55 protein-coding genes (1 of these 55 running past the window's edge) are annotated in these 57,671 nt (G+C 70.7%); 35 read left to right on the forward strand and 20 right to left on the reverse strand.

Going from position 1 to position 57,671, the window contains the following annotated elements; genetic code table 11:
• From N798_RS18495 to N798_RS15130, 6 genes are all read left to right on the forward strand, one after another.
• Positions 1-238 (forward strand): hypothetical protein (locus N798_RS18495; RefSeq protein ID WP_035950036.1); only part of this gene is annotated, 238 nt, incomplete at its 5' end.
• A 499-nt stretch (positions 239-737) separates the two neighbouring features.
• Positions 738-4,103, forward strand: coding sequence for an isoleucine--tRNA ligase (ileS, locus tag N798_RS15110; protein WP_035950039.1), 3,366 nt, complete (start codon positions 738-740; stop codon positions 4,101-4,103).
• A 423-nt stretch (positions 4,104-4,526) separates the two neighbouring features.
• Positions 4,527-5,162: a methyltransferase domain-containing protein gene (locus N798_RS15115; protein ID WP_229708307.1), complete on the forward strand. Its 636-nt coding sequence runs from the start codon at positions 4,527-4,529 to the stop codon at positions 5,160-5,162.
• A gap of 9 nt (positions 5,163-5,171) precedes the next feature.
• Positions 5,172-5,651, forward strand: coding sequence for a helix-turn-helix domain-containing protein (locus N798_RS15120; RefSeq protein WP_229708305.1), 480 nt, complete (start codon positions 5,172-5,174; stop codon positions 5,649-5,651).
• A 17-nt stretch (positions 5,652-5,668) separates the two neighbouring features.
• Entirely contained in the window at positions 5,669-6,112 is a 444-nt protein-coding gene (locus tag N798_RS15125) for a VOC family protein (RefSeq protein ID WP_035950043.1), read from the forward strand.
• Between the two features lie 94 nt (positions 6,113-6,206).
• Positions 6,207-7,598: a bifunctional folylpolyglutamate synthase/dihydrofolate synthase gene (locus tag N798_RS15130; RefSeq protein ID WP_035950045.1), complete on the forward strand. Its 1,392-nt coding sequence runs from the start codon at positions 6,207-6,209 to the stop codon at positions 7,596-7,598.
• Positions 7,599-7,752: 154 nt separating this feature from the next.
• Here N798_RS15130 and N798_RS15135 read toward each other — a convergent pair whose 3' ends face one another.
• Positions 7,753-8,382, reverse strand: a complete 630-nt coding sequence (locus N798_RS15135) for a cation efflux transmembrane domain-containing protein (protein WP_052117425.1) — start codon at positions 8,380-8,382, stop codon at positions 7,753-7,755.
• A 134-nt stretch (positions 8,383-8,516) separates the two neighbouring features.
• Between N798_RS15135 and N798_RS15140 the strand changes: the two genes are divergently transcribed.
• From N798_RS15140 to lpdA, 9 genes are all read left to right on the forward strand, one after another.
• Positions 8,517-8,783, forward strand: coding sequence for a hypothetical protein (locus N798_RS15140; RefSeq protein ID WP_035950048.1), 267 nt, complete (start codon positions 8,517-8,519; stop codon positions 8,781-8,783).
• Positions 8,780-9,175 carry a DUF4233 domain-containing protein gene (locus N798_RS15145; protein ID WP_035950051.1) on the forward strand — a complete coding sequence of 132 codons (396 nt, stop codon included), beginning with the start codon at positions 8,780-8,782 and terminating at the stop codon, positions 9,173-9,175. The genes N798_RS15140 and N798_RS15145 overlap by 4 nt, the downstream gene beginning before the upstream one ends.
• 10 nt (positions 9,176-9,185) lie before the next feature.
• Entirely contained in the window at positions 9,186-9,608 is a 423-nt protein-coding gene (gene ndk, locus N798_RS15150; protein WP_035950054.1) for a nucleoside-diphosphate kinase, read from the forward strand.
• Positions 9,609-9,789: 181 nt separating this feature from the next.
• Positions 9,790-11,889 carry a M14 family zinc carboxypeptidase gene (locus tag N798_RS15155; protein ID WP_035950057.1) on the forward strand — a complete coding sequence of 700 codons (2,100 nt, stop codon included), beginning with the start codon at positions 9,790-9,792 and terminating at the stop codon, positions 11,887-11,889.
• Between the two features lie 279 nt (positions 11,890-12,168).
• Complete coding sequence (gene mreB, locus N798_RS15160; RefSeq protein ID WP_035950060.1) at positions 12,169-13,179, forward strand: rod shape-determining protein; 1,011 nt, start codon at positions 12,169-12,171, stop codon at positions 13,177-13,179.
• Positions 13,176-14,039, forward strand: coding sequence for a rod shape-determining protein MreC (gene mreC / locus N798_RS15165; protein WP_035950063.1), 864 nt, complete (start codon positions 13,176-13,178; stop codon positions 14,037-14,039). The genes mreB and mreC overlap by 4 nt, the downstream gene beginning before the upstream one ends.
• Positions 14,036-14,524 (forward strand): rod shape-determining protein MreD, encoded by a 489-nt coding sequence (gene mreD, locus N798_RS15170; RefSeq protein ID WP_035950066.1) that lies wholly within the window; start codon positions 14,036-14,038, stop codon positions 14,522-14,524. Before mreC ends, mreD begins: the two co-directional genes overlap by 4 nt.
• Entirely contained in the window at positions 14,521-16,539 is a 2,019-nt protein-coding gene (mrdA, locus tag N798_RS15175) for a penicillin-binding protein 2 (RefSeq protein WP_052117427.1), read from the forward strand. Before mreD ends, mrdA begins: the two co-directional genes overlap by 4 nt.
• A gap of 146 nt (positions 16,540-16,685) precedes the next feature.
• The gene (lpdA, locus tag N798_RS15180) at positions 16,686-18,083 is read left to right on the forward strand and encodes a dihydrolipoyl dehydrogenase (RefSeq protein ID WP_035950069.1); all 1,398 of its coding nucleotides are present in this window, start codon (positions 16,686-16,688) and stop codon (positions 18,081-18,083) included.
• 87 nt (positions 18,084-18,170) lie between these two features.
• Here lpdA and N798_RS15185 read toward each other — a convergent pair whose 3' ends face one another.
• The 6 genes from N798_RS15185 to heR all read right to left on the reverse strand — a co-directional run bounded on the left by N798_RS15185 (position 18,171) and on the right by heR (position 22,751).
• Complete coding sequence (locus N798_RS15185; RefSeq protein WP_035950072.1) at positions 18,171-18,566, reverse strand: VOC family protein; 396 nt, start codon at positions 18,564-18,566, stop codon at positions 18,171-18,173.
• A 143-nt stretch (positions 18,567-18,709) separates the two neighbouring features.
• A complete protein-coding gene (locus N798_RS15190; protein ID WP_035950075.1) occupies positions 18,710-19,129 on the reverse strand; it encodes an SRPBCC domain-containing protein in 420 nt (139 codons plus the stop codon).
• Positions 19,130-19,145: 16 nt separating this feature from the next.
• Positions 19,146-19,490, reverse strand: coding sequence for an ArsR/SmtB family transcription factor (locus tag N798_RS15195; protein ID WP_035950077.1), 345 nt, complete (start codon positions 19,488-19,490; stop codon positions 19,146-19,148).
• Positions 19,491-19,520: 30 nt separating this feature from the next.
• Positions 19,521-20,945 (reverse strand): pyridoxal phosphate-dependent decarboxylase family protein, encoded by a 1,425-nt coding sequence (locus N798_RS15200; RefSeq protein WP_035950080.1) that lies wholly within the window; start codon positions 20,943-20,945, stop codon positions 19,521-19,523.
• 63 nt (positions 20,946-21,008) lie between these two features.
• Positions 21,009-21,890, reverse strand: a complete 882-nt coding sequence (locus N798_RS15205; protein ID WP_052117445.1) for an alpha/beta fold hydrolase — start codon at positions 21,888-21,890, stop codon at positions 21,009-21,011.
• A 93-nt stretch (positions 21,891-21,983) separates the two neighbouring features.
• Positions 21,984-22,751, reverse strand: coding sequence for a heliorhodopsin HeR (gene heR, locus N798_RS15210; protein WP_035950083.1), 768 nt, complete (start codon positions 22,749-22,751; stop codon positions 21,984-21,986).
• A 45-nt stretch (positions 22,752-22,796) separates the two neighbouring features.
• On the opposite strand from heR, the gene N798_RS15215 reads away from it, so the two are divergent.
• The 3 genes from N798_RS15215 (at position 22,797) to tviB (ending at position 27,613) form a co-directional block, all read left to right on the forward strand.
• Positions 22,797-24,311 (forward strand): amidohydrolase, encoded by a 1,515-nt coding sequence (locus N798_RS15215; RefSeq protein ID WP_035950086.1) that lies wholly within the window; start codon positions 22,797-22,799, stop codon positions 24,309-24,311.
• Between the two features lie 186 nt (positions 24,312-24,497).
• Positions 24,498-26,300, forward strand: coding sequence for a polysaccharide biosynthesis protein (locus tag N798_RS15220; protein WP_229708303.1), 1,803 nt, complete (start codon positions 24,498-24,500; stop codon positions 26,298-26,300).
• Positions 26,297-27,613, forward strand: a complete 1,317-nt coding sequence (tviB, locus tag N798_RS15225; RefSeq protein WP_084100811.1) for a Vi polysaccharide biosynthesis UDP-N-acetylglucosamine C-6 dehydrogenase TviB — start codon at positions 26,297-26,299, stop codon at positions 27,611-27,613. Before N798_RS15220 ends, tviB begins: the two co-directional genes overlap by 4 nt.
• A 334-nt stretch (positions 27,614-27,947) precedes the next feature.
• On the opposite strand, the gene N798_RS15230 is transcribed toward tviB, so the two are convergent.
• Positions 27,948-28,475, reverse strand: coding sequence for a hypothetical protein (locus tag N798_RS15230; protein WP_188450348.1), 528 nt, complete (start codon positions 28,473-28,475; stop codon positions 27,948-27,950).
• A 405-nt stretch (positions 28,476-28,880) separates the two neighbouring features.
• On the opposite strand from N798_RS15230, the gene N798_RS15235 reads away from it, so the two are divergent.
• The 3 genes from N798_RS15235 to N798_RS17580 all read left to right on the forward strand — a co-directional run bounded on the left by N798_RS15235 (position 28,881) and on the right by N798_RS17580 (position 32,024).
• Complete coding sequence (locus N798_RS15235; RefSeq protein WP_035950088.1) at positions 28,881-29,834, forward strand: beta-1,6-N-acetylglucosaminyltransferase; 954 nt, start codon at positions 28,881-28,883, stop codon at positions 29,832-29,834.
• Between the two features lie 185 nt (positions 29,835-30,019).
• Entirely contained in the window at positions 30,020-31,015 is a 996-nt protein-coding gene (locus tag N798_RS15240) for a hypothetical protein (protein ID WP_035950090.1), read from the forward strand.
• Positions 31,008-32,024: a glycosyltransferase family 2 protein gene (locus tag N798_RS17580; RefSeq protein WP_052117430.1), complete on the forward strand. Its 1,017-nt coding sequence runs from the start codon at positions 31,008-31,010 to the stop codon at positions 32,022-32,024. The genes N798_RS15240 and N798_RS17580 overlap by 8 nt, the downstream gene beginning before the upstream one ends.
• 19 nt (positions 32,025-32,043) lie before the next feature.
• Here the strand turns inward: N798_RS17580 and N798_RS15250 are convergent, their stop codons facing one another.
• From N798_RS15250 to N798_RS17590, 3 genes are all read right to left on the reverse strand, one after another.
• Positions 32,044-32,667, reverse strand: a complete 624-nt coding sequence (locus N798_RS15250; protein ID WP_188450347.1) for a class I SAM-dependent methyltransferase — start codon at positions 32,665-32,667, stop codon at positions 32,044-32,046.
• A 95-nt stretch (positions 32,668-32,762) separates the two neighbouring features.
• Positions 32,763-34,424: a glycosyltransferase gene (locus N798_RS17585; protein WP_052117432.1), complete on the reverse strand. Its 1,662-nt coding sequence runs from the start codon at positions 34,422-34,424 to the stop codon at positions 32,763-32,765.
• Positions 34,421-35,353 carry a glycosyltransferase family 2 protein gene (locus tag N798_RS17590; RefSeq protein ID WP_052117433.1) on the reverse strand — a complete coding sequence of 311 codons (933 nt, stop codon included), beginning with the start codon at positions 35,351-35,353 and terminating at the stop codon, positions 34,421-34,423. Before N798_RS17590 ends, N798_RS17585 begins: the two co-directional genes overlap by 4 nt.
• Positions 35,354-35,396: 43 nt before the next feature.
• Between N798_RS17590 and N798_RS17595 the strand changes: the two genes are divergently transcribed.
• Positions 35,397-36,281 carry a class I SAM-dependent methyltransferase gene (locus N798_RS17595; RefSeq protein ID WP_229708435.1) on the forward strand — a complete coding sequence of 295 codons (885 nt, stop codon included), beginning with the start codon at positions 35,397-35,399 and terminating at the stop codon, positions 36,279-36,281.
• Here N798_RS17595 and N798_RS15270 read toward each other — a convergent pair.
• Complete coding sequence (locus N798_RS15270) at positions 36,248-38,071, reverse strand: ABC transporter ATP-binding protein (RefSeq protein WP_084100824.1); 1,824 nt, start codon at positions 38,069-38,071, stop codon at positions 36,248-36,250. The two genes, N798_RS17595 and N798_RS15270, sit on opposite strands and share 34 nt — an antisense overlap.
• Positions 38,068-39,288, reverse strand: coding sequence for a glycosyltransferase (locus N798_RS15275; RefSeq protein ID WP_229708302.1), 1,221 nt, complete (start codon positions 39,286-39,288; stop codon positions 38,068-38,070). Before N798_RS15275 ends, N798_RS15270 begins: the two co-directional genes overlap by 4 nt.
• 201 nt (positions 39,289-39,489) lie before the next feature.
• On the opposite strand from N798_RS15275, the gene N798_RS15280 reads away from it, so the two are divergent.
• From N798_RS15280 to N798_RS15290, 3 genes are read left to right on the forward strand one after another with little or no spacing between them, the layout of a single operon-like run.
• On the forward strand, positions 39,490-41,199 hold the full coding sequence (locus tag N798_RS15280) for a CpsD/CapB family tyrosine-protein kinase (RefSeq protein WP_084100827.1): 1,710 nt from the start codon (positions 39,490-39,492) through the stop codon (positions 41,197-41,199).
• A gap of 5 nt (positions 41,200-41,204) precedes the next feature.
• Positions 41,205-42,551, forward strand: coding sequence for a hypothetical protein (locus N798_RS15285; protein WP_052117435.1), 1,347 nt, complete (start codon positions 41,205-41,207; stop codon positions 42,549-42,551).
• Positions 42,538-43,350: a polysaccharide deacetylase family protein gene (locus N798_RS15290; protein ID WP_035950094.1), complete on the forward strand. Its 813-nt coding sequence runs from the start codon at positions 42,538-42,540 to the stop codon at positions 43,348-43,350. Before N798_RS15285 ends, N798_RS15290 begins: the two co-directional genes overlap by 14 nt.
• Here the strand turns inward: N798_RS15290 and N798_RS15295 are convergent.
• Positions 43,347-44,486, reverse strand: a complete 1,140-nt coding sequence (locus tag N798_RS15295; protein WP_035950097.1) for a glycosyltransferase — start codon at positions 44,484-44,486, stop codon at positions 43,347-43,349. The two genes, N798_RS15290 and N798_RS15295, sit on opposite strands and share 4 nt — an antisense overlap.
• Positions 44,487-44,580: 94 nt before the next feature.
• On the opposite strand from N798_RS15295, the gene N798_RS15300 reads away from it, so the two are divergent.
• On the forward strand, positions 44,581-45,561 hold the full coding sequence (locus N798_RS15300; RefSeq protein WP_035950099.1) for a GNAT family N-acetyltransferase: 981 nt from the start codon (positions 44,581-44,583) through the stop codon (positions 45,559-45,561).
• On the opposite strand, the gene N798_RS15305 is transcribed toward N798_RS15300, so the two are convergent.
• Positions 45,514-46,581, reverse strand: a complete 1,068-nt coding sequence (locus N798_RS15305) for an O-antigen ligase family protein (protein WP_035950102.1) — start codon at positions 46,579-46,581, stop codon at positions 45,514-45,516. The genes N798_RS15300 and N798_RS15305 overlap by 48 nt on opposite strands.
• A 15-nt stretch (positions 46,582-46,596) precedes the next feature.
• Positions 46,597-47,538, reverse strand: coding sequence for an NAD-dependent epimerase/dehydratase family protein (locus N798_RS15310; RefSeq protein ID WP_035950105.1), 942 nt, complete (start codon positions 47,536-47,538; stop codon positions 46,597-46,599).
• A 98-nt stretch (positions 47,539-47,636) separates the two neighbouring features.
• Here N798_RS15310 and N798_RS15315 point away from each other — a divergent pair, with 98 nt between their 5' ends.
• The 7 genes from N798_RS15315 to N798_RS15345 all read left to right on the forward strand — a co-directional run bounded on the left by N798_RS15315 (position 47,637) and on the right by N798_RS15345 (position 54,127).
• Positions 47,637-48,509: a nucleotidyltransferase family protein gene (locus N798_RS15315; protein WP_229708300.1), complete on the forward strand. Its 873-nt coding sequence runs from the start codon at positions 47,637-47,639 to the stop codon at positions 48,507-48,509.
• The gene (locus tag N798_RS15320) at positions 48,506-48,778 is read left to right on the forward strand and encodes a PqqD family protein (protein WP_035950108.1); all 273 of its coding nucleotides are present in this window, start codon (positions 48,506-48,508) and stop codon (positions 48,776-48,778) included. The genes N798_RS15315 and N798_RS15320 overlap by 4 nt, the downstream gene beginning before the upstream one ends.
• 132 nt (positions 48,779-48,910) lie before the next feature.
• Positions 48,911-49,543 carry a hypothetical protein gene (locus tag N798_RS15325; protein WP_035950112.1) on the forward strand — a complete coding sequence of 211 codons (633 nt, stop codon included), beginning with the start codon at positions 48,911-48,913 and terminating at the stop codon, positions 49,541-49,543.
• Positions 49,544-49,630: 87 nt separating this feature from the next.
• Complete coding sequence (locus tag N798_RS15330; protein ID WP_035950114.1) at positions 49,631-50,164, forward strand: arsenate-mycothiol transferase ArsC; 534 nt, start codon at positions 49,631-49,633, stop codon at positions 50,162-50,164.
• A 119-nt stretch (positions 50,165-50,283) separates the two neighbouring features.
• Positions 50,284-50,553, forward strand: a complete 270-nt coding sequence (gene rpsO, locus N798_RS15335) for a 30S ribosomal protein S15 (RefSeq protein ID WP_035910946.1) — start codon at positions 50,284-50,286, stop codon at positions 50,551-50,553.
• A 175-nt stretch (positions 50,554-50,728) separates the two neighbouring features.
• On the forward strand, positions 50,729-53,152 hold the full coding sequence (locus N798_RS15340; protein ID WP_035950116.1) for a polyribonucleotide nucleotidyltransferase: 2,424 nt from the start codon (positions 50,729-50,731) through the stop codon (positions 53,150-53,152).
• 114 nt (positions 53,153-53,266) lie between these two features.
• A complete protein-coding gene (locus tag N798_RS15345) occupies positions 53,267-54,127 on the forward strand; it encodes a glycosyltransferase family 2 protein (protein WP_035950118.1) in 861 nt (286 codons plus the stop codon).
• Between the two features lie 51 nt (positions 54,128-54,178).
• Here the strand turns inward: N798_RS15345 and N798_RS15350 are convergent, their stop codons facing one another.
• Together N798_RS15350 and N798_RS15355 are read right to left on the reverse strand one after the other, a co-directional pair.
• Positions 54,179-54,715, reverse strand: a complete 537-nt coding sequence (locus tag N798_RS15350; RefSeq protein WP_156971764.1) for a hypothetical protein — start codon at positions 54,713-54,715, stop codon at positions 54,179-54,181.
• A gap of 136 nt (positions 54,716-54,851) precedes the next feature.
• Positions 54,852-55,709 (reverse strand): hypothetical protein, encoded by an 858-nt coding sequence (locus N798_RS15355; protein ID WP_035950122.1) that lies wholly within the window; start codon positions 55,707-55,709, stop codon positions 54,852-54,854.
• A gap of 296 nt (positions 55,710-56,005) precedes the next feature.
• Here N798_RS15355 and N798_RS18230 point away from each other — a divergent pair, with 296 nt between their 5' ends.
• The gene (locus tag N798_RS18230) at positions 56,006-56,329 is read left to right on the forward strand and encodes a hypothetical protein (protein ID WP_035950125.1); all 324 of its coding nucleotides are present in this window, start codon (positions 56,006-56,008) and stop codon (positions 56,327-56,329) included.
• Complete coding sequence (dapB, locus tag N798_RS15365) at positions 56,308-57,069, forward strand: 4-hydroxy-tetrahydrodipicolinate reductase (protein ID WP_035950127.1); 762 nt, start codon at positions 56,308-56,310, stop codon at positions 57,067-57,069. Before N798_RS18230 ends, dapB begins: the two co-directional genes overlap by 22 nt.
• Positions 57,070-57,072: 3 nt before the next feature.
• Here dapB and N798_RS18235 read toward each other — a convergent pair whose 3' ends face one another.
• Entirely contained in the window at positions 57,073-57,387 is a 315-nt protein-coding gene (locus N798_RS18235; protein WP_035950130.1) for an AzlD domain-containing protein, read from the reverse strand.
• A protein-coding gene (locus N798_RS15375) for an AzlC family ABC transporter permease (RefSeq protein WP_156971766.1) crosses the window boundary here: on the reverse strand, positions 57,384-57,671 show its 3' portion. 468 nt of this gene lie beyond the right edge of the window; 288 of the gene's 756 nt are visible here — the last part of the coding sequence; its start codon lies off the right edge, out of view; its stop codon occupies positions 57,384-57,386. Before N798_RS15375 ends, N798_RS18235 begins: the two co-directional genes overlap by 4 nt.

The raw sequence follows: 57,671 nt of genomic DNA on the forward strand, positions 1-57,671 counted from the left end.
CAGCCCGGATGCGACGCGCGGCGCGGCCGTCGTCGAGGGCGAGGCCGCCGTCGACGGGGAGGCCGGGCTGGCCGGTGAGGTGCTGCTCGCGGAGGAGCTGGCGCTGGGAGTCGGGGTGGTCTCGGCGACGGCGGCAGCCGGCATACCGAGGACGAGGGCGGCCAGCGCGAGCGGCGCGACGCGCCCGCGAAGGGAGGAGCGGTGCATGTGGGGGACAGCCTTCCTGAGCGGTTCGTGACGAACGCCCGACCCGGCCACAAGTGACTGTCCGGGCTCCGTCCCGTGACCTCGACGGGTGATGTTGGAGCCGCTCGCGTCTGCGGGGCAGTCCGGCTCGCCACCCTCGCGGGTGGCCTACGGTTGCGGGTCAGCGCCGGACTTGGACCGGCTTCCCCCCGCGGACGCGGTTGGTGCCGCCGAGTGCTCGGCGACCGCCCCACTGTAGCGCCATCCTGAGTGCTTCCTGACAGCCGCTAGACTGAGGTCACAGGCGTTCGAGCCGTCATCAGCGGCGAGCCTCCGGAAGAACGGCGTCACCTCGCGTGGCGCTCACTAGAACCGGACGTCGGGGTCACGTCACGACTTGGGAAACAAGAGCGGTCGTATGCCGGGTGCCCCCGTGGGGCGCATGGCTGCGGCAAGCGAGGTGGTACCGCGGAGGGAGCCGGCCGGCATACGGCAGGAGGCCTTTCGTCCTCGTCCAGACGACGACGCGACGACCCGCAGGAGCCCTCGACATGACCTACCCCAAGGTCTCGACCAGCCACCCCGGCGCAGCCCTCGGCGTGCCCTCCGCAGGCGTGTCACCGAGCCCGAAGTTCCCCGAGATCGAGGAGCGGATCCTCGCCTACTGGGAGGCCGACGACACCTTCCGCGCCTCGGTCGAGCAGCGCGAGGCCGGCGAGAACGGCGCCAACGAGTTCGTCTTCTACGACGGCCCGCCCTTCGCCAACGGTCTGCCGCACTACGGCCACCTGCTCACCGGCTACGTCAAGGACCTCGTGCCGCGCTACCAGACGATGCGCGGGCGCCGGGTCGAGCGCCGCTTCGGGTGGGACACCCACGGACTGCCGGCCGAGCTCGAGGTCATGCGGAGCAAGGGCATCAAGACCACCGACGAGATCCGTGAGCTCGGGATCGAGGCGTTCAACGCCGCGTGCCGCCAGTCGGTCATGATCTACACCGACGAGTGGCGCGAGTACGTCACCCGCCAGGCGCGCTGGGTCGACTTCGACAACGACTACCGCACGATGAACCCCGACTTCATGGAGTCGGTCCTGTGGGCGTTCAAGTCGCTGCACGAGAAGGGCTGGATCTACGAGGGCTTCCGCGTCCTCCCGTACTGCTGGAACGACGAGACCCCGCTGTCCAACCACGAGCTGCGGATGGACGACGAGGTCTACCAGATGCGCCAGGACCCGGCGGTCACCGTCGGCTACCTGCTCGACTCGACGGGCACGGACCCCGTGCTCGACGGCGCGCACCTCCTCGTGTGGACGACGACGCCGTGGACCCTGCCGAGCAACCTCGCGGCGATGGTCGGCTCCGAGATCGACTACGTCGTCGTCGAGGCGCCGGTGCCGGGGACGGACGGCACGGCGCGGTACGTCCTCGCCGAGGCGCGCCTCGGGCACTACGCCCGCGAGCTGGGCGAGGAGCCCGTCGTGGTCGGTCGCTACAAGGGCTCCGAGCTCGTCGGGCGCACCTACGCCCCACCGTTCTCCTACTACGCCGGTCACGCGAACGCGTTCCGGATCGTCGCGGCCGATGACGCCGTGACGACGACCGACGGCACCGGCGTCGTCCACACCGCCGGCGCCTTCGGTGAGATCGACAAGGAGGTCACCGACCGCGAGGGCATCGAGGCGGTCATGCCCGTCGGCAAGGACGGCCGGTTCACGGCGCCGGTCGACGACTACGACGGCGTGCAGGTCTTCGACGCCAACGCGCTCATCATCGACCACCTGCGCGGCGCCACCCGGGGCCAGGGAGCGACCGGCTCGGTGACGCCCGGGACGATCCTGCTTCGCCGCGAGACCTACGACCACTCCTACCCGCACTGCTGGCGCTGCCGCGAGCCCCTCATCTACAAGGGCGTCTCGTCGTGGTTCGTCGAGGTCACGGCGTTCAAGGACCAGATGGTCGAGCTCAACCAGGACATCACCTGGGTGCCCGGGCACGTCAAGGACGGCCAGTTCGGCAAATGGCTCGAGAACGCCCGCGACTGGTCGATCACCCGCAACCGCTTCTGGGGCAGCCCCGTGCCGGTGTGGAAGTCGGACGACCCGGCCTACCCCCGCCTCGACGTCTACGGCTCGTTCGAGGAGCTCGAGCGCGACTTCGGCGACCTGCCGCGCGACCGCGACGGCAACCCGGACCTGCACCGCCCGTTCGTCGACGAGCTCACCCGCCCGAACCCCGACGACCCGACCGGGAAGTCGACGATGCGACGGGTCGAGGACGTCCTCGACGTCTGGTTCGACTCGGGCTCGATGTCCTACGCCCAGGTCCACTACCCGTTCGAGAACGTCGACTGGTTCGAGCACCACTTCCCGGGTGACTTCATCGTCGAGTACATCGGGCAGACGCGCGGCTGGTTCTACACGATGCACGTCCTCGCGACCGCGCTCTTCGACCGGCCCGCCTTCAGCTCGTGCATCAGCCACGGCGTCGTCCTCGGCAACGACGGCCAGAAGATGAGCAAGTCGCTGCGCAACTACCCCGACGTGCGTGAGGTCTTCGACCGCGACGGTGCCGACGCGATGCGCTGGTTCCTCATGTCGTCGCCGATCCTGCGTGGCGGCAACCTCGTCGTCACCGAGGAGGCCATCCGCGAGGGGGTGCGCCAGGTCCAGATCCCGCTGTGGAACAGCTGGTACTTCTTCACGCTCTACGCCAACGCGTTCGGCGGCGGTTCCGGTTCGGAGGGCGGCGAGGAGCAGGGGTATGCCGCGCAGTGGTCGACCGCGTCGACCGCGCCTCTCGACCGCTACCTCCTCGCGAAGCTGCGCCAGCTCGTCGAGACGACGACCGAACAGCTCGACGGCCTCGACGTCGCGGGCGCGTGCGACTCGATCCGCGGGTTCGTCGACGTGCTCACCAACTGGTACATCCGACGGTCGCGGGAGCGCTTCTGGGACACCGGTTCCGGTGAGGGCTCGGAGGCGGGCGCCGATGCCCGCGCGGCCTTCGACACGCTCTACACGACGCTCGAGGTGCTCACGCGGGTCACCGCGCCGCTGCTCCCGCTGGTCTCCGAGGAGATCTGGCGCGGCCTCACAGGCGAGCGCTCGGTGCACCTGGCCGACTGGCCGTCGGCCGACGAACTGCCGGCCGACGATGAGCTCGTCGAGCGGATGGACCAGGCGCGGGCGATCTGCTCGGTCGCCTCGTCGCTGCGCAAGTCCGAGAAGCTGCGCGTGCGCCTGCCGCTGCGCGACCTCACCGTCGTCGTGCCCGGTGCCGCCGGGCTCACCGACTTCGCCGGGATCGTCGCCGACGAGGTCAACGTCCGGCAGGTCTCGCTGCTCGACCTCGACGCGGTCGGCGACAGCGACTTCGGCGTGACCCAGCGGCTCACCGTCAACGCGCGTGTCGCCGGGCCCCGCCTCGGCCGCGAGGTCCAGACGGCGATCAAGGGCTCGAAGTCGGGCGACTGGTCCGTGGCCGAGGACGGCACCGTCGTCAGCGGTGGCCTCGAGCTCGTCGAGGGCGAGTACCAGCTCGAGACGGTCGTCTCCGGTGGTGACGCCGGGTCGCGCGCGACCGCGGTGCTGCCGGGCGGCGGGTTCGTCGTCCTCGACACCGAGGTCACGCCCGAGCTGGCCGCCGAGGGCCTGGCGCGCGACGTCATCCGTGCGGTGCAGCAGGCGCGCCGCGAGGCCGGGCTCGACGTGAGCGACCGCATCTCACTCACCGTGACGGGCTCGCAGGCGGTCTGGGAGGCGACGGTCGCCCACCAGGCGCTCATCGTCGACGAGACGCTGGCGACGCAGTTCGGCTCGGCGCCCTCGATCGACGCGCTGCCGCTCGGCGACGGCGTGAGCGAGGCCGACCTCAGCGACGGCGAGCGGGTCCGCATCCTCGTCAAGAAGCTCGCCTGACCGGCATACCTCCTCGGGACCGTTTTCCGGGGACGGCGAGAAAGGGGTCCGGAGCAAGGGAACAGTTCTCTTGCTCCGGACCCCTTGTGCGGGGACGGCGGGAAACGGTCCCGGGGTGTGGCGCGGGTTACCCGAGCCGGCCGCAAACCCCGCGAGCGGCGTCGGGCGCTGGTCATCAACCTCGGGGCGCGGTTCGCCGCGCTCGCCCTCTGCTTCGCGCTGTTCTCGCTGGCCATGGCGAGTCCTCGCCGCCGTGCGCGACGTCCGCGCCGCCCGGACGTGGCGCGACCGGGCCGGCCACCTCTTCGGCCCGCCCGGGTGGCGCCCCGCCGAGCCGCCCTCCTGAGCCGACCTCGCAAACCCGGGCCGGACGGCATACTCGGGTGGGTGGCAGGGTGCTGTGACCCCCGAGGGTGCGACCGCGTGTTCGGACCGCGGTTCGCACGGCACGTCGCGGGCCGCTACCGGAAGCGGGGCCTCGACCGGACCGCGCGCCGGATGGTCGACTGGCTCGCGTCCGAGGGAGTCGACGGCGCGACCGTCCTCGAGATCGGTGGTGGTGTCGGCGAGATCCAGCTCGAGCTCCTCGAGCGCGGTGCCGCGTCGACGACGAACCTCGAGCTGAGCCCCGCCTACGACGGCGAGGCGGCCGAGCTCGCGCGCGAGCACGGGGTCGCCGACCGCGTCGACCGCCGGATGGGGGACGTGGCCGTGGACCCGTCCGTGGCGCCGCCGGCCGACGCCGTCGTGCTGCACCGTGTCGTCTGCTGCTACCCGGACGCCGAGCGGCTGCTCACGGCTGCTGCCGCTCACGCACGGCGGTCGGTCGTGCTGAGCCACCCGCCGCGCAACGTCGTCTCGCGCGCGATGCTCGCGTCGCAGAACGTCGTCATGCGCGCCCTCGGGCGCGAGTACCGTACGTTCGCCCACCCTCCCTCCACGATGCTGGCGACGTTGCGGGACAACGGTTTCAGCGCGCGTCACCTCCACCGAGGCCTCGCCTGGCACGTCATCGTCGCGACCCGTGAGCCGTCGTCGGCGGTGGGGCAGAACGCCTAGGGTGGTCGCGTGCCCGAACCCGTGAGACGCGTCCCCGGCGACGTGCTCATCCATCTCCGTCGTGCTCGCGACCACATCGACCGGCACTTCGCGGAGGACCTCGACCTCGACGCCCTCGCCGCGACGGCACGGCTGAGCAAGTTCCACTTCCTCCGGTCGTTCGCTGCCGTCTACGGCACGACGCCGCTCGCCTACCTCGGCGAGCGCCGGGTCGAACGCGCGCAGGACCTCCTGCGGACGACGAACCTCACCGTCACCGAGGTGTGCCACGCCGTCGGCTACTCGAGCCTCGGGTCGTTCTCGACCCGCTTCCGCGAGATCGTCGGCGAGACTCCCAGCGCCTTCCAGACCCGGTATGCCGTCCGCGGCGCCCCACGCATCCCGGGCTGCTGGGTCTTCATGGCCGGCCTCGTCGAGAGGCGCGACGGGCCCGGCGGGGGAGCGGACGGCATACGGAGCAATCCGGGAGAAGCGCCGAGCGCGAGCTGACGCCTACGGTCGGTCGCATGATCACCAACGTCAGCCTCGTGTCCGTCTGGGTCAAGGACCTCGACGAGTCCCTCGCCTTCTACACCGATGTCCTCGGCTTCGCCGCCGGCGACGACATCACGCTGGGGGAGGACTTCCGCTGGGTCACCGTGACCCATCCCTCGCAGCCCGAGCTCTCGCTGCACCTCACGACTCCGAGCAAGCCGCTCTCGGACGACCTCATCGCGGCGATGCAGCGGGCTCAGCTCGAGGGCGGGCTGCCCGGCGTCGGGCTGCACGTCGACGACTGCCGCCGCACGGTCGAGGAGCTCAAGGGCAAGGGCGTCGAGTTCCTCCAGGAGCCCGAGGACCGGCCCTACGGCGTCGAGGCGCTCATGCGCGACAACTCGGGCAACTGGATGGTGCTCGTCGAGCCCCGGGAGTACACGCCGGGGGACTTCGACGGCGCCTCCTTCGACTGACTCCCACCGACTGATTGCGCAGCAGCGACGTCCGGAGGGCCGGATCGGCACCCTCGGCGTCGCTGCTGCGCAAGAAGTCCGGGACAATGGCCGCATGGCACCGGCTCCCGACTCCTCCCAGCGCGAGGCTGCTCGCAACCTCGACATCATGAAGCGGCTGCGCGAGGTCGAGGAGGCGATCCTCGCCCGGGCTCCCGAGCACGACCTCGAGCCGTCGCTGGACCGCATCAGCGCGGTCATGGAGCTGGCGGGAGACCCGCAGCACACGTTCCGCGTCATCCACCTCACCGGCACGAACGGCAAGACCACGACGGCCCGCGTCGTCGAGTCCATTCTGCGCGAGATGGGGCTCACCACAGGACGATTCACGTCGCCACACCTCCACACGATGCTCGAGCGGATCGCGATCGGCGGCCGCAACATCGAGGCAGAGAAGTTCCTCGCGGCCTACGACGAGGTCATCGACCTGGTCGACATCGTCGACGCCCGCTCGGTCGCCGAGGGCGGCCCGCGGATGACCTACTTCGAGGTGCTCGTCGCCGTCGCCTATGCCGCGTTCGCCGACGCCCCGGTCGACGTCGCCATCGTCGAGGTCGGCATGGGCGGCAGCTGGGACGCGACCAACGTCGCCGACGGCACCGTCTCGGTCATCACCCCGATCGCCCTCGACCACCAGCACTTCCTCGGCAACACCGAGCCGGACATCGCCCTCGAGAAGTCCGGGATCATCAAGGCCGACGGCATCGCCGTCTCCGCGCTCCAGGCCGACCCGGCCGTGTCGGCAATCCTGCGCGACCGGGCGGAGGAGGTCGGTGCGCAGCTCGCCGTCGAGGGTGAGCAGTTCGGGATCGAGGCCGCGGACGTCGCGGTCGGTGGGCAGGCGCTCACCGTGCGCGGTCTCGCGGCCACCTACGAGGACCTCTTCCTGCCGTTCCACGGCACGCACATGGCGCAGAACGCCGCCGTCGCGATCGCCGCGGTCGAGGCGTTCCTCGGTGGAGGCGAGCAGCCGCTCGACCTCGAGGTGCTCAAGGCCGGACTCGCCGCGGCGACGTCGCCCGGCCGGCTCGAGGTCGTCCGCCGCAGCCCGACCGTGCTCGTCGACGCCGCCCACAACCCAGCGGGTGCCAGGGCGCTGCGCGACGGGCTCAACGAGGCGTTCACCTTCACCCGGCTCGTCGGCGTCATCGCGATCCTCAAGGACAAGGACGCGACGGAGATGCTCGAGGTCCTCGAGCCGGTGCTCGACGAGGTCGTCGTCTCGCGCACGACCTCGCCGCGGGCGATGCGCCCGAACGACCTCGCCGAGATCGCCCGCGGTGTCTTCGGGGACTCACGCGTCACGGTCGTCGAGGACCTGCCCGACGCGCTCGACCAGGCGGCCGCCCTCGCCGACCAGGGCGGCGTCGGCGGGGGAGTGCTCGCGACGGGATCGGTCGTCACCGCGGCCGAGGTTCGGATGCTTCTCGGCGTCACCGACGCCTGAGCCCGCACGGAGGCTTGCGTCCGCAACTCTGGTGGCCTGGCCGTCACCGTGGCGGACGCAGAGGTATGCCGGGCAGCTCGCTCCCGCTTGCGTCCGCAACTCTGGTGGCCTGGCCGTCACCGTGCCGGACGCAGGGGGTGCATCCAGAACGCCCTCAGTCGATGTCCTCGCCGGCGAGAGCCTTGGCGGCGAGGTGCTCCTCGCTCGCCACCTCCCACACCTCCATCGCGGAGTGCAGCGCGAGCGCGACGACCCCGAGGCCGAGCACGAGGTCAGGCCAGCCCGACCCGGACCACAGCGTCACGAGCGCCATCGCGATGATCGCCACGTTGACGAGGACGTCGTTGCGAGCGGAGAGAAAGGCCGCGCGAGACAGGCTCCCGCCCGACGTCCTCACCCGCGCCAGCAGCCACGCGCACACCCCGTTGACGACCGCGGCGGACCCGGCCGTCGCGGCCAGCCACCCGACGTCGGGCGGTGTGGGGTCCCCCCACTTCGCCACTGCCTGCCAGACCGCCGCGGCCGCGGGCACGAGAAGGATCCCCGCCATGACCTTGCCGGCGATGGCGCGATGCCGAGCACCCCACCCCAACGCCAGCGCGATGAGCACGTTGATCGCCGTGTCCTCGAGGAAGTCGACGCTGTCGGCGAAGAGTGCCACCGACCCGATCGCGAGGGCCACGGCGACCTCGACCCAGAACCACGCGAAGTTGAGCCCGGCGACGGTGAGCACGAGCCGCCGAAGCGTGGAGGCGACGCTGCCAGTGGCTTGCTCGGACTTCACTGGACCTCCTTGGTGCTGCGAACCCCGATCAACCCACTTCCGGCGGGAATCTCGAAGCGCGCGGGAGGGTGAGACGAGTCGGCTGGGAGGGGCACCCGTCCATCCAACCAGCGCACCCGGCATACCCTCGTGCCATGCACCCCATCGCCAGGCTCGTCGTCATCATCGCCGTCGTGGCGGTGGTGTTCTGGCTCGTCACGCGCTTCCGTGACAGCGCGCGCGGCGACAAGGTGAGCTTCCGGCCGGTCGAGGACCTCCCGCTCGAGGTGCAGCAGTCCATCGACCTCGCGCTCTCGCACGACAGGAAGGCGACCGCGGTCAAGCTCTACCGTCAGGCGACGCGGGCGCCCGCAGAGGCGGCGAAGGCGGCGATCGACGTGCGGGAGTGGAAGCGCGGATGAGCCGCCTCCCGCTCACCGGCACGACCGGCACCTTCACGTGGCGGATGCTGGCGTCGGTCCTCGGCGGCCAGGGTCTCGTCATCCTCCTCGGGGCGCTCGTCGCCCGCGCCACGGCGCTCGCCGAGGGTGCGGACAACGCCCAGACGCTGCTCTGGCTCGGCGTGGCCCTCGGGGTGTTCGCCTTCGTCACCGCCGGGCTCATGCGCTCGCCGATCGGCCTGCCGCTCGGCTGGCTCGTCCAGGTGCTCACGTGGGCCAGCGCCGTCGTCGTCCCGGCGATGATCGGCGTCGGGCTCGTCTTCACCGGCCTCTGGGTGCTCTGCCTCGTCAAGGGCCAGCAGGTCGACGCGATGATGGCGGCCCGGGAGAGCGACGCCGAGGCCGCTCGCTAGGCTGGCCCGCGTGACTTCCGAACGCTCCCTCGTCCTCGTCAAGCCCGACGGCTACGCCCGCGGCCTCTCCGGGGAGGTCCTGCGTCGCATCGAGGCCAAGGGCTACACCCTGGTCGCGCTCGCGGTGACGACCCCCACCCGTGAGAACCTCGCCCGCCACTACGCCGAGCACGAGGGCAAGCCGTTCTACGAGCCGCTCCTCGAGTTCATGTCGTCCGGGCCGGTGACCGCCGCCGTCATCGAGGGCCAGGGCTGCATCCCCGGCTTCCGCGCCCTCGCCGGTGCGACGAACCCGACCGAGGCCGCGCCTGGCAGCATCCGCGGTGACCTCGGCCGCGACTGGGGCGAGAAGGTCCAGAAGAACATCGTCCACGGCTCCGACTCCCCGGAGTCCGCCGAGCGCGAGATCGCGATCTGGTTCCCCGAGCTCTGACCCGACAGACCTCCCCGGTATGCCGGCCGCTCACCGCCCACGCAGAGCGTGGGACCCGGAGCGGCCGGCATACCTGCGTCCGGGGCCGGGAGCGCTCGCCGAGCGGACTCGCGAGTATCGCCCTAGGTTGAGGCTCGCGCGGACGACGGCGTCCGCGCATCCCTTCACCCAAGGAGCCAGCATGAGGATCACCCGAGTCGGGCCGGGGGTGGTCTCGGCGCTCGCGCTCGTGGCCGCCGGCCTCGCCGGAGCCGGAGTCGCGACCGCGGCGCCGCATCCGGCGGCCCAGGACGAGAAGGTGCAGATCGTCACCGTCCACGCGGCAACCCAGAAGGAGCGCTCGGCCGTCGACGCCCTCGGTCTCGACACCACCGAGCACGCCGACGAGCACGGCGTCGACGTCGTGCTGCACGGCGCGGCCGACGTCGCCCGGCTGCGCGCGGCCGGGAAGAAGTGGACGGTGAAGGTCGCCGACCTCGCCGCCGTCGAGCGTGCGAACGCGCAGAAGGACAAGGCCTACGCGACGAGCGTCGCCGAGTCCGAGCTGCCGAGCGGCCGCACGGGCTACCGCACCCTCGCGGACTACAACGACGAGATGACGGCGCTGGCCGCGAAGCACCCCACCAAGGTCAAGCCGCTCACCCTCGCGAACGCGTCCGTCCTCGGCAAGCCGATCAACGGCATCGAGATCACCGACGGCGCGGCCAACACCAGCGACGGCAAGCCGGTCTTCCTCATCATGGGCGCGCACCACGCACGCGAGTGGCCGTCGTCCGAGCACGCGATGGAGTTCGCCTACGACCTCCTCGAGAGTGGCGACGCCCGCAACGCCGGACTGCTGCGCGACATGCGCACCATCGTCGTGCCGGTCGTTAACGTCGACGGGTTCCAGATCTCGCGCAGCGCGGCGCCGCTGGGCAACTTCAGCCAGTTCGACTACGAGATGAAGCGCAAGAACTGCTCTATCAGCGCCAAGACGCCCGCGCTCTACACCACGGGCACGTGCGCCGACAACCGCGCAGGACGCCTGCGCGGCACCGACCCCAACCGCAACTACCCCGGCTTCTGGGGCGGCCCCGGTGCGTCGACGAGCTGGAGCAGCGACACCTACCGCGGTGACGGCCCCGGCAGCGAGCCCGAGGTGGACGCCGTCCGCAAGCTCATCAGCAGCCGCCAGGTGACGACCCTCATCACCAACCACACCTACAGCAACCTCGTGCTCCGGCCGCCGTCGCTCGCCTCGACCGGGTTCAGCCCCGACGAGATCGCCTACAGCGCCCTCGGGGCACAGTTCGCCGAGCACAACGACTACGCCAACATCCCGTCGTTCGGCCTCTACGACACCTCCGGCTCGACCGAGGACTGGAGCTACTGGAACACCGGCGGCTTCGGCTTCACCTTCGAGATCGGCACTGAGGGCTTCCACCCGCCGTTCCAGACAGGCGTCGTCGCCGAGTACATGGGTCTCGCCCCGGCCGCCGGTGCGGGCAAGGGTGGCAACCGCGAGGCCTACTACGACGCCGCCGAGGCGGCCCGCAACCCCGAGCTGCACTCGACGATCACGGGCAAGGCCCCGGCCAACACGACCCTGACGATCCGCAAGACCTACCAGGGCATGACCTCACCGGTCATCCAGCCCGGCGGTGCGACGACGGACCCGATCCCCTACACCGACGTCCTCACCTCGTCGCTCAAGGGCAAGGGAGGCGCGTTCTCGTGGGCGGTCAACCCGTCGACCCGGCCGCTCGTCGCCGGTCGCTACGGGCGCGACCCCGTCGCGCCGACCCAGCCGAGCAGCCCCATCGCGAACCCGGCAGGTGTGCCGGCCGTCAACGGGTCCGAGTTCACGAACGTCTCGATCCAGGGCCTGCCGACCTACGACAACGGCAAGGTCGTCTTCACCTTCGGATGGCCCGGCCCGAACCCCGACCCCGTCACCGACTGGGACTTCTACATCTACGACGCCGAGGGCAACCAGGTGGCCTCGGCCGCCACCCTGGCCAACCCGGAGGTGGCGACGGCGCTCGACCCGGTGCCCGGCGGCTACCGCGTCGAGGCGGTCAACTACGCCAACGGGGCCACGGCCGACTGGACCGGCACGATGTCGTTCCTGCCGCCCGACCCGGCGATCGTCACCGGCGTCAAGGAGTCGTGGAACCTGACCTGCACCAACAAGCAGGGCAAGATGGTCGGCAACCGCAGCATCGTCGTCGACCGCGGCCAGAGCGTCGACGTCGGCAACCCCTGCAACCGCGCGAAGGTCGCCTCCAGCAACGAGTGACCTCCGCCTGACCGAACGAGGAGGTGTGCCGGCCGCGCATCGTGCGCGGCCGGCACACCTCCGTCTGTGGCCTGTCGCGTCCGCAACGATGGGGGCCAGGGCGTCACCTCGCCGGACGCAGCGGGTATGCCGTCCGCTCGCCGACGCTTGCGTCCGCAACTCTGGGGGTCAGGCCGTCACCCTGCCGGACGCAGTGGGTGTGCCCGACGCGCGTGTCAGGTCCGGGAGCGCCACGGGTCCGCGCGTAGCATCGCGAACGTGGCTGGATGGGACCGGTGGATGGGCGGGCGCGACCTCGCCATCGACCTCGGGACCGCCAACACCGTCATCCACGAGCGGGGCCGCGGGGTCGTCCTCGACGAGCCCTCGGTCGTCGCCGTCCGCACGGGCACGTCCGAGCTGCTCGCCGCAGGCCACCGCGCCAAGGAGATGCTCGGTCGCACGCCGGACTCGGTGACCGCCGTTCGGCCGCTGCGCGACGGCGTCATCTCCGACGCCGACGTCACCGAGCGGATGCTGCGCTACTTCGTCGACCAGGTCTCGCCCTCGCGGGTCTTCCGGCCGCGGATGGTCGTCTGCGTGCCGAGCGACATCACGAGCGTCGAGCGGCGGGCCCTCGAGGACTCGACGCTGCGCTCCGGGGCGCGCCGGGTGCACGTCATCGAGGAGCCGATGGCGGCCGCGATCGGTGCCGGGCTGCCCATCGAGGAGACCAAGGCGTCGATGGTCGTCGATCTCGGCGGAGGGACGACCAACGTCGCCGTGATCAGCCTCGGCGGCATCGTGACGAGCCGGTCGATACGCACCGGCGGCGACGAGGTCGACGAGGCGATCATCGCCCACGTGAAGTCGGAGTACTCGCTGCTCCTCGGCGAGCGCAGCGCCGAGCAGATCAAGGTCGCCGTCGGGTCGGCCTTCCCGCTGCGCGAGGAGCTGAGCGAGCGGGTCCGCGGGCGCGACCTCGTCACCGGGCTGCCCAAGACCGTGTCGATCTCGTCGGGCGAGGTCCGCCGCGCCATCGAGGGGCCCGTGCTCCAGATGGTCGAGCTCGCCCGCGCCGTCCTCGACGTCTGCCCGCCCGAGCTCGCCGGCGACATCCTGGACCGCGGCATCACCCTCACCGGTGGGGGAGCGCTGCTGCGCGGGCTCGCCGAGCGGATGCGCCACGAGCTCGGCGTGCCCGTCGCCGTCGCCGAGGACCCGCTGCGGGCCGTGGCGCGCGGCGCGGGTCGCTGCGTCGAGGAGTTCGACACCCTGCACCGCGTCCTCGTCGACAACCGCCGGTTGTGAGGGGCGACGCGGCCGACCGGCGCCGGCGTCGCCTCGTCGCGCTCGCCGTCGTCGTGACCTGCGCGCTGCTCGTCGTCGACCTCCTCGGCGGCCCGGGGACGGGTCTGCTGCGCCGCGGGGCGGCGACCGTGCTGGGTCCGCTCGAGCGGGTGCTCGCGCCGTCGGGCCGGGCCGACGAGGACGAGCTGCGACGCGACAACGAGGAGCTGCAGAGTGCCCTGCGCCAGGCAGAGGTGGCCGGGCGCGAGTCGGCCGAGCTGTCGGCGCTGCTGGCCTCGCCATCGACCGCCGGGGCGCGGGTCGTGCCCGCCAGGGTCGTCGGGGTGGGTGCCCCCGGTCCACAGGGTGTCGTCCGGCTCACCATCGACGTCGGCAGCCGCGACGGGGTGGACGTCGACCGGACGGTCGTGGCGTCGGGCGGGCTCGTCGGTCGCGTGGCCTCGGTCGCGCCGTGGACGAGCGACGTCCTCGTCGTCGGCGGTCCCGAGGTCGTCATCGGTGCCCGGGTGGGCGGCGCGGGTGCGCTCGCGACGGTCGGCGGGGCCACGGCCGCCGCGACGGGACGTGACGCCGGCGAGCTCGGGCTCACCCTCGTCCAGACCGGCACGCTCACCGTGGGCGACGAGGTCCGAACCCTCGGCAGCGTCGACGGTCGGCCGTTCGTGCCCGGCGTCCTCGTCGGTCGGATCACCGCCGTCGAGCCGCAGCGGGGACGGCTCGCGCCGTCCGGCACGGTGGAGCCGGCCGTCGACGTGGGCACCCTCTCGGTCGTCGGCGTCCTGCTCAGCCCGCCCCGGTCGACGCCGCGGGCGGCGGTCACCGGCGGCACGTCGGGCGGGACATCAGGCGGGACGTCGTGACGCCGGCGGGCGCCCTCGTGCGAGCGACGCTGCTGCTCCTCGGGGCGGTCCTCGGCGTGACGCTCGCCGCCCGGCACCTCTCACCGCTGCCCGACCTCCTCCTCGTGGTCGTCGCGTCCGCGGCGCTGCGCGCCGGCCCGCGCACGGGACTGCTCACCGGCCTCGTCGGCGGCTGGCTCCTCGACCTCCTTCCTCCTGGTTCCGCCGTCCTCGGCACCCAGGCCCTCCTGTATGCCGTGTGCGGCCTCGCTGTCGGGGCGCTGCGCCGTCCCGGACCGGTCTCGGTGGTGTGGGTCGTGCTCGTCATCGCGGGCGTGGCCAGCGGGCTCGAGGTCGTGCGCGGAGCACTCGCGCTCGCGCAGGGAGTGCCGGTCGACGTGCTGTCCTCGGCGCTGCGCGTCCTCGCCACGGCGACCGTCGGGCTCGTCGTCGTGCCATTGGTCAGCGCCGTCGAGCGGCGGTCGGAGAGGCGGCGGTTCGCGTGACCGACGTCGGGCTGCGCCCGCGCGACGGGTCCGGCCACCAGGGCCGGTTCGTCGCCGTGGCCGCCGTCGTCGGGCTCCTCTTCGTCGTCCTCTTCGGGCGCCTCGGGCAGGTCCAGCTCACCGAGCACGCCGACTACACCGCAGCCGCGGCCGAGCTCAACACGCGCGAGGTCGTCGTGCCAGCGGTGCGTGGCCGGATCCTCGACCGGTCCGGCCGCGCGCTCGCCGACAACACCTCGGTCACGGTCGTCACGCTCGAGCGCCGCGTCGTCGCCGACAGCCCCGACCGGGCGAGGGCCCTGCTCGCCCGCGTCGCCGAGGTCGTGGGCCGTCCGGTCGAGGAGCTCGTCGGTCGCACGCACCTGTGCGGGGAGGCCGGGGCGCCGAGGGCGCCGGCGTGCTGGGCCGGGTCACCCCAGGTGCCGATCCCGGTCGCGAGCGGAGTGGACCCGCAACGGGCACTCAGCCTCGTCGAGCAGCCCGCCCGGTTCCCGGGCATCGCCGTCGAGGCGGTGCCGGTGCGCCGCTACCCGGCGCCGTCCGGCGTCAACGCCGCCCACGTCCTCGGCTACCTCGGTCGCGCCACCGAGAAGGAGGTGGCGGCGTCGAACGGTGCGGTGACCGCAGACGACCTCGTCGGCCGCGCCGGGCTGGAGCAGCAGTACGACGCGGTGCTGCGGGGGACTCCGGGCCGGACCGTCGTGTCGGTCGACTCGCGGGGCCTCGTCACCGGTGTCGTCTCGCGGGTGGATCCCGTGCCGGGCCGCGACCTGGTGACGAGCCTCGACGCGGGGGTGCAGGCCGCGACCGAGAAGGCGCTCGCCCGCGAGATGGCCGCGGCCCGCAAACGCGGCCTGCCCGCCGACTCGGGCGGGGCCGTCGTCCTCGACGTGGCGACCGGCCAGGTCGTCGCCTCGGCGAGCGCGCCGACCTACGACCCCGACGTGTGGACCGGCGGCATCTCGGCGAAGAGCTATGCCGCGCTCACGGCACCCGGAGCCGGGACGCCGCTGCTGTCGCGGGTGACGGGCTCGGCGATGGCACCCGCCTCCACGCTCAAGGCCCTCAGCGTGCCTGCCGCCGTGGCGGCAGGCAACCCGCTCACCCGGACCTACGAGTGCGGGTCGAGCTATCGCATCGGCAACCGCTCCTTCCGCAACTTCGAGTCCCGCGGCTACGGCCCGATCACCTTCCACCGTGCGCTCGAGGTCTCGTGCGACACCGTCTTCTACGACGTCGCCTACCGGTCGTGGCTGGCGCTCGGCGGGTTGAACGGCCGCGACGCCCGGGACCCCTTCATCGCGACGGTGCGCGACTTCGGCCTCGGGGCCCGGACCGGCATCGACCTGCCCGGCGAGACCGCCGGGCGCATCCCGGACCGGTCGTGGAAGCGGCAGGTCTGGGAGGACACGAAGGACGAGACCTGCCGCAGGGCCCGGACCGGCTATCCCGACGTGGCGAAGACCGACCCGGCCCGCGCGACCTACCTCACCGCGCTCGCGAGGGAGAACTGCGAGAGCGGTGCCCAGTTCCGCGCCGGAGACGCCGCGAACTTCTCCATCGGACAGGGCGACGTCGCCACGACCCCGCTGCAGATGGGGGTCGCCTACGCGGCCATCGCCAACGGCGGCACCGTGCGCGAGCCCCGGGTCGGCGTGCGGGTCGTCGACCCGGTGAGCGGCTCGGCCGAGCCGGTTCCCGCGGGCGCCTCGCACCGGGCAGCGCTGCGCAGCGATGTCGGCGCCTACGTGCGGTCTGGGCTGAGGGCGGTCGTCGTCAGCGGCACGGCGGCACAGGCCTTCCGGGGCATGCCCGCCGACTGGCCCGTCGCCGGCAAGACGGGCACGGCCGAGGTCTTTGACCGTTCCGACACCTCGTGGTTCCTCTCGTACGCCCCGGCGAACAGGCCGCGGTATGCCGTCTCGGTCGCCGTGAGCCAGGGCGGCCACGGCAGCGAGACCGCCGCGCCGGTCGCGCGCGCGGTCCACGACGCTCTCCGGCTCCTCCCGCGCTGAGACCTCGACTTCTTGCCCGGATGGGACACGGCCCTCGGCGCAAGGCGCCCGCGTCAGTGTCCCAGCGGGGCAAGAAGTCGAACGGGGGGCCGGAGGTGACGGGGGAGCGCGACGGGGGCGGACGGCATACAACTAGGCTCTGCCCCATGGCTGACTTCGATGTTGTCGTTCTCGGTGCCGGACCCGGTGGCTACGTCGCGGCGATCCGCGCCTCGCAGCTGGGTCTCAAGGCCGCCGTCGTGGAGAGCAAGTACTGGGGAGGCGTCTGCCTCAACGTCGGGTGCATCCCGTCCAAGGCGCTCATCAAGAACGCCGAGCTCGCGCACGTGCTCCAGCACGACAAGGCGAAGTTCGGCATCGAGGGCGACGCGACGATGTCGTTCGGCCCGACCCACGCGCGCTCGCGTCAGGTGTCGGCCGGCATCGTCAAGGGCGTCCACTTCCTCATGAAGAAGAACAAGATCGAGGAGATCGACGGCTGGGGCACGCTCACCAGCCCGACCTCGATGGACGTCGCGCTCAACTCCGGCGAGAAGCGCTCGATCACGTTCGACAAGCTCATCATCGCCGCGGGCGCCGTGACCCGCATGCTCCCGGGCATGCAGGTCTCGAAGAACGTCGTCACCTACGAGGAGCAGATCCTCACCGACGAGCTGCCCGGCTCCATCGTCATCGCCGGCTCGGGCGCCATCGGCGTCGAGTTCGCCTACGTCATGAAGAACTTCGGCGTCGACGTGACGATCGTCGAGTTCCTCGACCGCATGGTGCCGACCGAGGACGCCGACGTGTCCAAGGAGCTGCTCAAGCACTACAAGAAGCTCGGCGTCAAGGTCATGCTCTCGACCAAGGTCGACGGCGTCGAGGACACCGGCTCGGGCGTCAAGGTCACCGTCTCGCCGGCAGCCGGCGGCGACGCGCAGGTCCTCGAGGCCGACAAGTTCCTCTCGGCCATCGGGTTCGCACCCCGACTCGAGGGGTATGGCCTCGAGGCGACCGGCGTCAAGGTCACCGACCGCGGCGCGATCGAGATCGACGACTACTGCCGCACCAACGTCGAGAACGTCTACGCCATCGGCGACGTCACCGGCAAGCTCATGCTCGCCCACGTCGCCGAGGCCCAGGGCGTCGTCGCCGCCGAGACGATGGCCGGCGCCGAGACGATGCCGGTCGAGTACGACTTCGTCCCGCGAGCGACCTACTGCCACCCCCAGATCGGCTCGTTCGGCTACTCCGAGGCACAGGCGAAGGAGAAGGGCTACGACGTCAAGACCGCGCAGTTCCCGTTCAGCGCCAACGGCAAGGCCATGGGCCTCGGGGACGCGGTCGGCTTCGTCAAGATCGTCGCCGACGCGAAGCACAACGAGATCCTCGGCGCGCACATGATCGGCCCCGACGTCACCGAGCTCCTCCCGGTCCTGACGCTCGCGCAGAAGTGGGACCTCACCGCCGACGAGGTCGCGCGCAACGTCTTCGCGCACCCGACGCTGTCCGAGTCGGTCAAGGAGGCCATCGAGGGCATCGCGGGGCACATGATCAACCTCTGAGCCCGGTCACGCTCTGAGCCGAGCGGCCGTGTGCCGCAACGCTGCTCGTATGCCGTCCGCCCTTGGGGCGGACGGCATACGGCGTTCTCACCCCATGCCGGTGCCGAGGTTGAGGATGTTGCCGTCGGGGTCCTTGAACCAGACGCTGCGGAACGACGAGTCGCCCATGTTCATCGTGGCGACCCCGTCCTGCCACTCGGTCTCGGGCATGTCGTAGGTCTCGAACGAGACGCCCTTGCCGCGCAGGTCGGAGATGTGGTCGTCGAACTGGTCCTCCGGCAGCTCCATCATCATCGCCGTCGCCTGGTTGGTGCCGGCGAACTCGGACTCGTAGACGAAGAGGCCACCCGAGCCCGCCTTGTAGGCGACGCCGCCGGGCATGTCGGGTCCGGGCTCGAGGCCGAGGACGCCCTCGTAGAACTCCCGTGCCTTGCCGAGGTCCTTGACACCGAGGGTGGGGACGGGCGTGTGGTCACCGATCATCGCTGCTCCACGGGCGGACCGGACGACCCTCGCGCGGTCGGCCCACCCCCGAGACTAGGGACAGCGAGGTTCCGGCGCCATGGGTCGAAGCGGTTGGGGCGGGGGCTCCGCCGGGCCACCCCCGCGCTCGCCTGCAGGGTGGCTCAGACGCTCGTCTGCCGGGGGAGCGGGGCGCCGGTCTCGAGGAGCGAGCGGAGCGACTCGAGGATCGCGGTCCAGCCATCGCGGACGTTCTCGGCAGTGAGCGGGCTGCCGTCGAGCCGGTCGTGGACGAGCCGCAGCCTTGTGCGACCACGACCGAGGTCGCTGAGCTCCCACGAGACGCGGCTCGGTGGCTCGGCGGCGAGCTCGTCGTCGTAGAGGGGATGCCACGTGTGGACGAGGCGGTGCGGCGGGTCGACCTCCTCCACGACGCCCTCGACGGCGACGCTGCCGTCGGGCAGGTGGGTCTCGAACGCCTCTCCCGCGACGGGCGGGGAGGTCCAGTGGGTCGCGTGGAAGTACTGCCGCGTCGACTCGGGGTCGGTGAGCGCGCGCCACACCTCCTCGACGTCGGCCCGGATTAGACGTGCCGGTCGGTCATGGCTGCTCCTCGTGGCGTGAGTGGATGCCCTCCGCGGCGCTCCGGACGTCGAGCAGGGCGCGGGTGAAGGGTTGCGCGTACTTGCTGACCCAGCGGTCGGCGATCTGCGCGATGGGGACGGGGTTGAGGTGGTGGTGCTTCTCGCGGCCGACCCTCTCGGTCGTCACGAGGCCGGCCTCCTCGAGGACGGTGAGGTGCTTCATCACCGCGAAGCGGGTCACCGCCGGGAAGAGCGCGACGAGCTGACCGACCGTCTGCCCGTCCTCGGCGAAGAGCGCGTCGAACAGCGCCCGGCGGGTCGGGTCGGCGAGCGCCCGGAAGACCACCTGCTCCTCGTGCATCCCTCCATTGTGTGACCAAATGGTCACATGTCATGGGCTCGCCGTCACCGCCCGGTATGCCGTGACGACCGCCTCCGCGCTCCGGCGCGCCTCGTTCTCGTCGGTCTCGAACCCGATGACGGAGAAGCGCATCGCCTCCCGCCCGCGCCACGAGGTGCCGCCGACGAAGCAGACGCCGTCGGCGCGGACCCGGGCGATCGTCTCCCGGGTGCGGCGGTCACCCTCGTCGTCGTCGGCGTCCGACCCGAAGCGGACGAGGACCTGGTTGAGGACGACGTCGTTGAGCACCTCGATGCCCGGCTGCCCGCGCAGGAGGTCGGCCACGAGCCGCGCCAGGGCGCAGTGCCGGTCGACGAGGGTGACGATCCCCTCACGGCCCAGCGTGCGGACCATCGTCCACGTCGCGAAGCCCCGTGCCCGGCGCGAGAGCTCGGGCACGTAGTGCGACGGGTCTCGCTCGCCGGTCTCGGAGACGGGGAGGTAGCTCGCCGCGATCGTCATCGCCCGCTGGTGCAGGGCGTCGTCGCGCACGACGACGTAGCCGCAGTCGTAGGGCGTCTGGAGCCACTTGTGGCCGTCGACCGCCCACGAGTCCGCGCCGTCGACGCCCTCGGTGAGCGCCCGGGTCCGCGGGGAAATGCGCGACCAGAGCCCGAACGCACCGTCGACGTGCACCCACGCCCCCGCGGCCTTGGCGGCGGGCACGAGCGTCGCGAAGTCGTCGAAACCTCCCGTGTTGAGCTGGCCGGCCTGGAGCACGACGACGGCGGGCCGGTGGAGCGCGGCGATGGCCTCGAGAGCGGACGAGACGACGATGCGTCCCTGGTCGTCGACGGGGAGCGTCACGACGCGCTCGCGACCGAGTCCGAGGAGCTGCAGCGCGGCATACGCGGTCGCGTGGGCCTCCTCGCCGATGAGAACCGTGATGGGTGGCGCACCGAAGAGGCCGTCGCGCTCGACGTCCCACCCGACGTCGTCGAGGACCGCGCTGCGGGCGGCGGCGAGGCCCGTGAAGTTCGCCATCGTCGCACCGGTGACGAAGCCGATCGAGGCCTCGCGGGGGAGGTCGAGCAGCTCGAGCAGCCAGCGGGACGCGACCGTCTCGGCGGCCGAGGCTGCGGGTGACGCCTCGTGGTTGCCGGCGTTCTGGCCCCATGCACTCGTGAGCCAGTCCGCCGCGACGCCCGCCGGGTGCGAGCCGCCGATGACCCAACCGAAGAAGCGGGGGCCGGTCGGCGTCATGAGTCCCGGGTCGGCGAGCCGCACGAGGTCGCCGAGGACGTCGGACGGATCGCTGCCCGCCTCCGGAAGGTCGGCCTCGAAGCCGGCCAGCGAGGCGGCGTAGTCGTCCTGTGGAGCGGCCGCGCGGTGGGGCACGTCGTGGCGGAACGCGATGGCCGCCTCGCACGCGCGGCGCCACAGGGGCGCGATGCTCTCCGGTGGGGTGCTCGCCATGAACGGCAGTGTCCTCGTCCGGGAACTCGCGCGCCAGTCTCAGGAATGAGTGGCGGCCCCCCGTCAGCCCAACGCCACATCGGGCGGAGGTTCCGCCTGCTCCTCGACGGACCCGCTGGCGACGAAGTCCCGAAGCACCCTCGTGAACCGGTCAGGGTCGTCGAGGTGCGGGAAGTGGCCCGCTCCCTCGAACAGCTCGACCCGACAGTGGGGGACCGAGCTTTGGGCGCTGATCGCGTGCCACGCGGGAATCATCCGGTCCTTGGACCCCCAGACGAGGAGGATGGGGACTGGCGGGGCGTCCTCGAGGCGGTCGTGCGCACTGATGCTCTGTCCGCCGATGTCGATGACCGACCGGGTCGTGGCGAGGAAGGCGCGCCGGCTCTCGGCGTCGGCGAGTGAGGTGAACCCCCGCCAGACCGCACTGATGTCGGATCCCGGGTGCCATCCGACCTTTGTCGCGAGCTGGCCCAAGGCCTGCACCTTGGACAGGACCGGCGCGGAGGCGACGACACTGAGCACCTGCTCGGCGCCGGGCAGGGTCGCCGACCTCAGGACGAGGTTGACCTCGCGACCTAGGCCACCGGTGGCGATGAGGACCAGCCGGTCCACCCGCCCCGGGAAGAGGTAGAAGAACTGCATCGCGATCCCGCCACCGAGCGAGTGGCCCACGAGGGTCACCCGGTCGATCCCGAGGTGGTCGAGCAGGTCGCGCAGGGTTGCCGCGTGTGCGCTGAGGGAGTAGTCGCCCAGTGGTTTGGCGGAGTCGCCGTGACCGAAGAGGTCAGGGACGAGCACGCGGTGGTCGTCATCGAGCTGGTCGACCAGGCGGGACCACTGGCGGCGCGAGCCGAGGATGCCGTGGATGAAGAGCAGGGCCGGTCCCGAGCCGCTGTCGACGAACGAGAGGTCGTGACCGTGCAGGCGGACGGTGCGCGGGGTCATGCGGACCATGGCGACGGCTTCCTCGAAGGAGCGGGGTTCGGTACTCCACGGTAACCCCGCGGTTGGTCCCCACCGAGGTGTCCCGAGTGTGACCTATCCCGCGAGTGTGCCGCCGAAGACCTGCCAGGCGAGCAGTGACTTTGCAACGAGGCTCAGCACGATGTAGACGGTCTCGCCGAACAGGTAGTCGCGCCAGCGACCTCGACCGCGGTACTGAAGCCACTGGTTGACGGCGAAGACGTTGAAGAAGAGGAACAGCGACACGATGATGGCGTAGACGAAGCCGGGAGGGCTGACCTCCGAAGGAGACTGTGGTGCAACCGTGTACACGACGACCGCGACCCACGGCACCGCACCGGCGATGCACCCGAACCAGAACGGCAGCCAGCCGCCACCAGCGGGCTGCTCGTACTTCTCCTGCAGCCACCCGAAGAGGATCATCGACGCGTTGACCCCGACGATCGCGAGCAGCGCCGTGACGTCGGCGATGCCCACGAGCTGGGCGATGACGACCATCATGAGCGAGGAGGACATCGCGTACTCCACCCACCGGGCCCGGTTGATGCCCCGGGACAGGTCGCTCACGTAGCCGCGGAACCACACCGTGGACACGAGGAGGTGCGCCACCGCCGACAGTGCGAGGAACCCCGCCACCGCCGGCCCGGTGGACAGGTCGAACAGGACGGTCGGCTCTTGGGGTGCTGTGCCGGGCGGGCCGGCGAGGTAGCTCGCCGTGACGGGGAGGGCGAAGTCGGTCGCGAGCACGACCACCGCCACGGCCTGGACGGTGTGCAGCGCGGCTGCCACAAGGTTCAACCGACGCAGCCGCTGCTGGCGTGCCTCGGGGACGGGTGTCGACATGGGCTGACCGTACTGGGTGCTGCACCCTGCTCCTAGGATCGCGGGGTGAGCTCGCTGTTGATCCGCAAGGCCCGCCTCGTTCCCGTCGGCGGGGTTCCTGCGCCCGCCGGCACGGTGGACCTGCGCGTCACCGGTGGCCGGGTCACCGAGCTCGCCCCGAACCTGCCCGCCGACGCGGCCGACGACGTGCTCGACGCCGACGGCAGGTGGCTCATCCCCGGCCTGTGGGACCAGCACGTGCACCTGGGCCAGTGGGCCGCGAACTCCACCCGGCTCGACCTCTCGTCGACGACCAGCCCTGACGAGGCGGTCCGGCTCGTCGCTGCCGAGGTGGGTGCACGTTCGGGGGGATCCCGCGACACGGTCCTGCAGGGGTTCGGTCACCGGACCGCAGGCTGGGAGCGCCAGCCCACGGTCGCCGAGCTCGACGCCGTGAGTGGTGACCTGCCCGTGGTCCTCATCAGCGGCGACGCCCACCACGGCTGGCTGAACTCGGCGGCGCTGCGCCTCCTCGGCCTGCCGAGTCGTGAGGGTGTCGTCGAGGAGAACGAGTGGTTCCCGGTCTTCGCCCGGCTCGACGAGGTGACCCAGACCCCGGAGGGGAAGCGGACGGCATACGCCAAGGTCCTCGACGCGGCGGTGCGCCGCGGCGTCGTCGGCGTGCGAGAGATGGAGTGGGCCGACAACGCGACCGAGTGGGCGCAGCGCTCGGACTCCGGGCTCGGCGTCCTGCGCGTGCGGACCGCGACGTATGCCGTCGGGCTGGCCGCGACGATCGCGGCCGGCCGCCGCTCGGGGGACGTCCTCGACGAGGCCGGGCTCGTGACGATGGGTCCGCTCAAGATCATCAGCGACGGCTCGCTCAACACGCGCACGGCCTTCTGTCACGACCCCTACGTCGGCCCGGATGTGCTCGAGCACCCGCACGGGCGACCCAACAACTCGCCCGAGGAGCTCGCCGAACTGCTCGCGGAGGCGACTGCCCACGGGCTCGATGTCGCCGTCCACGCCATCGGCGACGCGGCGGTGGGCGTGGCCCTGGACTCCTTCGAGCGCACCGGCGCCCGTGGCTCCATCGAGCACGCCCAGCTCGTCGCCACCGAGGACGTCGCACGGATGGGACGCCTCGGTGTCGTCGCGAGCGTCCAGCCCGCGCACCTGCTCGACGACCGCGACGTGACGCTGCAGTGCTGGCCTGACCGCGCCGACCGGTGCTTCCCGCTGCGGTCGATGCTCGACGCCGGCGTCCGGCTCGCCCTCGGCTCGGACGCGCCCGTCGCCCCGCTGGACCCGTGGGAGGCCATGGCTGCCGCCGTCCACCGCACCGCCGACGAGCGGGGCGAGTGGAATGCCGCCGAGACGATCACGGTGGAGCAGGCTCTCGCCGGCAGCGTCGACGGAGCGACCACCGTGGCCGTGGGTAGCACGGGTGACCTCGTGCTCCTCGATGCGGACCCCCTGAGGGGTCCGCGGACTGGTCCAGTTGCAGCAGCCCGTCTGCGTGGCATGGCGGTCGGTGCGACTGTCGTGGCTGGTGTGGCGACCCGCAGGACCTTCTGATCACCCCGGACTAGCCCGGCGCTAGTCCGGTCGGCCGGACGGGTGACCTCTTGTGTTCACTTCCGCCGGTTTGTCGTTCGCGCCGATTTCGCCGCCCCTAGCGTCGATTCCGTCGTCAGGTCCTGACGGCAGGTCTTCAGGGGTGCAGGTATGTCGAGATCGCAAATACTCGCTCGGCGAACAGTCATGATCGGCTGGGACGCCATGGCGTGGGTGCTGGCGCTCGGGGGGTTCCTTCTCGTGCGGCACGAGCTCACGCTGAGCGAGCGCATGTGGGTCATCGCGATGACCTATGTCGCCGCTGCCGTGGCGCTCCAGGTCGTCGGCGGCTTCGTCACGCACCTCTACCTCGGTCGCAGCAAGGTGGGGAGCTTCGACGAGGTGACGTCGCTGGGCAGGCTCGTGGTGGCGATCAGTGTCGTCCTCGGTGCGGCGTTCTACATCGCCGCGCCGCTCTTCTCTCGCGGCATCGCCTTCATCATGCCCATGCTCGCGTTCCTCATCATGGCCTCGGGCCGCTGGGTCCTTCGGGTCGCGCGGGGGAGCGACCGTCGCAAGGGCAGCCGGCTGCCGGAGGTTCCGGGCGTGCCCGCCCTCGTCTACGGCGCCGGCGACGCGGGCCATCAGCTCGCCGGTCTCGTCGACTCCTCCGATGACCCGCCCTACACGATCGTCGGCTTCGTCGACGACGACCCGTCGCTCCGGTTCTTGCGGGTGCGCGGCTACCGCGTGCTCGGGCTGGGAGCGGACCTCGTCGCCGTCGCCCGTGCCAAGGGCGCCGAGGCCGTCGTGCTCGCCATCACCGAGGCGTCGCCCCAGCTCATCCAGGACGTGTCCGATCGGTGCACCGAGGCCGGTCTCGAGCTCGTCGTCGTCCCGCCGGTGCGCGAGATGATCGCGGGGCGGATCGAGCTCGATCACCTGCGGGCCTTCAACGTTGCCGACCTCCTGGGTCGCCGGCAGGTCGAGACCGACCTCACCGAGATCGCCGACCGGGTCACCGGCAAGGTCGTCCTCGTCACGGGCGCCGGGGGCTCCATCGGCTCCGAACTGGCCCGTCAGGTCCAGGCGCTGCAGCCGGCCAAGCTGCTCCTGCTCGACCGTGACGAGTCCGCCCTCCACGCGACCAAGCTCTCGCTCGACGGAGACGGGCTTCTCGACACCGAGGACACCGTCCTGTGCGACATCCGCGACCGCGAGGCGGTGTGTGCCGTCTTCAACCGGCTCGCACCCGAGGTGGTCTTCCACGCGGCCGCGCTCAAGCACCTGCCGATGCTCGAGCGCTTCCCCGACGAGGGCTGGAAGACCAACGTGCTCGGCACGCGCAACGTCCTCGAGTGCGCCGCCACCAACGGGGTCCAGCACTTCGTCAACATCTCGACCGACAAGGCTGCGGACGCGACGAGCGTCCTCGGACAGACGAAGCGTCTCGCGGAGCGCCTCACCGCCTGGTATGCCGGCCAGACCGGCATGCGCTACCTCTCGGTGCGCTTCGGCAACGTCCTCGGTTCGCGCGGCTCGGTTCTCGACACGTTTCGTGCCCAGATCGACCGGGGCGGCCCGGTCACCGTGACCGACCCCGAGGTGACCCGCTTCTTCATGACGATCCCCGAGGCCTGTGAGCTCGTGCTCCAGGCGGCCGCGATCGGCCACCCGGGTGACGTGCTCGTGCTCGACATGGGGGAGCCGGTGCGCATCGTCGACGTCGCCCGCCGCCTCATCGAGGAGTCGGGCAAGGACGTCGACATCACGTTCAGCGGCCTCCGCGAGGGCGAGAAGCTCCACGAGGTGCTGCTCAGCCGTGCCGAGCGCGGGCGGGACACCGCCCATGAGCTCATCACCCAGGTCGAGGTGCCCAGGCTCGCGCCGAAGGACCTCGGGACATGCCTGCCCGGTCGGGGCGACGACCGCGACCTCCACCTCGACTTCAGTGGGATCGTCCCGGTCCTGCCCAGTCACGGCACCGCAGCCGGAAAGGGAATGCGATGACCCCGCACGCGCCCGCCAGCACCCCGACGTTCCCGGTGATGCCGGGTGGTGTCCGGCTCGCTGTCGTCGGTCTGGGCTACGTCGGGCTCCCGCTCGCCGTCGAGTTCGGGCGGACGATGGACGTCGTCGGCTTCGACATCAACAGCACGCGCGTCAAGGAGCTCGCGACCGGCACGGACCACACGCTCGAGGTCGACGACGCCGACCTCGCGGCGTCGCACGGGCTGCACTTCACCGATGACCCGGACGACATCGCCGACTGCAACGTCTACATCGTCACGACACCGACCCCGATCGACGCGGCGAAGCAGCCTGACCTCACTCCCGTGCTGTCCGCGACCGAGACGATCGCCAAGGTGCTCAAGCCGGGTGACACCGTCATCTACGAGTCGACCGTCTACCCGGGCGCGACCGAGGAGCGATGCGTGCCAGTCCTCGAGGACCTCTCCGGGCTGCTGCTCAACGATGACTTCTTCGTCGGCTACAGCCCGGAGCGCATCAACCCCGGCGACAAGGAGCACCGCCTCCCGACCATCGTCAAGGTGACCTCGGGCTCGACACCGGAGGCTGCGGACTTCGTCGACGCCCTCTACGGCTCGATCATCACCGCGGGCACGCACCGGGCCTCGTCGATCCGCGTCGCAGAGGCCGCCAAGGTCATCGAGAACACCCAGCGCGACGTCAACATCGCCCTCATCAACGAGCTCGCCATCCTCTTCAACCGACTCGACATCGACACCGAGGAAGTGCTCCAGGCAGCCGGCTCGAAGTGGAACTTCCTCGGATTCCGACCGGGTCTCGTCGGCGGCCACTGCATCGGTGTGGACCCCTACTACCTCACCCACAAGGCGCAGGCCGTGGGCTACCACCCCGAGATCATCCTCGCGGGCCGGCGGCTCAACGACTCGATGGGTTCCTACGTCGCCTCGCAGCTCGTCAAGCGGATGACGAAGGAGGGCATCCCCGTCCGCGGGGCGCGGGTGCTCATGCTGGGGCTCACCTTCAAGGAGAACACCCCCGACCTGCGCAACTCGCACGTCGTCGACATCCTCGCCGAGCTCGCGGACTACGACATGCACGTCGACGTCCACGACCCGTGGGCGCGGCCCGAGGAAGCCCACCGGCACTACGGGATCGACCTCGTGGAGCACCCGGAGCCCGGGGCCTACTCGGCGGTGGTCCTGGCGGTGCGGCACAACGAGTTCGTCGAGATGGGAGCCGAGCGGATGCGCACCTTCGGGAAGCCGGGGGCGCACGTGCTCTACGACCTCAAGTACGCCCTCGACAAGAGCGACTCGGACCTTCGGCTGTGACCGCCCTCAACCCGCCGAGCCAGCATATCTGCCTCTGAGCCCCGGACGTGACCGAGGCAGAGGGAGCTCGCTCAGGTATCCGGTCGGAACGCGCGGTGCTGGGAGGAGCGGCTGGTCCGCGATGTCGAGTACGTCGACCTGCGCAGCCTCGCCCTCGACCTCCGCATCCTCCGGCGCACCGTCGCCGGTATGCGGCGCGAAGGTCGTGACGCGCGACCTTCCCGAGGGCCTCGTCGTCAAGGATGTGCCGGGGGCATGGCTCTCGAGCTGACCGCCCCGTCGGGCACTCGTTGGGTTCTTACTCCAGTTGGCACCAAGTGTCGGGGCGTCAGGATCAGGCCTTGACCACGAAGGCGATCCCGGGGTGAACGTGAAGGGACCACACGTCCGGGTACTGCGGCGCTGAACGCCGGCCCCACTGGGGGTACCTCTCGAAGGTGGTGTCCAGGGCCTGGACGCTGTCCATCAGCCCGGTCAGGAGACCCATGGCCGAGCTTGCGGGAGGTGGGTCGGCACCCTCGTAGGTCGGGTAGTAGCTGGTGGAGAGATCTTCGATGACATAGATGCCCCTGCTGTGCATGAGCGGCCACAGGTAGTCGAAGGAGGCTCGAATGTGCGAACCCACGTGCGAGCCGTCATCGATCACGATGTCGGGAACTCCGTGGGTGGTGACGACCTCTGCCAGCTGCTCGGGGTTGCTCTGGTCCACACGTTCGAAGGCGACGCGACCGCCCAGGCGGACCGTCTTGTCCTCGATGTCCAGACCGACGATCCGGGAACGAAGGAAGTAGTCGCGCCACACGGCGAGCGAGCCCCCCGGTGTCAGGCTCGAGTAGCCTCCGACGCCGATCTCGAAGACCACCAGGCGCTCGAGTCTGCGCGGTCCCACATGGCGCTCGTAGTGCTCCGTGTAGCCATGACTCAGCTTGTCGGTCCCGCCATAGAGGCGCACGAGCGGGGACAAGGCGTTGACGAGCCCCAGCGCTCGACCGGCCCGGATCGCGCGGGCCCGCTCGCGAACTCGCCGGGTCACTCCGACCGGACGCATCGACATGACGTCTCCTCCCTGTGCCCATCGACCGCGCCTTCTCCCAGGCCCGGGCCGCCACGCGCCAACGTACCGCCCCCAGTCGTCCGGGGTGGGGAATGAGCGGCGGAGAGCGGGGTGCCGCGGGTCGCCGTGCATGCCGCTAACTCGCCATGGGGGGTGCGTGGCTGGCGTACGGTGGGTGGGTGTACGTGACGATCGCCCCGGAGCTCGTCAGGGATGACGATGACCGCCGGTGAGCGTGGCTCGGACCGACACGCGTTCCTCGTCGCTGGTCACGAGAACCACGTGGTCCTCCAGCGGCTCATCTCGTTGCTCGACGACGAGCGCAACGATCTCTACGTCCATGTGAACAAGCGGGCGAAGGGCTTCGACCCGGACCGACTCCAGCAGGTCTGCCGGCGCTCGCGACTGGTCATCATGCCGAGAATGAGCGTCTATTGGGGGGACTACTCGCAGATCACCAGCATGCTGAGGATGATGCGGCGTGCTGACGCCAACGGGCCGTATGCCTATGTGCATCTGTTGTCCGACTCGGACCTGCCCCTGAAGTCGAACGACGAGATGCATGCGTTCTTCATGATGCATCAGGGTCGTGAGTTCGTCGCATTCAACGAGCTGTCGACCTTCGGCCGGACCTGGGTCGCCCTCCGGTATCCACTCAATCGCTTCTACCGCGCACCGAACCCCGTGGTTCGGGCCGCCTATCTGCGTTATCGCAACGCCTGGGTGCGCATCCAGAGCGCCGCGGGCCGCGACTGGGCTTCGCAGCAGGACGTCCAGGTGAAGTACGGCAGTGACTGGGCGTCCATCACGGGTGACCTGGCCCATCACGTGATCAGCCAGGAGCCCTTGATCCGCCGCGTCCTGGGGCGAGCGTTCATCCCTACGGAGTTCTACCTGCAGACGGTAGTCTGGAACTCTGCGTTCCGGGACAGGGTCTTCGACCACGTCAACCCCTACCGCAGCAATGTGCGACTGGTCGACTTCGCGCGAGGAGGGGGAGACGGGAGCCCCCTCACGTGGCGATACGAGCACCTGTCCGAGCTGGTGTCGTCCGATCGGATGTTCGCCCGCAAGTTCGACGCAGGAACGGACCTGCGGGTGGTCGAGGCTCTCGTGGCCCACGTGAGAGAGCGCGGTAGCCGCGGTCGTGCCTCCGGCTGCGGGTGACTGCCGTAGGGTCCGCTCTTCGTCCCGGTCCGGGGGAGCGATGCAGCAGCGCTTGGCGCAGATTGTCGATTGGACAGGCAAGGGGAAAGAGACCAGCGCATGATTGGCGGTGCCGGTGCTGCCCAGGCGCAGGACTGGGCGGACCGCTCGGATCAGACCCACGGAGGGCTCGAAAAACCATGCGAGTGCTGATCAGCGCCGGCTGGATGGGGGGAGCTGGCGGGGCTGAACGTGCGTTGTACTCGATCCTGCGCAGCCTGCAACAGGACGAGGTGGATGTGGTCGTCCGGCACCGCCTCGATGGGGAGTGGTCCAGGGCCACTTCGGCGCGGGTGGCACTGGTGGACTCCCCGCACTGGTGGGGGGCCGGGCACGAGCAGGGGATCAAGGGAAGAATTCTCCAGCGTGTGGTCAACCCGGCACGCAGACTCGTTCACCCGCGCTACGACCTCTATCTGCAGTTCCTGTCGGGAGCGTTCGTCGCTCCCGCGGCTCGGGCGAGTGTGCGCCTGTTGATCCCGTCGGGCAATCAGGTGCCGGAGCACATCGCCGACCGCTTCGACGCGGTGGCGATGCAAGCACCGGACAACGAGTCGCTCGTACCGACCAGCACACGTGCGGTGCTCCTGGCGCCACCCGTGTTCGACCTCGCTCGCGAGGCTGAGCCGCCTGCGGTCGCCCTTCCCGACGCGTTCCTGCTGACGGTGTTCAACCCCTACGACCCGATCAAGGGGATGCAGGACCTAGCCGCAGTGCTGGCCACGGCACCACTGCCGCTCGTGTGGTGCCACAGCGAGGCGACCGTGAAGTTCGAGATCCCCGCGAGCCTGCTTGAGCATCCACGGATCGTCCACGTGACGGATGCGAACCCCGCGCAACTGCGCCACCTCTACGAACGCTGCGCCGCGTATGTCTCCTTCTCCTTGACGGAGGGGTTCGGCTGGAGCGCTGCGGACGCCCTGCGCTACTCGCCGGCGGTCGCGACCCGACGGATCGGGCTGTTCAGTGACGAGGCGGCTTGGCGCCAACCAGGAGTTCTGACGGTCGGCGACGACGGTGGGATCGACTGGAAGCAGCTCCTCGGCGAGGCCTGCCCTCCTTCCCGCCGGGACCTGGGAGTGATCGACGGGCGGACGTTCCGAGCCCGCCTTACCGAGATCGTGGAGTCCTTCGATGGCTGAGACCGGGATGGCCCCCGTCGTGTCGGTCATCATCCCGGTGTTCCAGGCTGAGGCGTACCTCGACGAGTGCGTACGAAGCGTGGTCGAGCAGTCGCACCATGCGCTCGACATCATCCTCGTCGACGACGGCTCGACGGATGGCAGTCCACGGCTGTGCGACGCCTGGGCACTGCGCGACGCCCGGGTGCGGGTGATCCATCAACCGAACGAAGGTCTGTCCGTGGCCCGCAACTCCGGACTGCGCCTCGCCACGGGAGACTTCGTGACGTTCGTCGACGCAGACGATCTCGTTGCTCCCGACTACGTCGCCGAGCTCATGGAGGTGGCCCGGTCGACAGGCGCAGACCTGGTGCTGGCGAACCTGGTTGCCTTCGACGATGACCAGCGCCCCCACTTCTCCCCGTCCCGCGCCATGCGCCGGGTGCCTGCAGAGGATGCGCTCGTCGACATCGTGCGCACAGGAGTCGGGTTCGCCTCGTGCGGCAAGCTCATCGCGCGCCACGTGTTCGACGTCGTCCGGTTCGAGCCACGCGCCGACTTCGAGGACCTGCAGATCCTGCCCCGGCTGTTCGCAGCCGCGTCGGTCGTCGCGACGAGCGATGCCGCGAACTACGGCTACCGTCAGCGAGCCGGCAGCCTCATGGACGGACATCGGCAGGTACTGCGTCCATCGATGTTCGAGATTCTGTCATCGAACATCGCGTTCGCCCAGTGGTCGGCCCACGCGCGCGCGGGTGAGGTCACGGCGGGATACGTGATGTTCGCCCTGCGCATCCTCGAGGGGCAGGGGCGGGCAGGGGTGGTCCGCGCACCCGGCTATGACGGCGCGTATCGGCGCTTCATGGCCAGGCACATCCGTGTCGTGCTGACGTCGGCTGACGTCTCCGTGGCCTATCGCGCAGCCGCCCTGGTCTCGATCGTGTCACCCGCGGCCTTCGTGAGGGGATTCCGGTGGGCCGCGCGGCTGAAGTCCACGGTGGCGCCCAACCTACGCCGTCGCTCGGGGTGACCCGGACCCGAGCCTCGACTCAGCGCGCCTGATCACCGAAGGCCACGCATCGCCAGGAGGTCCTGCCCTGGGTGATGTCTGTGGCGTCGATGACGGCGTTCTCGCGCTCGAGCCGTCGCAGGATGGCACGCGCACGTGGCGACTGGACGTGGCACGACACGATGACGATCCCTCCCGGGGATAGGAACTGCTGGTAGCGGGCGAACACTGCGAGCGGGTCGGCGAAGTAGGTGATGGACTCGTTGAACACGATGACGTCGTAGCGTCCCTCGGGTGTGAACGTCGCGGCGTCGAAGGCATGGAAGCTCGCGTGCGGTGGGGCCGTGTCCTGCAGCGACTCGACGGCGACCTGCGAGATGTCCACCCCCGTGTAGCGCCGGTAGCCCACGACCGAGAAGCGCTCGTGGAGAACGCCCGCGCCGCACCCGACATCGAGAACGGACGAGTCTGGCTTGAGGAAGGTCGCGTAGCCGACGATCACGGCGTAGTGGGCCATCTCCTCGATGCCCGACAGGAAGGACCAGCGACCCCGGCCGTACTGCTCGTCCCACATCGTCTGGGACAACGGGACGTCTCCGCGCCCGGTCGCCGTCTCCCACCGGTGGAGGCGATCCTCGACGGACTTCTTTCCCGGGTATCGCACGCGGTACCCGGTTCCGTAGTAGGCCGACCGTGCAGCGGTCGCAGCGCGGCGACCCACACGTGCGGCGAGTGCACGAGACCCTGAAGAGGACACACTCATCGGCGTGGCCTGGACACGCGTCGAGCAACCCGCAGGCGCTGCAAGTGGCGCCACCGCCGAAAGCGAACGCGGGGGGTGGTGGCGCCCCGGTAGACCCTCCCCGGTGACAGGTCGCCCAGCAGGGCGCTCACCGTCACCAGCTCGAATCCCCTTCTGTGCAGGGCTGGGACGATGGTGGTGGTCGTGGCGAGGGTTGCCGTGGACGTGTCGTGGAGCAGAACGATGTCCCCGTCGTGGGCGTTCGCCAGGACCTGGGCAGCCGCCGCACCCGGGGCCTTGAAGTCCATGGAGTTCACTGACCAAAGGATCACGGGGTGACCCAGCTCGCCGGCGATCGCGTCGATCATTCTGCTGCGGTGTCCCATGGGCGGCCGGAAGAGGACGGGACGAGTGCCGGTGATGGACTCGATCGCCGCAGCACTGCGTCGGAGCTCGTCACGGATGCCCCCGGCATCAACCCGGTGAAGGTCGGGATGCGTGTGCGAGTGGGTGCCGATCTCCATGCCCGCGGTGCCGTGGAGAAGCCGGACCGTGTCGGGCTCGGACTCGCTCCTGTCTCCACGGAGGAAGAAGGTCGCGCCGGCCGACTGCTTTACGAGGTACCGCACGAGGTCCGGCGTCGCGGCCGCCGGACCGTCGTCGAACGTCAGCGCGATGCGCTTGCGCGACCCGGGCACGGGCCGGGGCTGCGTCGCCGCCCACGACGTGAAGGTCGAGAAGGTCGCGACGGCGAGCCTGGGGCTGACGCCGGCGAGAGCCGACAGCGCGCGGAACGAGGCCCGACGCGGCAGTCCTTTCGTGGATCGGGACTGCAGGGCGAGCGCTGCGTACTGCTCCGCGGTGCCGGCCTGGCCCGTGGACCTCAGAGCCGCGATCAGCCGTGCGCGCTTGCGGAAGGCCTGGTCGGCGGACCAGCCCGCCGCTCGCAGGAGACCGGCCTGCGTGAAGTCGCGAACCTGTTGTTCGCTGCCTCCGATCTCGTCGAGCTGCTGGGCGACCGTGAACGGCCGCGACATGATCGAGTTGGGCCGTTGGCGGTACAGGTACAGGGGTTCTGGCACGAGGACGACGGGCGCCGCCATGAGGAGGCGGTGCGTCACATAGGCATCCTCGGCCACGATCCCCACCGGGAAGATGTCGGGCGAGAGGATCTCGCGACGGAACAGCTTGGCGCAGGGAATGACGTAGAGCGAGTGGTGCCGACCCGCGAACGCGCTGACTGCCTCCTGCGGGGTGAGGACGGTCGTCGTCGTGGCACCCGCGTCGTAGGCCGATCCGGGCACGCGCTCGAAGGAGCACATCGCCGTGCCCGCGCCGGGGTGGTCGTGGATCGCCCGGACCAAGGTCGCCACGAACGTGCGATCCCACCAGTCGTCCGAGTCGAGGAAGGTGACGAGTGTGCCGGTGGCCAGCGCGATTCCGACGTTGCGGGCATGACCTGGCCCGTGGTTCTCCTGGTGGATGACACGAATACGTGGCTCTCGCGCCGCCCAGGCATCACACAGAGAGCCGGTCGCGTCCGTCGAACCGTCGTCGACGAGAATGACCTCGAGGTGCTCATGGGTCTGGGCGACCACGGACTCGAGGCAGTCGTCGAGGTAGTCGGCCACGTCGTGGGCAGGGATGACGACGGTCACGAGGTCATCGGGGTGCGTCATGCGGAGACCTTGTCGTTGGTGCCGGGGTCGACGCGACGACCCAAGCGGCCCCGGTAGGCATCGACGGCGCCGCGGGCAGGGAGGATGATCTCGCCAAGGGGACGGTGAGAGCGGGCCAGGGTGAGCGCACCCTTCGCAGCACCTCCCACGCCCGCCACCGTGGACGCCAGCGGCCCGCCGTAGCGTCGCGCCAGCACCGTCGAGTTGCGAACCGAGTAGTAGCGGCGCCACGCGGCCTTGTCGGTGGGCGTCCGCAGTGTCCGCGAGGCCAGCCCCGCGGTCCCCGCCACCTGACGCGCATGGAGGAACAGGGGGCCGGGCGCGCACAGCCGGTAGCCGAGACCTCGAAGTCGCAGGCCCAGCTCAGCCTCCTCGAAGCCCCAAAAGAGCCTGGCGTCGAAGCCGCCGACCCGCCGGAGGACCCCAGCGCTGTACATGGGCAGGGATCCCCCGAAGATGACGTCCAGGTCGACGGTTTCGCACAGCTCGTCGTCCTCGAACCGCCTGAAGACGCCCAGCTGGCGACGGTAGGTGCTCCCTGCAATGCCCACCCCGGCGACGAGCGGATCCGAGTAGGACACCTCGCGGCCGAAGGACTCGAGGCGATGCAGGAGGGTGTCATCCACCGGTTCGTCGTCGTCGTCCACGAAGAGGATCCAGTCGTCGTCCGCTGCCCGGGGGAGAAGGACGGACAGTCCGAGCGCATTGCCTCCTGCGGGACCGATGTTGTCTCCGCTGTCGACGTACTCCGCTCCCTGAGCCGCTGCCACGCGCGCCACCTCCGGGTCCGACCCGTTGTCCACCACGAGGACGTGGTCGGGACGACGGGTCTGGCGGCCGAGTGCACCGAGCATCGAGTCGAGGACCCGGGGGCGGGCAAAAGTGACGACCACCGCCCAGATGGCTCCGCCCCCCGTAGTCTGTGACACGCATCAGATCGTATGTGAGGGGTGTGCGGACGTCCGGAGGATCATGAAGAACGTTGTGTTCAAGAGTTTCTCGCAGGCTTTGGCCGAAGCGGAGGCCGTGCCTCGGCGCTGGTCCGAAGTGGCTGAAGACCCCAATGACCCGCGGGCCCTCGTCTGGCGTGCCCGGACCCTGCGAGCCGCCTGGCGAGAGCCGATCCCCGACCGCAGCGAGTTCGTTGTCGCTCGCTGTGCAGGTCGACGTGTCCTCGACATCGGTTGCGTCGCCCATGACGTCGAGCGAATGAAGTCCCCGCAGTGGCTGCACAGCAGGGTTGCTGTCGCCGCGTCGTCGTGCGTGGGGGTCGACGTGCTCCCCGAAGGTGTCGCCCAGATGCGCAAGGCCGGCTACGACGTCATCGCACACGACCTGACCCGGGGCCCGGGTCCGCTGGCCAACGCCGACCCGTTTGACGTCATCGTCGCGGGTGAGCTCATCGAACACGTCCCCTCCCTCGACATGCTCTTCACCGCCGCGTGCGACCTGTTGGCCCCGGACGGCGAGCTCATCATCACCACGCCCAACCCGTGGGCGCCGCACCGCGTGGCGGCCGGACAGCGCGGGGACTGCTGGGAGAACGTCGACCACATCCTGTTTGCCTTCCCAAGCGGCATCGCGGAGCTGGCCGAACGTCACGGTCTGGTGCTGCGCGAGGCGATGACGACTCGACCGGAGGCGCCCTCGCGTCGACCGATGGAGCTTGCGCGTCGGCTGCGACGCCGACTGCGCGGCACGGCCTGGATGCAGATGGGCTACCGCACCCGTGGCACGGAGGTCCCCGTGCGGATCGGGGGTTCTGCGCCGCGACCATCCTCGCGCGGGTTGCGTCATGGGGCGTTCGTGGGTGAGACCTTCGTCTACGTGGTTCGGCGCACGGCAGTACCGACCTGACCCGTATGACCGAGGTCGCCGAGGTCGGCCTTGCCCAGCCCTGCGGTGGCCAGCGCCTGTCGATAGAAGGCACTCGTCGCGCGGAGGGCGTCCGGAGTGTCGAGCGCGGTGACCCGGCCACCTTCCACGACCATGATCCGGTCGCACATGTCGATGGTGGACATGCGGTGGGCGATGACGACGACCGTCACCTGTCCGCGCAGCCCGACGATGGTGTTGCGGATGAGCTGCTCGCTGTGGCCGTCGAGGGCCGAGGTCGGCTCGTCGAGGACGATCAGTGATGGTGACCCGGCCAGCGCGCGTGCAATCGAGAGGCGCTGACGCTGGCCGCCGGACAGTGCGCTGCCGCGCTCACCGAGGTCGGTGTCGAAGCCGTCCGGGAGGAAGGTGATGTCCCTGAGGACGTTGGCCTGCGCCGCTGCTCGGCGCATGGACTCGTCGTCGATGTCGTCGCGGAAGAAGCGAATGTTGTCGGCCACCGTGCCCGTGAACAGGGCTGGGTCCTGGGGGACGAACGAGACCTGTCGGGTCCACCAGTCACGGTCGAGGTCAACGAGGTCGCGCCCGCCCGCGGTGAGCACACCCACGTCGGGTTCGCGCAGTCCCAGCAGGAGCTGGGCAATCGTCGACTTGCCGGCGCCCGACGGCCCGATGATGCCCAGGATCTCGCCCTGTTCGAGGGTGAGGTCGACCCCCTCCAAAGTCGCGCGTTGCCCGTCGTAGGAGAACCCGGCCGAGTCGACGACCAGCGGCAGCACCGTCTCGGGGCGGAGGCTGCCGCCGGATGCAGGCGTTGACTCGTATCGGCGGGCCGTGACCTCGACCTCCTCGAGGGCCGGGAGTGCGGAGACCACGGTCCCGTGCACGGAGACCATCTGCTGGCCGTAGGTGAGGGATCGAAGCATGAGCAGTGTCACTGCCCCGACAGTCGTGAGGTCACGAGCATCGATGATGCTCAGCCCGCCGATCGCGACGAGAACCGCACCGTAGGCGAAGAACGTGTATGTGGGGGAGAGCGACCCGTAGAGAACCTGGACGCGCCGCTGTTCCTCGGTGGCGACGTCGGTGAGGGCGTCGACGCGGCGTAGGAAGGCTCCGCGTGCACCGAACACCTGCATCTCACGGCCGAGGCTGCCCAGCTCCGCCACGGATGTCGCGAACTCCAGATCGGCGGTACCCGAGCGGTGCGCCGCTCGACGGATGGCGTTGCGCAGTGGGCCCAGGAGCGCAGCGAGCACTCCGAGGAAGACGAGGACCGCCACTGTGGCCAGCGGCTGGATGACCAGGCCAGCACCGAGGAAGGCAAGCAGGCTGAGCGCCGCAGACAGCCCTTGGATCGCCGCGGCGACCGCGGCAAGCACCCGGGCGATGAAGGAGGTGAGCAGCTCCTGCAGGCGGCCGGAGGGCTCACGTTGGTGCACCTTCCACGCGGCACCCAGATAGGCGTGCGCCAGCCGACGTCGAAGGTTCGTACGAACGATCGCGCTCAGGGCCGCCGATTGCCGCACCGACAACACGTTGAGGAGCAGGCGAAGGATCAGCCCGACCGCGGCGCCCCACAGTGCCAGGTCGATGGGGACCTCGCGGCCGGCCACGGGGCCGATGACGTCACGCCCGCTGGCCAGAGCGAGGAGAAGGCCTGTCACGAGGACGAGGAACGCCGCCTCGACCATGGCCGCACCGAACGAGGCTATGGCGAGCAGGGCGATCCGACCGCGATGACCGGCGCCGAGGCGCCAGAGACCCGACCACCCGCCGGCCGCCGGGGTGCGGGTCACGATCCTCGTCATCGGTGTCGGTCCTGCGTCGCGGGCCCTCGTGCGCCCGAGGCAGGCAGTCGTGCCACCTCACCAGTATGTCGCCGAAGCCGCGCCATGGTCGATGTGCCGCCCCTTCGCGGTCGCCGACGTGAGCCCATTGCCCAGGCGTAGCGTTCCAGGGAGCGGCGAGCCACCGCCCGCTGGTCGAAGTGCCCGCGCGCCCGTTCCGCCGCTGCGCGACCCAGCCGCTCGCGCAGCGGAGCGTCGTCGAGGAGGCGCTGCACGGCATACGTCATCGCGTCGACATCACCGGGAGGCGACAGGAGCAGGTGCTCCTCCGAGGTGCCGATCTCGCGGCAGCCACGGATGTCGGTGAGGACCATGGCGACGCCGCAGGCGGCTGCCTCCATGGACGCTCGTGAGAAGCCTTCGCGGTGCGACGCGAGGACGAAGACGTCGAGGGCGGAGTAGATCGCCGGCATGTCGGTGCGCTCACCGACGAAGGTCACCGAGTCCCGGTGTGGCACAACGGTGTTCGCATCCGTGACGTCACCCGGTCCAACCCACACGAAATGCGCCCGGTTGCCGAGCGCCGCAGCCGTCGCCGCGAACTCGGCCAGGCCCTTCTCTCGCACCCGGCGTCCGATCGTCCCCACGAGCAGCTCGTCGTCACCCACGCCGAGCTCCGACCGCACGCGGCGGCGCGCCTCCGCGTCAAAGGTGAACCGTGCCAGGTCGACCCCGTTGCCCACCACCTCGTGGCGGCCGCGGCGCAGGAAGCGGCGCATCGTGTCGCGGTCCGCAGCGTTCTGGAAGAGTTCGTAGTCGGAGAAGCGGATGGCGAGCGCCTCGGCCCCGTAGACGAGGGCTCGCTTGCGCAGGCGGTCCTCCGGACCGGCCCAGAGACCGTGGCACGTGTTGACGACGACGGGTATGCCGGCCAGGCGTCCTGCGATGCGACCCATCACCCCGGTCTTCGGGTTGTGGGTGTGCAGCACGTCGAGGTCGAGGGAGCGCAGGGTGCGGACGAGCCGGCGGAAGGCCCGGGCGTCCCGCCCGAGGTCCCAGGCGCGGGTGAGCTCCGGCAGCGGCACGTGGGTGACACCGAGCGCCGTGACGCGCGGGACGTACCGACCGGGCGCGCTGATGCCGAACACCTCGTGGCCGGCCTCGAGGTCGACCTCGAGCTCGGTCGGCAGGAGGAGCGCCAGGCTCATGTCGACCGTCGTGAGATGGGCGATGCGCACGACCGATGCACCCCCTTCGTCCGGATCGAGTGGTCAGCCGCACCCATCTTGACAAGTGCCGGGCGCGGGTGTGGCGGGTTCGCGCAAAGCCCACGTACAACTCAGGTCCCGCGGCTAAACTCGGGCACCGGCCGTCCTGCTGGCGCGCGTGTGCACACGGTGACGCGGGGGTGTCGACGGGCGCAGACAGGGAGTGACGCAGTGACCCTTCAGGACTACATCAAGGTCTTCAGGCACCGGTGGATGGTCATCCTCGTCTGTGCGCTGGTCGCTGGCGCCGTCACGTGGTTCGTCACTCCGGCGAGCGCTGACACCACGAAGAAGGTGGGCTCCTATGCCGCGACGGCAACGATTCTCGTGGGGTCGACCGACCCTGAGAACCCCAATCCCAACATGGGTCGCATCCCCCTCTACATGACCACAGGTGAGATCCCGCGGCGGGCAGCTGCTGCGGTCGGGTACGACGGCGACCCTGCCCTCTTGGCCCGAGGGCTGACAGTCACTCCGGACGTCGTCGCAGCCGCCATCACCGTCTCGGCAACTGCCTCCGACGGATCCCGAGCGGCAGCCGTCGCCAACGCGTTCGCGACGGAGACGGTGAAGTTCTTCCGTGAGCGCTCCCGCCCCGGGGCGGAGAACGTGGCCGTGTCGATTCTGCAGGCCGCCTCACCCGTGCCGGTGGCCAACAGCGACGGTGGCTTCGTCGTCCCGCCCGGTCGTGGCCCGCGCACCGCGATCGCCACGGTCCTCGGCCTGCTCGCAGGGCTTGCGCTCGCCCTGCTGCTCGACCGGCTCGACTCGAGGTTGCGCACCCGTCAGGAGATCCACGGGGCCCTGCGGATGCCGATCATTGCCGAGATCCCACGACTCAGGCGTTCTGAGCGGCACCAAGGAGCCATCGCCGTTGCGGAGGACCCACTGAGCAACTACAGCGACGGCTACCGTGCAGCGCGGACGGCCCTGGTTCACACAACGGGGCAGATCATGCCGGGCGACTACACGCCGCGACGTTCCGCTGCGGGAGCGCGTCCGGCAGCCAAGGGTGCCCGGCTCATTCTCGTCACTTCCGCTCACGCTGCGGAGGGCAAGACCACGTCCGTTGCCAACCTCGCGGCCAGTTTCGCCGAGACCGGCCAGCGCGTCCTCGTCCTCGACGCAGATCTTCGCTCTCCCGACGCCCACAATGTCTTCGACGTTCCTCAGGGAGCGGGCATCTCCGACTTTCTCAGTGATCCCAGCGACGACGCCTCACTTGGGTCGGTCGTGAGACCGACGAGCGTACCCGGCGTCCGCATCATCACCGCCGGGACGAGCCTCGCCCACCCGGCATCGCTGGCGAGTCGGTTGGGCTCGCTGTTGGAGGAGGTCCGCGGCATGGCCGACGTCGTCCTCATCGACACCGCGCCCCTCCTCGAGGCGAGCGACGTCTTCGACATCCTCCCGATGGTCGACACGCTCCTCCTCGTGGTGCGCAGCGGCCGGCTCACCGAGCTTGCGGGCAACCGCGTCGCCGAGCTCGTGGGTCGCTTCCAGGTGCCGGTGAGCGGGGTCATCCTTCTCGGTGCGCCGGAAAAGCGTGCGGATGCGTATGGATACGGCTACGGCGAGAACCGTCAGTCGAAGCGGAAGGCCAAGAGGGCCCGCAAGCGCGCGCAGTCCCGATCGGCCCGGTCCGCAGCCGAGCAGGAGACGACGTTCGTTGATTCCCGGACGCCAGGTGCATCTCCGGTGCACAGCGCCGAGTCCCGCGACACCTCGCGGAACCCCGAGGACGCGCCCGACGACCTGCAGCTCGACGTCACGCCCGGCGGTGAGGTGCCGACCGCGACGGACGAGGCGCACGCCGCCACCCGCGGGGAGGTCGGCGAGGAGCGCCGTCGCTCTCGCCGCCGCTCCTCCTCCTCGGCCTGACCGCCGTGAGTTCCTGGACGAGGCGCCGGGCGATCGCCCTGGCACTCGCCGTGGTGGTCGGCGTGGGCACGGCCGCCCTGTTCAGGGCAGCGGTCGGCAGCAACTCCTACAACTTCTGGGGCGCGGTGATGGTCATCCCCGTCGTCCTCGCTCTTAACATCGCCCTGATCCGGCACGTGGCAAAGAGGCACGAGGAGCCGTGGTTCGCGAGCCTCCTCGCCTTTGGCTTTGCGCTCAAGATGGCCGGAGCGCTCGCCCGCTACTACGTCGCCTACATCGTCTATGCGGGTGCCGCCGATGCCGAGCGCTACAACCTCGTGGCGGCGAGCCAGTACAAGTCCTGGCGAGAGGGTGTTTTCTCGTTCGAGATTGCGGGCAAGCAGGGAACGCAATGGATGGAGGTCCTCACCACCGCTCTTTACACCGTGGTCGGGCCCTCACCTCTCTCGGGCTTCGTCGTCTTCGCAGCCTTCGCGTTCTGGGGGCAGTACCTCCTCTACCGGGCCTATTGCGTCGCCCTGCCGCGCGGCAACCACAAGCGGTACGCCCTCTTGATATTCCTCATCCCCTCGCTCCTTTACTGGCCATCCAGCATCGGCAAGGAGTCGTGGCTCATGTTCTTCGTGGGCGCGACGGCCCTCGGTGCGGCCAAGTTCTTCGCCCGCCAGAAGGGCGCCTTCGCGCTGCTCCTCGTTGGAGCGGCCGGAACAGCACTGCTCCGACCACACCTCTCAGTACTGCTCTTCGCGTCGCTCTTCGTGGCCCAACTGTTCCGCCCGACAGCGGACCGCAGCACCGGAATCGTCAGTAAGGCCTTCGGTGTCGTCCTCCTAGGTATCTCGGCGGTCGTCCTGACCAGCCAGTCGGCATCGTTCCTCGGCATCGACGACCTCTCGCTGCAAGCCGTGTCCGACACCGTCGACTCCGCGTCTGAGCAGGCCAGCGAGGGTGGGACGTCCACATTCGACCCGACGCCGATCAGCTCGCCCGTTGACATCCCGGGCGCCGTCGCTACGGTGCTGCTTCGGCCCTTTCCCTGGGAGGCGAACAACGCTCAGATGCTCGTCCAGAGCCTTGAAGGGCTGCTGTTGCTCGCCCTCGCCGTGCACGCTTGGCCACAGCTGCGCCGGCTTTCCAGCGTCCTGCGCCGGACGCCCTACGTGACGTTCGCCCTCACCTACACCGCAGCCTTCATCTGGGCGTTCTCGGGCTTCGGCAACTTCGGGATCCTCGCGCGCCAGCGTGTCCTCATGATCCCCTTCTTCCTCATCCTGCTGGCCCTGCCGAGCGTGGAGCGGATCACCGAACAGATTCCGTCCCGGCGCAGGGAGCTGAGCCGTGCCCGTCGATGACCACGGCGGGCTGCGCCGTCGGCTGAAGCAGGCGCTGGTCCGCACGTCCAGGCACACCCCCGCCTCGGGAGCCAGCCTGCTCATCTACCACCGTGTCGGTGGCGGGACCCAGGACGAACTCGACCTGCCCACCGACGCGTTCGAGCGGCAGCTCGACGTCCTCGTGGACCACGACGTCGTCACGCTCGACGTGGCGCTCGACCGGCTCGACGAGGGCGACACCCGCCCGAGCGTCGTGCTGACCTTCGACGACGGCTTCGACGACGTCCACGCCAACGCATGGCCGCTGCTGCGGGAGCGCGGCCTGCCGTTCACCGTCTACCTCGCCTCTGCCTTCGTCGGCGAGACGATGGTCTGGGAGGGGTCGACCGCCAAGGGCCGTGCCGGACGAGGCATGACCTGGAGCCAGCTGGGCGAGCTGGTCGCCTCGGGCCTGTGCACCGTGGGCAACCACACTCATGGGCACGTCCGTCCCGAGGTGCTGGGGGAGGACGACCTCGACCGGTGCACCGAGGCCATCGAGGACCACCTCGGAGTCTCGCCACACCACTTCACCTATCCCTGGGGGGTGCCGGTCCCGGCGATGGAGGAGGCGCTGCGAACCCGCTTCCGCAGCGCCTCGACGGGACGTCTGGGCCGCAACGCACCCGACACCGACCGGATGCGGCTCTCTCGCGTCCCCGTGCGCCAGTCCGACCCGATCGAGTTCTTCGGTGCCAAGCTCACCGGCGGTCTCGGTCCGGAACGTGCCTACGCCACCGCCGTCCGGCTCGGCAAGGCCGCGGGCCTGGGCGGCTAGCGCCGCGCGCGGGGAGACAGGACGGCATACACGCGTTCCTGCTCTGCGACGGCCCTTCGGATGTCGTATGCCGTCGACCGCTCCCGGGCCGCCTCGCCCATTCGCCTGCGGAGGTCCGCGTCGCCGGCTAGGGTCGTGAGGGCGTCGGCGAGGGCCTTGGGGTCCCCGGGTGGGACGAGGAGGCCGTGGACGCCGTCCTCGACCTGGTGCGGCAGGCCGCCGACGGTCGTCGCGACGACGGGCAGCCCGCTGGCGAAGGCTTCCATGACCGCGACCGGGAGCCCTTCGTGGGCCGAGGCGAGGGTGAAGACATCCGCGGCCGCCATGAGGTCGTGGACGTCGCGGCGGAAGCCGAGCAGCCGGAACCGTTCGCCGAGGCCGAGCGACGCGTGCAGGTCCGTCACCTCGTCGACGAGCGGGCCCTGGCCGACCGCGGCGAAGCGCAGCTGCGGCTCGCGGTCGAGCGCGATCCGGGCGGCGCGCAGCAGGGTGGGGTAGTCCTTGTTGCGGCGCAGGTTGGCGACGGTGAGCGAGACGACGTCGTCGTCACCGGCTCCGAGCTCGGCGCGCAGGGTGCTGCGGGCGTCCTCGCGCGGTCGCACGACGTCGGGGTCGATGCCGTGGATGAGCACCTCGAAGCCGTCGCGGCGCGAGGGCCAGATCGTGTCGCGGACCTGCTCGCTCACGGCCCAGTGGTGCGTGTCGAGCGGTGCGGTCGCCGCGTTGAGGAGCCGGGTCGGGCGCCGGTGGCTCGTCCACTCGTTGTGCTCGGTCGTGACGACGACAGGCCGGCGCGACCGCGGGATCGCGCGGGCGAGGAGGCGGGCCGTCGACGCGAGGACGGGGGAGTGCGCGTGCACGACGTCGACCTCGCCCATGGCCTTGGCGAGGTCGGCGACCCAGCCACCTGGCCGCGTCGTGCGCGCACCGAGTCGCTCGGGGGTGAGGCCGGCGGCCTCGAGCTCGGGGACGAGGTGCGTCTTGTCCGCCCGCAGGTAGGCGACGCGGTAGTCGAAGCTCTCCCGGTCCACGACCCCGGCGGCGAGCAGGAGCAGCTGCTCGGCGCCACCGGGGCCGAGGCCCTTGACGAGCCAGAGGACGCGCACGCGCCGGGCGGGCGGGGGAGCAGCAGCCACTCGCGCCCTCCCTGCTCGCCTCGCCGAAGCCCGGCGGACGCCCCGTGCGCCGCCCTAGACTCGCTGAGGCTACCAACGACGGACGGGGGCAGGGATGGGTTCGGTCACGGCGCAGGACCTCGTCGTCAGGCGTGCCGAGCCCGACGACGACGCCACCGTCCTTTCCATGCTGAGGGCGTCGCTGGGCAAGGTCGACGACCCGCACTACGAGTCCTTCCTCAGGTGGAAGCACCGGGACAATGCCTTCGGTGCCTCACCCGCTTGGGTGGCGCTGCACGACGGCGTCGTCGTGGGCTACCGCACCTTCCTTCGATGGGAGTTCCTGCGACCTGACGGCAAGGTCCTGCGGGCGGTCCGTGCCGTCGACACCGCGACCGACCCGGACTACCGGGGCCTCGGGATCTTCCGCACCCTCACCCTCCAGGGTGTGGCCGAGCTGACGCTGGCCGGGGACGGCATCGTCTTCAACACACCCAACGACCGGAGCCGCCCGGGCTACCTCAAGATGGGCTGGACGCTCGCCCGCCGACTGCCCGTCGGCGTCCTGCCCCGCGGTCCGCGCGCGCTCGTGTCGATGGCGACCTCCAAGGTGCCGGCGAGCCTGTGGTCCGAGCCCACCGACGTCGGCCTCGACGCCCGCGACGCGTTCGCCACACCCGATCTCGCCGAGCAGCTGCTGCGCCACGACACGACGTCCGGCGTGCGAACCCGCCGGACGCCGGACTACCTCGCCTGGCGCACCCGCTTCGAGCCGCTGCACTACCGGGTGGCCCTCGCGTCCGAGGGGGACCCGTCGGCTGGTGGCGTCGTCTTCCGGTTGCGTCGCCGCGGAGCCGCGGTCGAGGCCGCGATCCTCGAGCAGCTCGTCCCGGACGTGGCCACAGGGGCCCGTCTCGTCCGTCGGGTCCTCGCCAACACCGGGGCGGACTACGCGATCGGGCTGCGCACGGGCCGATCCGCGGGCCTTCTCCCGCTGCCGAAGCAGGGTCCGCTCCTCACCACCCGGCCACTGGCGGCCTCGCCGCCGTCACCCGGGGAGTGGGCGCTCACGCTCGGTGACGTCGAGCTCTTCTGAGCGAGCACTCGCGCCGGCCCAACCCACGACGGCGCCGGCGAGGAGGACGACCGGCCCGAACTCGACGAGGTGGTCAGCGGTGGAGTGGACGAAGAGGGCGGTCCAGGCGGCCGCACCCACGACCGCCTCGGCAGCATTGCCGCGCGCGACCCAGAGGAGGCCGGCGAGGCCGACGAGGGCGAGGAACCCCACGCCGACCCAACCTGTCTCGGCCCCGAGCTGGAGCACGGACGAGTGCGCGGCCAAGGTGTCAGGATCTCGCGACAGCGAGGTCGATTGCGCGAACGACCCCGGGCCCGATCCTGCGAGCGGCTGTGCCCGCCAGAGGGCGACGGCGTCGTGCCAGAGCTGCTCACGCACGGGGTCGAAGGCCGCCACCGCCCATCCCGGGAAGGCGGGAGCGCGCGCCGCCTGCACGATCACGGTTCCGGCGACCGCGCAGGTGAGCGCTCCGAGTCCCGTCGCAGCGAGGCGCCACCAGGTCGCAGTGGGACGGCGCCGGACGGCGATCGCGACTGCGAGCAGCACCTGCAGCACCACCGCGACCCCGGCTGCGGACCGGTTGAGGACGACGGCGGATGCGGCGAGCAGGATGGTGGCGACGAGCAGTGCGTGCGACCCCCGGTCCGCCTCGCGCCCCGTGACCCCGGCTCCATCGGTGGGCCGTGCGAGGAGCGCGAGCCCTGCGAGTGCGGCCAGCTGCACCGCCATCGCGGCGTTGGCGTTGGCGTAGCCGAGCGGCGCCTTGCCGGGCTCGACGACGAGCACTGCGCCGAGGACGAGTGCGCACGACGTGACGAGCAGCGCGACGGGCATGCCCGGCGACAGGGCGTGCCGCCGCAGGGTCATGCCCGCGACGACACCGGCGACGAGGACCGGTGGACACAGCAGGTAGGGGAGGGCCGGCCGGAGGCCGAGGTCGGCGCGCGCCGCGCCTGCGAGGGACCAGAGCATCCACGAGGCCAGCACGGCCAGGACGAGCGCCCCGGTCCAGCCGACGTCACGCCACAGACGGTGCACGACGGCGTGCCCGGGTCAGTCGTCGTCGGGGAGAGTCCGGAACCATTCCACGGTCGCTCGCAGGCCGTCGCGAAGCGGCACGGGCTCCACGTCGGGGAAGTGGGAGAGCAGCCGGGAGTTGTCGGCCTGAGAGTCGCGGACGTCACCCGCGCGGGGCTCGACGTGCTCGACCTCCGGCCGGAAGCCCAGGATCTCCTCGAGCTCGTCGACGACGCCGTTGAGAGAGGTGCGGCTGCCGAAGGCGAGGTTGACCGGTTCGAGGTCGGTGACCCTGCGCACCACGGCGTCGGCGAGCACCCGGGTGACCGTGCCGACGAACGTGAAGTCGCGGGTCTGCCCACCGTCGCCGTGGATGGTGAGGGGTCGTCCGCGCCGCGCGGCGTCGATGAAGGTCGGGAGCACGGCGGCGTAGGCGTGCCCGGCCGCCTGCAGGGGCCCGTAGACGTTGAAGAACCGGAAGGCGATCGTGGGCAGGCCGTAGGTGTGCCCGAAGGACAACGTGTAGGCCTCGGTCGCCTGCTTGCTCACGGCATACGGGGAGATCGGGGCGGTGCGCATGCTCTCGCGCTTGGGCAGCTCGCGGTTCGCTCCGTAGACCGACGACGACGAGGCCGAGACGACATGCAGGCCGCCGGCACGTCGGGCGGCCTGGAGGACCTCGAGGGTGCCCGTGGCATTGGCGTGGTGCGATGCGAGCGGGTCACGCACGGACCGCGGCACCGACGGCAGCGCACCGAGGTGGACGACCGCGTCGGCACCCTCGCAGGCGGCGTCGAGGATGTCGGGGTCGAGGATGGTGCCTTCGAGGAGGGTCACACCGGTGCCGGCGAGGTTGTCCTTCGAACCGGTCGACAGGTCGTCGAGGGCGACGACCTCGTCGACCTCGTCGCGCCGCAGCAGCTCGCGTCCGAGGTTCGCGCCGATGAACCCCGCCCCGCCGGTCACGACGACCTTCACGTGCCACCCCCACGAGCGAACGGTGCCCTCGTCGGGCCGGACGCCCGCAGGTTATCAGCGGGCGGACAGGCGCACGGGTGACTCGCTAATGTCGTGGCGTGGACGACCCCGTCATGCCTCGGTCGGTCGGCATCCGCTTCTCGCACGCCACCCTCCAGGTGCTTGCCGAGGACTCGGGGGTCGACCTGCTGCATGTGAAGGGGCCGTCCGTCGACGACCGCCTCGCCGGTGGAGAGCGGCAGAGCATCGATGCCGACGTCCTCGTGCGGCCCAGCCACGTGCACCGGCTTCTCTCGGCGATGCATGGCCACGGGTGGACGACGATGTACCGCTTCGAGGACGGTTCCGCCTTCGAGCACGCGTCGACCTTGGTCCATGCCGTGCTCGCACCGGTCGACGTGCACCGCAGCTTCCCGGGGGTCGACGGTGGGGAGGCCGCCTTCGACCGGCTGTGGGCCGACCGACACGTCTCGGACATCGCGGGAGTCGCGTGCCCCGTGCCCTCGCTGGCCGCGCAGCGGCTCCTGCTCATCGTCCACGCCGCGAGGGCCGGCGCGCTGGCCTCGCCCGACGTCCGTCGCAGCTGGGACGAGGCCACCGACGAGGAGCGTGAGGAGCTTCTGGCCCTGGCGCGCGACGTGGGCGCCGAGGTGGCGCTCGCGGCTGGGACCGGTCGCCTCGGCGGTTTCACCGACAGGCCCGGTCACGACCTGTGGCGGGTGCTCTCCACCCGGGAGACCTCTCGGGCCCGGATCCTGCTGGCCAGGGTCCGTGCCGCACCCACGCGACGGGCGAAGGTCCGCACGACCATCCACCTGCTCGTGCCGAACCGGCGACGGATGGAGCGGCGCCTCGGCAGGCCTCCGACGCCACGCGAGCTCGCTGCGGCATACTTCTCGCGATCCCGTGCTGGGGCACGTGAGTTGGTCATACTGCTTCGGGCCGCGGCCCGGGAGAGGAGAGGCCGGTGACGGCCTACTCCGTCCCAGAGCGAGTCGCCCACGTCGAGCGCGACGACGACGGCCTGCCCCAGGTCTTCCTCATGCGACTTCCCGACGGACCGCCGGTGGCCCTCGAGGGCACGGCCGCCCTCATCTGGACCTTCGCCGCCGAGGGCGAGACGGACGTGGCCGCCGCCGTCGCCCGCGCGATGGGCCTGGCACGCGAGCAGATTGTCGAGGACGTCGAGGCCTACCTCGTCCGCCTCGTCGAGACCGGCCTGCTGGCTTGCACTGACTAGCCCCACTGAGGACTCCGGGATGGTCAAGGTGGGCCTATTTGGGGCCCCCACCCCACGAATGCCGGACAGCGCCTTGCGTCCGGGACTACCTTCGCACTGCTGGCCGACTGACCATTTCCAGGGGAGAGTCCGATGACCGAACAGCGCGAGGAACGGCGCATTTCACGGCGCACCATCGCCAAGGGAGCAGCGTGGACGGTGCCCGCCGTGCCGCTGGTCATGGCCACTCCCGCTTACGCCGCCTCCGGGGGCGGGCCGACAGGCAACTTCCTCGGGGCGTGCAAGCAGCCGGGCAACTCGTGCGAGCCGTATGGCTTCAACAAGGGCTACTCCTTCCTCGTGAGCGTGACGAACACATCGACGAAGCCCATCTACGTCTACACGCGGGCCACCGGCGACCTCACGCCGATCTTCAGCATCGTCACCAGTTCGCAGTCGGGGGTCACCTTCGCCTACGGCGACGCCGTCCAGTACGAGCCGCAGGTCGGCGAGCCGCCGGTCTACACTCCGCTTCCGACGAGCATCCTCATCCAGCCCGGTCAGACGGTTCAGCTCATCATCGACGCCTCCAGCAGCAACAGTGCGAACTTCACAGCGTCGGGCAACCTCTACCTTGCGTGGGGCCACACGTCGACGCCGGGATCCGACCCCGATCACCCCTATGTGCCCAAGCCGCCGGCAACGAACTTCGGCGAGGGCTGGATCAGGATCCCGTTCTCGACCACGTTCCCGCCGTGCGACAAGGATCGCTACTGCGTCCCGTGACCGCGGACGCTGACTGTGGCAGCGAGCGTGGCTGTGACACGGCGTGCTCGTCGGCGCTCCCCTCTTGGGGCGCTCAACGTTCTCTTCGTGTGCACTGCCAACATCAGCCGGTCGCCATACGCCGAGCACCGGGCGAGGCAGCTCGCGGGGGAGTTGTCGACGTCGTTGCCCTTGGACGTCTCCAGCGCCGGAGTGCCGGGCTTCCCGGGCAACGCCATGGACCCGACCATGGCCCGCGAGCTCGAGTCGCGCGGGGCCCACGGCCACGGGCACCTCAGCCGGGCCGTGTCCGCCGAGATCCTCGACGCCGCCGACGTCGTGCTCACCCTCGAGTTCGCGCACCGGCTCCGCATCACTGAGCGGTGGCCCGAGCACGCGCCGAAGGTCTTCGGGCTGCGGCAGCTCGCCGACGCCCTCGGTCGCAGCCCAGCCGACGGCGAAGGGCTGGCCGCCCTCGACGCCGCCCTCGCCGTGAGCCGCCCGGACAGCCTGAGCTGGGACGTGGCCGACCCGTTCCGGCAGGGGACGTCGGCCGCACGCCGATGCGCCGCCGAGATCGACGAGGCCCTTCACGTCATCGTGCCGCGACTGACCGGCATACGGGTCGCCTCCGGCAATTAGGGGCACGCGAGGCGCGCTGCTAACCTTGGGGGGCCGTGAGAACCGGCCGCGGACCCAGAGAGCCCCGGTGAACCAGCCCGGGAGCGCCGCGCAACCGCCAGAGAAGGAGTCAGTCGCCCATGCCTTTGGACGCAGACGTCAAGAAGAAGATCATGTCCGAGTACGCCACGACCGAGGGCGACACCGGCTCCCCCGAGGTCCAGATCGCGCTCCTCACCCAGCGCATCCTCGACCTCACCGAGCACTCCCGCGAGCACAAGCACGACCACCACAGCCGTCGTGGCCTGCTGCTCCTCGTCGGCCGCCGCCGTCGCCTGCTCCGCTACCTCGAGAGCATCGACATCGAGCGCTACCGCTCGCTGATCAAGCGCCTCGGCCTGCGTCGCTGACGCCCCCGATTTCCGTCGGAGCGGCTCTCCACTCCTGGAGGGCCGCTCTTTCGGATGTGTAGGGCCACGCCCTGCGACAACTTCATAGCGACACCAGCACCCAGCACCACCAGAAGACCGCCCGTGCACAACGACGATGCACGAGGTTCGCAGGAACTCAAGAAAAGGAGGACCCATGGAGGGTCCTGAGATCACCTTCGCCGAAGCCACCATCGACAACGGCTCGTTCGGCACCCGCACCGTCCGGTTCGAGACCGGGCGTCTGGCCAAGCAGGCCGGCGGCGCCGTCGCCGCCTACCTGGACGAGGACACGATGCTCCTCTCCACCACCACCGCCGGGAAGCACCCCCGCGAGGGCTTCGACTTCTTCCCCCTGACGGTCGACGTCGAGGAGCGCATGTATGCCGCGGGCAAGATCCCCGGCTCGTTCTTCCGTCGCGAGGGCCGCCCCTCCACCGAGGCGATCCTCACCTGCCGTCTCATCGACCGCCCGCTGCGCCCGACCTTCAAGAAGGGCCTGCGCAACGAGGTCCAGGTCGTCATCTCCGTCCTCGCGCTCAACCCGGACGCCCAGTACGACGTCCTCGCGATCAACGCCGCCTCGGCCTCAACGCAGATCTCCGGTCTGCCGTTCTCCGGCCCGATCGGCGCCACCCGCCTGTCGCTCATCGACGGCCAGTGGGTCGCGTTCCCGCAGTTCTCGGACATCGAGCGCTCCACGTTCGACATGGTCGTCGCCGGCCGTGTCGCCGGTGACGACGTCGCGATCATGATGGTCGAGGCCGAGTCCACCGAGTACACCTGGGACCTCGTCAAGAACGAGGGCAAGACGGCTCCCACCGAGGAGGTTGTCGCCGAGGGCCTCGAGGCGTCGAAGAAGTTCATCCGCGCCCTCTGCGAGGCGCAGGCCGAGCTCGCCGCCAAGGCCGCGAAGCCGATCCAGGAGTTCCCGATCTTCCTCGACTACGAGGACGACGTGTATGCCGCGGTCGACGCCGCCGTCGCCGGCAAGGCCGGCGAGGCCATGCAGATCGCGGGCAAGCAGGAGCGCGAGGACCGTCTCGACGAGATCAAGTCCGAGCTGCACCTCGAACTCGTCGGCGACTTCAACCCGGAGTCGGGCGACGGCAAGGCCGGCGCGTTCGCCGGTCGCGAGAAGGAGGTCTCCGCGGCCTACCGCGCCGTGCAGAAGAAGCTCGTCCGCGAGCGCATCCTGCGCGACAAGGTCCGCATCGACGGCCGCGGCCTCGCCGACATCCGCGCCCTGAGCGCCGAGGTCGAGGTCCTGCCCCGCGTCCACGGCTCGGCGATCTTCGAGCGCGGCGAGACCCAGATCATGGGTGTCACGACGCTCAACATGCTCCGCATGGAGCAGCAGCTCGACACGCTGTCGCCCGTGACGCGCAAGCGCTACATGCACAACTACAACTTCCCGCCGTTCTCCACCGGCGAGACCGGTCGCGTCGGTTCGCCGAAGCGTCGCGAGATCGGCCATGGGGCGCTCGCCGAGCGTGCCCTCATGCCGGTCCTGCCGACCCGCGAGGAGTTCCCCTACGCGATCCGCCAGGTGTCCGAGGCCCTCGGCTCCAACGGGTCGACGTCCATGGGCTCGGTCTGCGCCTCGACCCTGTCGCTGCTCAACGCCGGCGTGCCGCTGCGCGCCCCGGTCGCCGGCATCGCCATGGGCCTCGTGTCGGCCGAGGTCGACGGTGAGACCCAGTACGCCGCGCTCACCGACATCCTCGGCGCCGAGGACGCGTTCGGCGACATGGACTTCAAGGTCGCCGGCACGCGCGAGTTCGTCACGGCCATCCAGCTCGACACCAAGCTCGACGGCATCCCCGCCGACGTCCTCGGTGGCGCGCTCACCCAGGCCCGTGAGGCCCGTCTGCACATCCTCGACGTCATGAACGAGGCCATCGACGCGCCCGACGAGATGAGCCCCTTCGCACCTCGCGTCATCTCGGTGACGGTCCCGGTCGACAAGATCGGCGAGGTCATCGGCCCGAAGGGCAAGATGATCAACCAGATCCAGGACGACACCGGCGCCCAGATCTCGATCGAGGACGACGGCACCATCTACATCGGTGCGACCGATGGCCCGTCGGCCGAGGCGGCCCGCGCGGCCATCAACGCCATCGCCAACCCGCAGATGCCCGAGGTCGGCGAGCGCTTCCTCGGCACCGTCGTCAAGACGACGACCTTCGGCGCGTTCATCTCCCTGCTCCCGGGCAAGGACGGTCTGCTCCACATCTCCGAGGTGCGCAAGCTCGTCGGTGGCAAGCGGATCGACGCGGTCGAGGACGTCCTCGCGGTCGGCCAGAAGGTCCAGGTCGAGCTCAAGGAGATCGACCCGCGCGGCAAGCTCTCGCTCGCCGCGGTCCTCGCCGAGGGCGAGGGCGACGCCCCCGCCGGCGACAACGGCTCGGACGACGCGGACGTCGAGACGTCCGCGGACACCGCCTCGGACGTCTCGGACGAGGCCGGCCAGGCCGAGGGTGGCGAGGAGCGTGGCGAGCGTCGCCAGCGCAACCGCCGCCGCGGTGGCCGGGGTCGCGGTCAGCGCTCGGACTCGGGAGACGCCTCCGGCGACGAGTGAGCCCCGGTCCTTTCGGACCACGGTGACGGGACGGCATACCTCTTTTGCGGTATGCCGTCCCGTTCGCCTGTGCGGAGGAGATCATGGGAGCCCGCACGGTGTGAGGGAGGGCTCGTGGACGTCCGCAGGATCAAGCGCGCCATGCGTGGACGGTTCGGGCGTCCGCTCCGCGCGACCTACCGACTCGCCGAGACGGCCCAGCTCGCCGTGGTGCGTCCTCTTGACCGGATACGCCACGGCCGCGCCACGCCGGAGGAGCGGGCGGAGGTCGCCCGCCGGGTGACGATGACGGTCAAGACCTTCGAGCGGCCGGCCGTCCTGCGGCGGTGCCTCGCGAGCGCCCGCACCGTCTTCGAGGGCCGGATCGTCGTCGCCGACGACTCGCGGCAGCCGACGCTCGACCTCGGCCCCGGGGTCGACGTCCTGGCGCTGCCGTTCAACAGCGGTGTTCCGGTGGGCCGCAACGCCGCGCTCGATGCCGTCACCACCGAGCTCGTCCTCGTCTCCGACGACGACATCGTCCTCACCGCAGCGACCGACGTCGTCGCAGCGATGAACTTCCTCGACGACCACCCCGAGGTCGACCTCGTGGCGTTCACGCGGATCGACCTTCCGAGGTGGCGAGCCGTCGAGGCGCACGACGCGTCGGCTCTCTTCGCGGGAGCGGCGGAGCCGGTGCTTCCCTACGGCACCCTCGTGGGTGGGCTGCCGGTCGTCCCGAAGACGCCGCAGCTCTATCTCGCCCGCACCGAGTCGGTGCGGCGGGTGCGGTGGGACGAGCGGCTGCGGATGGTCGACCACCGCGACTTCTTCTCACGGGCCGCCGGACGGCTCGTCTCGGTGCAGGCCCGGACCGTACGCGGCTACCACTCGCGCACGCCCTTCGACCCCTTCTACACGTCCTACCGCGAGGACGTGGCCGAGGACCTGCGGGTGCTGGCGAGGATCTGGGGCGGTCGGGCCACCGGCGACTGAGCCGGGCGACGCACGGTGTCTCCGCAGGGGAAGCGTTCGGAAGTGGCCGGCTCAGACGGCCACGGACGCGACGGCCGTGCCCGGGACGCCGGCCCCGCCCGGTGTCGCGCGGATGCTGACCGTCACCGGTCGGCCGCCGGTTGGCCCGGTGCTCTCGAAGACGCACTGGCAGGGACCGGTCGACGCGTTCCCGGCGAGCTCGCTGTCGACGCTGAGGACGATGAGGTGGGTGCCGTTGCCCGAGACCACGGTCCAGCCGTCCGGTGGCGACACGGTGGCGGCGACGCCGTCACCCATCCTGAAGGCGACCTGCAGGTCGTCGGTGGGGTCGCTGTTGAGGTTGGCGACCGTGGTGGTCACGACGAAACGGCTGGACGGCGTCTCCTCGCTGCGGAGGGCGCGGTCGCCGAGGGCGTGGCCGCTCGCGGTCACCGAGAGGGCGGCCGGGCCCGAGGTCGCGTACGCGGGGGACTGCAGCACCACGTGAACTGCCGGCAGTGACCAGGCCATGTGACGGCCAGTGCGCAGCACGGCCCGGCGGTCGACGCCCGGTGAACGGCCCGGTGCGAGCTCACGCTCTCCTGCCATGTCGACCCCCGTTCGTGGCCGGGTTCCTCGATGTGACGGGATCGTCATCACCGATCCGGCCACCACAGGCTAGGCCCAACGGGCCATGCCGTCTGGGACTTTCGGCAAAGACGGCCTGCCCGCTGGTCCCGCACACTCACCTCAGCGGCAGCCCGGCCGAGTCCGCGGCGAGGAGCCGCACTCCGCCTGTGGCGTCCAGCAGGAGGGCTGCAGTGACGCCGTTGCGGATACGGAGCTGTGGCAGGCCACGTCCCTGCTGGCCGGTGGCCTCGAGATAGCTGTTGTCGAGTCGCGTCGTGTCGAACGACTCGCCACGTTGAGCCTCGTGCACGGTGTCGGCCACCAGACTGGCGATCACGAGCGTGCCTCCGTCCGACACCTTCACCGCCTGCAGGGACCCCCTGGGGCCGAACTGGTCGCTCTCGGTCGACCAGAGGGAAAAGCGTGGTCGCTTGCCGGTCCACGAGACGAACTCACCGCTGAGGTTCGCCAACTCGCCCCTGACCAGTGGTCCCTTTCCTGCAGTGAGCTGCGTCGCGAGCTCGGTGACGCGGTCGAGGACCGTGGTCCGCTCCGACGTCGAGAGGCTGGCCTCCCTGCCGCGCGCCAAGGGCTTCGGCAGGTCGGCCAGCGTGTAGCGCACGAGGGCGGTCATGAGCCAGGGCGACGACTCGTCGTCGCGGGACAGCACCCCGAGCACGTGCGTGGTGCGACCGCCGCTGACCCGGTCGAGGTCGAGGACCGCGTGCTGCGTCTGTCCATCGACCGCCGGCGTGTAGACCGACCGAACTGAGTGCGCGACCGTGAAGGGTCGCCGGTCGTCCTCCACCTTGCGCACTGCGGTGTCGAGGCGCCGCCGGGCGTAGAGCATCCCTGTATCGGCCTTTGACCATGGCACAGGGTCGAAGGCGCGGCCGGCCGCCTGCGAGGCGCTGTTGTGCCGCGCGTCGTAGTCCTTCATCGCGGCGACGGCCTGCACCTGGGTGAGAGGCACCTCGGTGGTCGGCGTCGCTGTGGAGCCGGGAGATCGGAGGGCTCCACACCCCGACACCAGGACGAGGAGCGCAGCGAGGCCGACGGTGAGGGCGACGTGCCGCGCCCGTCGTGTCGGTCGAGTGCGCGTGGCAGCACCCGCCCTGACGTGGATGGATGGCGACGCGCTCACTGGACCTACCCCCTGGTCTCCGGAGTCGGGCACCCCGGTGGAGCCAGTCTGCCGATGTCGGCCGGCAGGCTCCCGACGTTGTCCACAGGCCACTGCCCCCGCCGGATGGCCGGCGAGGGCAGTGCGTGGACCAACCGACGGCAGCGGCCGTCGATGAGGCCGGTCAGGCGGTGGTGCGGAGGCGGGGCACAGCGGCCGGCGCGCTCCAGCGCATCTCCATGCGGGCGCGGCCGTCCTTCGTGGTCACCGGCACCCAACGCATCGTCAGGCAGGCCGGACCCGTGGCGGTCGTGGCGACCTTCTTCATCGTGGGCTCCTTGGTGGACCTGCGGAAGGTGAACGGGAAGGACGTCGAGCGTGCGTCCGTTCACCTGCTGTTCACCCCATGGTACCCCGAAGGTGAACAACAGGTGAACGACTCGCGGGCATGGCTAGAGTTCGGGGCGTGAGTGTCACCTCGGTCTCGGTCATCGGAGCCTCCGGACGCATGGGATCGGAGGTGTGCCGGGCCGTCGAGGGCGCCGACGGGCTCGAGCTCGTCGGGCGGTTCGACGTCGACGACGACCTCGGCGACCTCGCCGGCGCCGACGTCGTCGTCGAGTTTTCGGTGCCCGACGCCTCACCCGCCAACGTCGCGCACTGCGTCGAGCAGGGCGTCCACGTCGTCGTCGGGACGACCGGGTGGAGCGCCGACCGGCTCGACGCCCTGCGCGGGCAGCTCGCGGACCACCCCGGCGTCGGCGTGCTCATCGCCCCGAACTTCGCCATCGGCGCCGTGCTCATGATGGCGTTCGCCGCCAAGGCCGCCGAGTTCTACGAGTCGGCCGAGGTCATCGAGCTGCACCACCCGGACAAGGTCGACGCACCCTCTGGCACGGCAGCCCGCACCGCCGAGCTCATCGGCGCCGCACGCGAGGCCGCCGGTCTCACCGACGTCCCCGACGCGACGACGAGCGACCCCGACGGTGCGCGCGGGGCGCGGGCACACGGCATACCCGTGCACTCGGTGCGACTGCGCGGGCTCGTCGCACACCAGGAGGTGCTCTTCGGGCAGACCGGCGAGATGCTGACGATCCGGCACGACTCGTTCGACCGCGTCTCGTTCATGCCCGGCGTCGTCGCCGCCGTGCGCCGCGTCGGGGAGCACCCGGGCCTCACGGTCGGGCTCGAGCACTACCTCGGGATCTAGGGCCTAGCCCCAGCCGAGCGAGCGCAGGCCCGCGGCCACGGCCGCCGCGCCCACGACGACGACGAGGAAGTTCGCGCGCAGCACGAGGAGCACGACAGCGGCAGCGACCGCCGCCAGCCGCGCGTCGACGTGCAGCGAGCCACCGTCGCCGCCGAAGGTCTGGATCGCGACGAGCCCGGCGAGCAGCGCCACCGGCAGCAGCGTGAGCACGCGACTGCGCCGGGGGCCGTCGACCCACGACTCGGGCACGAGGTAGCCGGCGAGCTTCGTCGCGAAGGACAGCCCCGACGCGAGCAGCACGACGGTCCAGGCGCTCACGACTCGACCTCCGGGTCGACCCGCTCGTGCCGGCCGTGGGCGGCGAGGCCGACGACGACCGCCGCGAGGACGGTGAGGATGACCGGCACGCCGACCGGCAGCACCGGGGAGGCGAGCAGGGCGATCGCGACGGCGAGCGCCATGGTCGCCGCGGCGTCGCGGTTGTGCAGGCGCGGCCAGAGCAGGGCGGTGAACGCCGCGGCCGCCGCCGCGTCGAGCCCCCAGCGCTGCGGGTCGCCGAGGGCGTTGCCGACGACCGCGCCGGCGAGGGTCATGAGGTTCCA

This window comes from Knoellia flava TL1 (genome assembly GCF_000768675.1).
Classification (GTDB): Bacteria; Actinomycetota; Actinomycetes; order Actinomycetales; family Dermatophilaceae; genus Knoellia; species Knoellia flava.

What these genes read in the sequence shown, in the direction of transcription:
- ileS (WP_035950039.1), top strand. Translation starts at nt 738, where the DNA reads ATGACCTACCCCAAGGTCTCGACCAGCCACCCCGGCGCAGCCCTCGGC.
- N798_RS15125 (WP_035950043.1), top strand. Translation starts at nt 5,669, where the DNA reads ATGATCACCAACGTCAGCCTCGTGTCCGTCTGGGTCAAGGACCTCGAC.
- N798_RS15130 (WP_035950045.1), top strand. Translation starts at nt 6,207, where the DNA reads ATGGCACCGGCTCCCGACTCCTCCCAGCGCGAGGCTGCTCGCAACCTC.
- N798_RS15140 (WP_035950048.1), top strand. Translation starts at nt 8,517, where the DNA reads ATGCACCCCATCGCCAGGCTCGTCGTCATCATCGCCGTCGTGGCGGTG.
- N798_RS15145 (WP_035950051.1), top strand. Translation starts at nt 8,780, where the DNA reads ATGAGCCGCCTCCCGCTCACCGGCACGACCGGCACCTTCACGTGGCGG.
- N798_RS15155 (WP_035950057.1), top strand. Translation starts at nt 9,790, where the DNA reads ATGAGGATCACCCGAGTCGGGCCGGGGGTGGTCTCGGCGCTCGCGCTC.
- mreB (WP_035950060.1), top strand. Translation starts at nt 12,169, where the DNA reads ATGGGCGGGCGCGACCTCGCCATCGACCTCGGGACCGCCAACACCGTC.
- lpdA (WP_035950069.1), top strand. Translation starts at nt 16,686, where the DNA reads ATGGCTGACTTCGATGTTGTCGTTCTCGGTGCCGGACCCGGTGGCTAC.
- N798_RS15185 (WP_035950072.1), bottom strand. Translation starts at nt 18,566, where the DNA reads ATGATCGGTGACCACACGCCCGTCCCCACCCTCGGTGTCAAGGACCTC.
- N798_RS15195 (WP_035950077.1), bottom strand. Translation starts at nt 19,490, where the DNA reads ATGCACGAGGAGCAGGTGGTCTTCCGGGCGCTCGCCGACCCGACCCGC.
- N798_RS15200 (WP_035950080.1), bottom strand. Translation starts at nt 20,945, where the DNA reads ATGGCGAGCACCCCACCGGAGAGCATCGCGCCCCTGTGGCGCCGCGCG.
- N798_RS15205 (WP_052117445.1), bottom strand. Translation starts at nt 21,890, where the DNA reads ATGACCCCGCGCACCGTCCGCCTGCACGGTCACGACCTCTCGTTCGTC.
- heR (WP_035950083.1), bottom strand. Translation starts at nt 22,751, where the DNA reads ATGTCGACACCCGTCCCCGAGGCACGCCAGCAGCGGCTGCGTCGGTTG.
- N798_RS15220 (WP_229708303.1), top strand. Translation starts at nt 24,498, where the DNA reads ATGATCGGCTGGGACGCCATGGCGTGGGTGCTGGCGCTCGGGGGGTTC.
- tviB (WP_084100811.1), top strand. Translation starts at nt 26,297, where the DNA reads ATGACCCCGCACGCGCCCGCCAGCACCCCGACGTTCCCGGTGATGCCG.
- N798_RS15235 (WP_035950088.1), top strand. Translation starts at nt 28,881, where the DNA reads ATGACGATGACCGCCGGTGAGCGTGGCTCGGACCGACACGCGTTCCTC.
- N798_RS17580 (WP_052117430.1), top strand. Translation starts at nt 31,008, where the DNA reads ATGGCTGAGACCGGGATGGCCCCCGTCGTGTCGGTCATCATCCCGGTG.
- N798_RS17585 (WP_052117432.1), bottom strand. Translation starts at nt 34,424, where the DNA reads ATGACGCACCCCGATGACCTCGTGACCGTCGTCATCCCTGCCCACGAC.
- N798_RS17595 (WP_229708435.1), top strand. Translation starts at nt 35,397, where the DNA reads ATGAAGAACGTTGTGTTCAAGAGTTTCTCGCAGGCTTTGGCCGAAGCG.
- N798_RS15270 (WP_084100824.1), bottom strand. Translation starts at nt 38,071, where the DNA reads ATGACGAGGATCGTGACCCGCACCCCGGCGGCCGGCGGGTGGTCGGGT.
- N798_RS15300 (WP_035950099.1), top strand. Translation starts at nt 44,581, where the DNA reads ATGGGTTCGGTCACGGCGCAGGACCTCGTCGTCAGGCGTGCCGAGCCC.
- N798_RS15325 (WP_035950112.1), top strand. Translation starts at nt 48,911, where the DNA reads ATGACCGAACAGCGCGAGGAACGGCGCATTTCACGGCGCACCATCGCC.
- rpsO (WP_035910946.1), top strand. Translation starts at nt 50,284, where the DNA reads ATGCCTTTGGACGCAGACGTCAAGAAGAAGATCATGTCCGAGTACGCC.
- N798_RS15340 (WP_035950116.1), top strand. Translation starts at nt 50,729, where the DNA reads ATGGAGGGTCCTGAGATCACCTTCGCCGAAGCCACCATCGACAACGGC.
- N798_RS15350 (WP_156971764.1), bottom strand. Translation starts at nt 54,715, where the DNA reads ATGGCAGGAGAGCGTGAGCTCGCACCGGGCCGTTCACCGGGCGTCGAC.
- dapB (WP_035950127.1), top strand. Translation starts at nt 56,308, where the DNA reads ATGGCTAGAGTTCGGGGCGTGAGTGTCACCTCGGTCTCGGTCATCGGA.